The 54247-nt window shown below is 75.3% G+C and carries 62 protein-coding genes, 1 tRNA gene, 1 pseudogene and 1 riboswitch (1 of these 65 cut by a window edge); of the genes and pseudogenes, 17 read left to right on the top strand and 47 right to left on the bottom strand.

Annotated features, from left to right (window positions below):
• The 8 genes from ACI79K_RS05240 to ACI79K_RS05205 all read right to left on the bottom strand — a co-directional run.
• On the bottom strand, positions 1-61 hold the 5' portion of the coding sequence (locus tag ACI79K_RS05240) for a glycine--tRNA ligase (RefSeq protein WP_456588918.1). 1337 nt of this gene lie to the left of the window's left edge; 61 of the gene's 1398 nt are visible here — the first part of the coding sequence; the start codon lies at positions 59-61; its stop codon lies beyond the left edge, outside the window.
• Positions 62-133: 72 nt separating this feature from the next.
• Positions 134-514: an HNH endonuclease gene (locus tag ACI79K_RS05235; RefSeq protein ID WP_456588917.1), complete on the bottom strand. Its 381-nt coding sequence runs from the start codon at positions 512-514 to the stop codon at positions 134-136.
• Positions 515-537: 23 nt separating this feature from the next.
• Positions 538-813 carry an antibiotic biosynthesis monooxygenase gene (locus ACI79K_RS05230; protein WP_456588916.1) on the bottom strand — a complete coding sequence of 92 codons (276 nt, stop codon included), beginning with the start codon at positions 811-813 and terminating at the stop codon, positions 538-540.
• A 69-nt stretch (positions 814-882) separates the two neighbouring features.
• On the bottom strand, positions 883-1758 hold the full coding sequence (locus ACI79K_RS05225; protein WP_456599128.1) for a hypothetical protein: 876 nt from the start codon (positions 1756-1758) through the stop codon (positions 883-885).
• Between the two features lie 72 nt (positions 1759-1830).
• Positions 1831-2595: an isoprenyl transferase gene (locus tag ACI79K_RS05220; protein ID WP_456588914.1), complete on the bottom strand. Its 765-nt coding sequence runs from the start codon at positions 2593-2595 to the stop codon at positions 1831-1833.
• Positions 2585-3376, bottom strand: a complete 792-nt coding sequence (gene recO, locus ACI79K_RS05215; RefSeq protein ID WP_456588913.1) for a DNA repair protein RecO — start codon at positions 3374-3376, stop codon at positions 2585-2587. The genes ACI79K_RS05220 and recO overlap by 11 nt, the downstream gene beginning before the upstream one ends.
• A gap of 2 nt (positions 3377-3378) precedes the next feature.
• The gene (era, locus tag ACI79K_RS05210; protein WP_456588912.1) at positions 3379-4293 is read right to left on the bottom strand and encodes a GTPase Era; all 915 of its coding nucleotides are present in this window, start codon (positions 4291-4293) and stop codon (positions 3379-3381) included.
• A gap of 81 nt (positions 4294-4374) precedes the next feature.
• Positions 4375-4575, bottom strand: coding sequence for a hypothetical protein (locus tag ACI79K_RS05205; protein ID WP_456588911.1), 201 nt, complete (start codon positions 4573-4575; stop codon positions 4375-4377).
• Positions 4576-4704: 129 nt separating this feature from the next.
• Here ACI79K_RS05205 and ACI79K_RS05200 point away from each other — a divergent pair, with 129 nt between their 5' ends.
• Complete coding sequence (locus tag ACI79K_RS05200; protein WP_456588910.1) at positions 4705-5292, top strand: hypothetical protein; 588 nt, start codon at positions 4705-4707, stop codon at positions 5290-5292.
• On the opposite strand, the gene ACI79K_RS05195 is transcribed toward ACI79K_RS05200, so the two are convergent.
• The 10 genes from ACI79K_RS05195 to ACI79K_RS05150 form a co-directional block, all read right to left on the bottom strand.
• Positions 5289-5621, bottom strand: a complete 333-nt coding sequence (locus ACI79K_RS05195; protein WP_456588909.1) for a cytidine deaminase — start codon at positions 5619-5621, stop codon at positions 5289-5291. The two genes, ACI79K_RS05200 and ACI79K_RS05195, sit on opposite strands and share 4 nt — an antisense overlap.
• Before the next feature lie 86 nt (positions 5622-5707).
• Entirely contained in the window at positions 5708-7069 is a 1362-nt protein-coding gene (locus tag ACI79K_RS05190) for a hemolysin family protein (protein WP_456588908.1), read from the bottom strand.
• Complete coding sequence (gene ybeY, locus ACI79K_RS05185; RefSeq protein WP_456588907.1) at positions 7066-7569, bottom strand: rRNA maturation RNase YbeY; 504 nt, start codon at positions 7567-7569, stop codon at positions 7066-7068. Before ybeY ends, ACI79K_RS05190 begins: the two co-directional genes overlap by 4 nt.
• 5 nt (positions 7570-7574) lie before the next feature.
• Positions 7575-8597 carry a PhoH family protein gene (locus ACI79K_RS05180; protein ID WP_456588906.1) on the bottom strand — a complete coding sequence of 341 codons (1023 nt, stop codon included), beginning with the start codon at positions 8595-8597 and terminating at the stop codon, positions 7575-7577.
• Positions 8598-8850: 253 nt separating this feature from the next.
• The gene (locus ACI79K_RS05175) at positions 8851-9672 is read right to left on the bottom strand and encodes an enoyl-CoA hydratase/isomerase family protein (RefSeq protein ID WP_456599127.1); all 822 of its coding nucleotides are present in this window, start codon (positions 9670-9672) and stop codon (positions 8851-8853) included.
• 61 nt (positions 9673-9733) lie between these two features.
• Positions 9734-10093: a histidine triad nucleotide-binding protein gene (locus ACI79K_RS05170; protein WP_456588904.1), complete on the bottom strand. Its 360-nt coding sequence runs from the start codon at positions 10091-10093 to the stop codon at positions 9734-9736.
• A 218-nt stretch (positions 10094-10311) separates the two neighbouring features.
• Positions 10312-11034: an ABC transporter ATP-binding protein gene (locus tag ACI79K_RS05165; protein WP_456599126.1), complete on the bottom strand. Its 723-nt coding sequence runs from the start codon at positions 11032-11034 to the stop codon at positions 10312-10314.
• Positions 11031-12851 carry a branched-chain amino acid ABC transporter ATP-binding protein/permease gene (locus ACI79K_RS05160; RefSeq protein WP_456599125.1) on the bottom strand — a complete coding sequence of 607 codons (1821 nt, stop codon included), beginning with the start codon at positions 12849-12851 and terminating at the stop codon, positions 11031-11033. The genes ACI79K_RS05165 and ACI79K_RS05160 overlap by 4 nt, the downstream gene beginning before the upstream one ends.
• Entirely contained in the window at positions 12851-13726 is an 876-nt protein-coding gene (locus ACI79K_RS05155) for a branched-chain amino acid ABC transporter permease (RefSeq protein WP_456591300.1), read from the bottom strand. Before ACI79K_RS05155 ends, ACI79K_RS05160 begins: the two co-directional genes overlap by 1 nt.
• A 134-nt stretch (positions 13727-13860) precedes the next feature.
• Entirely contained in the window at positions 13861-15039 is a 1179-nt protein-coding gene (locus tag ACI79K_RS05150; RefSeq protein ID WP_456591228.1) for an ABC transporter substrate-binding protein, read from the bottom strand.
• 332 nt (positions 15040-15371) lie between these two features.
• Between ACI79K_RS05150 and ACI79K_RS05145 the strand changes: the two genes are divergently transcribed.
• The 3 genes from ACI79K_RS05145 to ACI79K_RS05135 all read left to right on the top strand — a co-directional run bounded on the left by ACI79K_RS05145 (position 15372) and on the right by ACI79K_RS05135 (position 18690).
• Entirely contained in the window at positions 15372-16331 is a 960-nt protein-coding gene (locus tag ACI79K_RS05145; RefSeq protein ID WP_456591229.1) for a putative selenate ABC transporter substrate-binding protein, read from the top strand.
• A gap of 62 nt (positions 16332-16393) precedes the next feature.
• Positions 16394-17074: a phosphonate ABC transporter ATP-binding protein gene (locus tag ACI79K_RS05140; RefSeq protein WP_456599124.1), complete on the top strand. Its 681-nt coding sequence runs from the start codon at positions 16394-16396 to the stop codon at positions 17072-17074.
• On the top strand, positions 17071-18690 hold the full coding sequence (locus tag ACI79K_RS05135; RefSeq protein WP_456599123.1) for a PhnE/PtxC family ABC transporter permease: 1620 nt from the start codon (positions 17071-17073) through the stop codon (positions 18688-18690). The genes ACI79K_RS05140 and ACI79K_RS05135 overlap by 4 nt, the downstream gene beginning before the upstream one ends.
• A 116-nt stretch (positions 18691-18806) precedes the next feature.
• Here ACI79K_RS05135 and ACI79K_RS05130 read toward each other — a convergent pair whose 3' ends face one another.
• Genes ACI79K_RS05130 through hrcA form a run of 3 tightly spaced genes read right to left on the bottom strand, consistent with a single transcriptional unit; the run spans position 18807 to position 21731 of the window.
• Positions 18807-19559 (bottom strand): 16S rRNA (uracil(1498)-N(3))-methyltransferase, encoded by a 753-nt coding sequence (locus tag ACI79K_RS05130; RefSeq protein ID WP_456591232.1) that lies wholly within the window; start codon positions 19557-19559, stop codon positions 18807-18809.
• A 3-nt stretch (positions 19560-19562) separates the two neighbouring features.
• On the bottom strand, positions 19563-20693 hold the full coding sequence (dnaJ, locus tag ACI79K_RS05125; protein ID WP_456591233.1) for a molecular chaperone DnaJ: 1131 nt from the start codon (positions 20691-20693) through the stop codon (positions 19563-19565).
• 15 nt (positions 20694-20708) lie between these two features.
• On the bottom strand, positions 20709-21731 hold the full coding sequence (gene hrcA / locus ACI79K_RS05120) for a heat-inducible transcriptional repressor HrcA (RefSeq protein ID WP_456591234.1): 1023 nt from the start codon (positions 21729-21731) through the stop codon (positions 20709-20711).
• A gap of 263 nt (positions 21732-21994) precedes the next feature.
• On the opposite strand from hrcA, the gene ACI79K_RS05115 reads away from it, so the two are divergent.
• Complete coding sequence (locus tag ACI79K_RS05115; protein WP_456599218.1) at positions 21995-22372, top strand: type II toxin-antitoxin system VapB family antitoxin; 378 nt, start codon at positions 21995-21997, stop codon at positions 22370-22372.
• Between the two features lies 1 nt (position 22373).
• Here ACI79K_RS05115 and ACI79K_RS05110 read toward each other — a convergent pair whose 3' ends face one another.
• The 7 genes from ACI79K_RS05110 to hemW form a co-directional block, all read right to left on the bottom strand.
• Positions 22374-22979: a response regulator gene (locus tag ACI79K_RS05110; RefSeq protein ID WP_456591235.1), complete on the bottom strand. Its 606-nt coding sequence runs from the start codon at positions 22977-22979 to the stop codon at positions 22374-22376.
• Positions 22976-24088 carry a sensor histidine kinase gene (locus tag ACI79K_RS05105; RefSeq protein WP_456599122.1) on the bottom strand — a complete coding sequence of 371 codons (1113 nt, stop codon included), beginning with the start codon at positions 24086-24088 and terminating at the stop codon, positions 22976-22978. The genes ACI79K_RS05110 and ACI79K_RS05105 overlap by 4 nt, the downstream gene beginning before the upstream one ends.
• Positions 24089-24110: 22 nt before the next feature.
• A complete protein-coding gene (locus ACI79K_RS05100) occupies positions 24111-24857 on the bottom strand; it encodes an ABC transporter permease (RefSeq protein WP_456591237.1) in 747 nt (248 codons plus the stop codon).
• Positions 24854-25762 carry an ATP-binding cassette domain-containing protein gene (locus ACI79K_RS05095; protein WP_456599121.1) on the bottom strand — a complete coding sequence of 303 codons (909 nt, stop codon included), beginning with the start codon at positions 25760-25762 and terminating at the stop codon, positions 24854-24856. Before ACI79K_RS05095 ends, ACI79K_RS05100 begins: the two co-directional genes overlap by 4 nt.
• 92 nt (positions 25763-25854) lie before the next feature.
• Entirely contained in the window at positions 25855-26169 is a 315-nt protein-coding gene (locus tag ACI79K_RS05090) for a TraR/DksA family transcriptional regulator (RefSeq protein WP_456591239.1), read from the bottom strand.
• A gap of 88 nt (positions 26170-26257) precedes the next feature.
• A complete protein-coding gene (locus ACI79K_RS05085; protein ID WP_456591240.1) occupies positions 26258-26413 on the bottom strand; it encodes a hypothetical protein in 156 nt (51 codons plus the stop codon).
• 158 nt (positions 26414-26571) lie between these two features.
• Complete coding sequence (gene hemW, locus ACI79K_RS05080; RefSeq protein ID WP_456599120.1) at positions 26572-27810, bottom strand: radical SAM family heme chaperone HemW; 1239 nt, start codon at positions 27808-27810, stop codon at positions 26572-26574.
• A gap of 49 nt (positions 27811-27859) precedes the next feature.
• On the opposite strand from hemW, the gene ACI79K_RS05075 reads away from it, so the two are divergent.
• Complete coding sequence (locus tag ACI79K_RS05075; RefSeq protein WP_456599119.1) at positions 27860-28630, top strand: enoyl-CoA hydratase-related protein; 771 nt, start codon at positions 27860-27862, stop codon at positions 28628-28630.
• A 72-nt stretch (positions 28631-28702) separates the two neighbouring features.
• On the opposite strand, the gene ACI79K_RS05070 is transcribed toward ACI79K_RS05075, so the two are convergent.
• The 4 genes from ACI79K_RS05070 to ACI79K_RS05055 form a co-directional block, all read right to left on the bottom strand.
• Positions 28703-29077, bottom strand: a complete 375-nt coding sequence (locus ACI79K_RS05070; protein ID WP_456591243.1) for a PH domain-containing protein — start codon at positions 29075-29077, stop codon at positions 28703-28705.
• Positions 29078-29141: 64 nt separating this feature from the next.
• Positions 29142-30887, bottom strand: a complete 1746-nt coding sequence (selB, locus tag ACI79K_RS05065; protein ID WP_456599118.1) for a selenocysteine-specific translation elongation factor — start codon at positions 30885-30887, stop codon at positions 29142-29144.
• Positions 30878-32194 (bottom strand): L-seryl-tRNA(Sec) selenium transferase, encoded by a 1317-nt coding sequence (gene selA, locus ACI79K_RS05060; protein WP_456599117.1) that lies wholly within the window; start codon positions 32192-32194, stop codon positions 30878-30880. The genes selB and selA overlap by 10 nt, the downstream gene beginning before the upstream one ends.
• Positions 32195-32224: 30 nt before the next feature.
• Positions 32225-32320 (bottom strand) — tRNA-OTHER (locus ACI79K_RS05055).
• Positions 32321-32370: 50 nt separating this feature from the next.
• Between ACI79K_RS05055 and ACI79K_RS05050 the strand changes: the two genes are divergently transcribed.
• From ACI79K_RS05050 to ACI79K_RS05040, 3 genes are all read left to right on the top strand, one after another.
• Positions 32371-32946: a helix-turn-helix transcriptional regulator gene (locus ACI79K_RS05050; RefSeq protein ID WP_456599116.1), complete on the top strand. Its 576-nt coding sequence runs from the start codon at positions 32371-32373 to the stop codon at positions 32944-32946.
• A 10-nt stretch (positions 32947-32956) separates the two neighbouring features.
• Positions 32957-33964, top strand: a complete 1008-nt coding sequence (selD, locus tag ACI79K_RS05045) for a selenide, water dikinase SelD (RefSeq protein WP_456599115.1) — start codon at positions 32957-32959, stop codon at positions 33962-33964.
• A 325-nt stretch (positions 33965-34289) separates the two neighbouring features.
• Positions 34290-34877 (top strand): hypothetical protein, encoded by a 588-nt coding sequence (locus tag ACI79K_RS05040; RefSeq protein ID WP_456587568.1) that lies wholly within the window; start codon positions 34290-34292, stop codon positions 34875-34877.
• 61 nt (positions 34878-34938) lie between these two features.
• Here ACI79K_RS05040 and ACI79K_RS05035 read toward each other — a convergent pair whose 3' ends face one another.
• Positions 34939-35928, bottom strand: a complete 990-nt coding sequence (locus ACI79K_RS05035) for a DMT family transporter (protein WP_456599114.1) — start codon at positions 35926-35928, stop codon at positions 34939-34941.
• A gap of 60 nt (positions 35929-35988) precedes the next feature.
• Here ACI79K_RS05035 and ACI79K_RS05030 point away from each other — a divergent pair, with 60 nt between their 5' ends.
• The 3 genes from ACI79K_RS05030 to ACI79K_RS05020 are packed head-to-tail and all read left to right on the top strand — an operon-like array spanning position 35989 to position 37857.
• Entirely contained in the window at positions 35989-36561 is a 573-nt protein-coding gene (locus tag ACI79K_RS05030; RefSeq protein ID WP_456599113.1) for a TetR/AcrR family transcriptional regulator, read from the top strand.
• Positions 36562-36571: 10 nt separating this feature from the next.
• Positions 36572-37537 (top strand): zinc-binding dehydrogenase, encoded by a 966-nt coding sequence (locus tag ACI79K_RS05025; RefSeq protein ID WP_456587571.1) that lies wholly within the window; start codon positions 36572-36574, stop codon positions 37535-37537.
• Positions 37538-37548: 11 nt separating this feature from the next.
• Positions 37549-37857, top strand: a complete 309-nt coding sequence (locus ACI79K_RS05020) for a hypothetical protein (RefSeq protein ID WP_456587572.1) — start codon at positions 37549-37551, stop codon at positions 37855-37857.
• A 6-nt stretch (positions 37858-37863) separates the two neighbouring features.
• Here ACI79K_RS05020 and ACI79K_RS05015 read toward each other — a convergent pair whose 3' ends face one another.
• Positions 37864-38178, bottom strand: a complete 315-nt coding sequence (locus tag ACI79K_RS05015) for a DMT family transporter (protein ID WP_456587573.1) — start codon at positions 38176-38178, stop codon at positions 37864-37866.
• Between the two features lie 11 nt (positions 38179-38189).
• Positions 38190-38254: riboswitch (guanidine-III (ykkC-III) riboswitch) on the bottom strand.
• Between the two features lie 63 nt (positions 38255-38317).
• Here ACI79K_RS05015 and ACI79K_RS05010 point away from each other — a divergent pair.
• Both ACI79K_RS05010 and ACI79K_RS05005 read left to right on the top strand, forming a co-directional pair.
• On the top strand, positions 38318-38551 hold the full coding sequence (locus ACI79K_RS05010; RefSeq protein ID WP_456598403.1) for a helix-turn-helix transcriptional regulator: 234 nt from the start codon (positions 38318-38320) through the stop codon (positions 38549-38551).
• Between the two features lie 2 nt (positions 38552-38553).
• Positions 38554-39090, top strand: coding sequence for a Clp protease N-terminal domain-containing protein (locus ACI79K_RS05005; RefSeq protein WP_456587575.1), 537 nt, complete (start codon positions 38554-38556; stop codon positions 39088-39090).
• Here ACI79K_RS05005 and ACI79K_RS05000 read toward each other — a convergent pair.
• From ACI79K_RS05000 to lepA, 4 genes are all read right to left on the bottom strand, one after another.
• Positions 39068-40726 carry an MFS transporter gene (locus ACI79K_RS05000; protein WP_456599112.1) on the bottom strand — a complete coding sequence of 553 codons (1659 nt, stop codon included), beginning with the start codon at positions 40724-40726 and terminating at the stop codon, positions 39068-39070. The two genes, ACI79K_RS05005 and ACI79K_RS05000, sit on opposite strands and share 23 nt — an antisense overlap.
• A 64-nt stretch (positions 40727-40790) precedes the next feature.
• The gene (locus tag ACI79K_RS04995) at positions 40791-41495 is read right to left on the bottom strand and encodes an LppX_LprAFG lipoprotein (protein ID WP_456587577.1); all 705 of its coding nucleotides are present in this window, start codon (positions 41493-41495) and stop codon (positions 40791-40793) included.
• A gap of 63 nt (positions 41496-41558) precedes the next feature.
• Positions 41559-42188, bottom strand: coding sequence for an MOSC domain-containing protein (locus ACI79K_RS04990; RefSeq protein WP_456587578.1), 630 nt, complete (start codon positions 42186-42188; stop codon positions 41559-41561).
• 23 nt (positions 42189-42211) lie between these two features.
• Positions 42212-44062, bottom strand: a complete 1851-nt coding sequence (gene lepA, locus ACI79K_RS04985) for a translation elongation factor 4 (protein WP_456587579.1) — start codon at positions 44060-44062, stop codon at positions 42212-42214.
• A 214-nt stretch (positions 44063-44276) separates the two neighbouring features.
• Here lepA and rpsT point away from each other — a divergent pair, with 214 nt between their 5' ends.
• Together rpsT and ACI79K_RS04975 are read left to right on the top strand one after the other, a co-directional pair.
• Positions 44277-44537 carry a 30S ribosomal protein S20 gene (rpsT, locus tag ACI79K_RS04980; RefSeq protein WP_236826314.1) on the top strand — a complete coding sequence of 87 codons (261 nt, stop codon included), beginning with the start codon at positions 44277-44279 and terminating at the stop codon, positions 44535-44537.
• Between the two features lie 119 nt (positions 44538-44656).
• Positions 44657-45421 (top strand): RBBP9/YdeN family alpha/beta hydrolase, encoded by a 765-nt coding sequence (locus tag ACI79K_RS04975; protein WP_456587580.1) that lies wholly within the window; start codon positions 44657-44659, stop codon positions 45419-45421.
• Here the strand turns inward: ACI79K_RS04975 and ACI79K_RS04970 are convergent.
• The 5 genes and pseudogenes from ACI79K_RS04970 to ACI79K_RS04950 form a co-directional block, all read right to left on the bottom strand.
• Positions 45308-45895 (bottom strand): RDD family protein, encoded by a 588-nt coding sequence (locus ACI79K_RS04970; RefSeq protein ID WP_456587581.1) that lies wholly within the window; start codon positions 45893-45895, stop codon positions 45308-45310. The genes ACI79K_RS04975 and ACI79K_RS04970 overlap by 114 nt on opposite strands.
• Positions 45896-45957: 62 nt before the next feature.
• Positions 45958-47424, bottom strand: a complete 1467-nt coding sequence (gene holA / locus ACI79K_RS04965; RefSeq protein WP_456599217.1) for a DNA polymerase III subunit delta — start codon at positions 47422-47424, stop codon at positions 45958-45960.
• A pseudogene (locus ACI79K_RS04960) lies at positions 47339-48697 on the bottom strand (ComEC/Rec2 family competence protein); the annotation flags it as partial. The gene holA and the pseudogene ACI79K_RS04960, both read right to left, overlap by 86 nt.
• 689 nt (positions 48698-49386) lie before the next feature.
• Positions 49387-50220 (bottom strand): helix-hairpin-helix domain-containing protein, encoded by an 834-nt coding sequence (locus ACI79K_RS04955; protein ID WP_456587582.1) that lies wholly within the window; start codon positions 50218-50220, stop codon positions 49387-49389.
• A 186-nt stretch (positions 50221-50406) separates the two neighbouring features.
• Positions 50407-50565, bottom strand: a complete 159-nt coding sequence (locus ACI79K_RS04950) for a hypothetical protein (RefSeq protein ID WP_456587583.1) — start codon at positions 50563-50565, stop codon at positions 50407-50409.
• A 147-nt stretch (positions 50566-50712) separates the two neighbouring features.
• On the opposite strand from ACI79K_RS04950, the gene ACI79K_RS04945 reads away from it, so the two are divergent.
• A complete protein-coding gene (locus ACI79K_RS04945) occupies positions 50713-51039 on the top strand; it encodes a GNAT family N-acetyltransferase (protein ID WP_456587584.1) in 327 nt (108 codons plus the stop codon).
• Positions 51040-51184: 145 nt separating this feature from the next.
• Here the strand turns inward: ACI79K_RS04945 and ACI79K_RS04940 are convergent, their stop codons facing one another.
• Genes ACI79K_RS04940 through nadD form a run of 4 tightly spaced genes read right to left on the bottom strand, consistent with a single transcriptional unit; the run spans position 51185 to position 54056 of the window.
• Entirely contained in the window at positions 51185-52069 is an 885-nt protein-coding gene (locus ACI79K_RS04940; protein WP_456599111.1) for a DegV family protein, read from the bottom strand.
• A 54-nt stretch (positions 52070-52123) separates the two neighbouring features.
• A complete protein-coding gene (locus tag ACI79K_RS04935) occupies positions 52124-52885 on the bottom strand; it encodes a histidine phosphatase family protein (RefSeq protein ID WP_456599110.1) in 762 nt (253 codons plus the stop codon).
• Entirely contained in the window at positions 52882-53313 is a 432-nt protein-coding gene (gene rsfS / locus ACI79K_RS04930; RefSeq protein ID WP_456587587.1) for a ribosome silencing factor, read from the bottom strand. The genes ACI79K_RS04935 and rsfS overlap by 4 nt, the downstream gene beginning before the upstream one ends.
• Positions 53310-54056 (bottom strand): nicotinate-nucleotide adenylyltransferase, encoded by a 747-nt coding sequence (gene nadD / locus ACI79K_RS04925; RefSeq protein ID WP_456587588.1) that lies wholly within the window; start codon positions 54054-54056, stop codon positions 53310-53312. Before nadD ends, rsfS begins: the two co-directional genes overlap by 4 nt.
• Positions 54057-54247 lie beyond the last annotated feature (191 nt).

The raw sequence follows: 54247 nt of genomic DNA, 5'->3' as shown, positions 1-54247 counted from the left end.
GTCGCTTGCAGAGGTTGACGACCTTGTCGAGGCGGGCGGCGTCGTGCTTGGCGGTGCTCACGCGGAGAGGCTCCATCCGGCTGGCGGTCGGCGGTTGACCTGCCCACGGTAGTTGGCCGGTCGTGCGGCGCTCTCAGTCGGTGGCCGCATCCGGTCGCCCGGGCGTCTCCGGGCAGAACAGCAGCGTGAGCGAGGCCCGGATCTCGGCGTGCCGCACGAGGAAGGCCCGCTCGTCCAGTCGCTTGCGCCGCAGCCAGCCGGTGACCTCGTCGTTGCACTTGCTGGCGTTGCAGGGGCCGCAGGCCGGGACGACGTTGCCGAACGTGTACCGCCCGCCCCGAGAGATCGGGAGCACGCAGTCGCGCTGCAGGGGCCCGGCGGCTCCGCAGTACGCGCACCCGCCCCAGGCGTGCGACAGCGCAGCCCACTGGGCATCGGTGAGGTCGTGCTCGACGGCGTCCATGCGGCGCTTGCGCCGACGGGCGTACCGGGCGGTGCGGGTGCGGCTGACCACGGCCGAACCGTAGGCGCTGCCCGTCAGTCGGTGAGGTAGGCGCCCGGCTCGTCGAGGGCGTGCACCCAGACCGGCGCTCCGGCGACCTTGACCTCGGCCGCGGAGAGACCCCGCCGGTAGGCGCCGACCCCGTCCCAGCGGGTCACCAGCGCCCAGAGGGTCGGGTCGTCGGCGGCCCGGCCCAGCTCGCCGCCGCGGAAGCCGGGCCGGGCCGCGAGCGCCGCCAGCAGCCCGGCCACCGCGTCGGCGAGCGCGCCCGCCTCGTCCGCGGCCACCCGCAGCCGTGTCACCGCGAACATGCGCGCTCCCCCGTCCGGTCCACGCCCGGCATCCTCCGTCATCGTCCCGCCGGGTCGGCACCCCGCCGGTCAGCGGAAGTCGCAGGCCGTCCCGTCGGCGCCGACGTGGACCAGCAGGAGGAAGGGTTCGCCGTCGTCGAGCTCCAGGGTGAACGAGGCCATGTCGGTGGCGGACCCCGCCTGGTGCTCGACCCCGTCGAAGGTCCCGCTGGTGAAGCCCTGGCCGCCGAGGGTGACGCGGTAGAAGTAGTCACCCAGCACCTGCGCCGGGTTACCACCGGCCGCGGCGTCGACCGCCCCCTCCTGGACCTCCACGCAGGAGAGGTCGAACGCGTTCTGGAAGTCGCCCTTGCCCATCGCCTCCACCCAGGCGAGGGCGACGTCGCCCGAGCCGGCGTACCGGCCCTCCTGCCCGGGAACGGGCTCGGCTCCCCGCGCGCCCCCGGGCAGCTGACCCGTTCCGCCGAGGGGCGCCGACGGGGACCGGCTCGGCTGCGTGGCAGGCCCGCTGGTCCCGCCCGCCGGCTGCTCGGCGCTGCGCCGTTCGGCGTCGTCCCCGCGCAGCAGGACGACCAGCAGGAAGCCGAGACCGGCGATCAGCAGCACCGCGGCACCGATCAGCCACGGGAGCAGCGTGCGCTTCCGCGGGCGGTCGGCCGGCGGCACGCCGGGCCCGCCGTACGGGGGCGGGCCGTAGGGCGGTGGTCCGGACGGTGGTGGCCCGCCGTGCCAGTGCTGCTGGCCCGGGGGCGGATGCTGGCCCGGGGGCTGGTGCCCGTAGGGCGGCGGCCACCCGCCGCTCTCGCCCGGCACCGGGGCGGCCGGGAAGGGCCCGGTCGGCGGCGTCCAGGCCGTCGCCCCGGAGCCGTCGGCCGGACCGTGTCCCGGCCGGCCGGCCGGGTCGGGTGGGCCGGCGGGCTGGTCACCGGTCGAGGGGTGGGTCATCGTCTCCGCTTCCGCTCGGCGCCGCGGCCGGCGGGCTGCCCGGCTGAGCGGAAACGGTACGGCCGCATGGCGTCAGGCGGAACCGAATCGGCGCTGCCGGGAGGCGAACTCCTCGCACGCGGCCCACAGGTGCCGGCGGTCGAAGTCGGGCCACAGCGTGTCGAGGAAGACGAACTCGGCGTAGGCCGACTGCCACAGCAGGAAGTTGCTGGTGCGGTTCTCCCCCGAGCTGCGCACGAACAGGTCGACGTCCTCCATGTCCGGCTCGTCGAGGAACCGGGCGACGGTGGACTCGTCGATCTTGTCGGGGTTGAGCCGCCCGGCCGCGACCTCGCGGCCGATCGCCGCGGCGGCGTCGGCGATCTCGGCACGGCCGCCGTAGTTGACGCACATGGTCAGGGTCAGGACGTCGTTGTCCTGCGTGAGCTCCTCGGCGATCTCGAGCTCCTTGATGACGCTGCGCCACAGCCGCGGACGCCGCCCCGCCCAGCGCACCCGCACCCCGAGCTCGTGCATCTCGTCGCGGCGCCGGCGGATCACGTCGCGGTTGAAGCCCATGAGGAAGCGGACCTCCTCGGGGCTGCGCCGCCAGTTCTCGGTGGAGAAGGCGTAGGCGCTGATCGCCTTCACCCCCAGCTCGATCGCGCCCTCCACGCAGTCGAAGAGCGAGGACTCCCCCGCCTCGTGCCCGGCGGTGCGGGGCAGCCCGCGCTGCTTGGCCCACCGGCCGTTGCCGTCCATGACGAGTGCGATGTGCCGCGGGACCTTGTCCTTCGGCAGCTGCGGCGGGCGCGCGCCGGACGGGTGCGGATTCGGCGCCTTCACCTCACGCCTCATGCAGCAGGCTCATCTCCCGGCGGGGCGCCGACTCGGTCCGGTCCACCAACGGCAGCGAGCGCAGCCCGCGCTCCAGGTGCCACTGCAGCAGCGCGGCGACCAGCCCGCTGCCCTCCCGCCGGTTGATGCCCTGGCTGGCCTCGGCCCGGGTCCAGTCGCCGGTGAGCAGCGCGTCGAGCAGCTCGATGGTGACCGGGCTGGGCATCGCCGAGCCGGTGGGCCGGCAGGCCGGGCAGACGGTGCCGCCGGCGGGCACCGAGAAGTGCCGGTGCGGTCCGGCCTCGCCGCAGCGGGCGCACTCCGCGAGCGCGGGCTCCCACCCGGCCACCGACATCGCCCGCAGCAGGAACGCGTCGAGCACCAGCGGCGCGGGGTGCGCCCGCTCCCCCAGCGCCCGCAGCGCGCCCACCACCAGCAGGAACAGCCGCAGCGAGGGCTCCTTCTCCTCCGCGGTGAGCCGGTCGGCCGTCTCCAGAACGGCGGTGCCGGCGGTATAGGCCGGGTAGTCGGCCACGACCTCCTGGCCGTAGGACCGGATCGACTCGGCCTGGCTGACGATGTCGAGGTTGCGGCCGGTGTAGAGCTGCAGGTCGACGTGGGTGAACGGCTCGAGGCGGGCACCGAACTTGCTCTTGGTGCGGCGCACGCCCTTGGCCACCGCCCGCACCTTGCCGTGCCGGCGGGTGAGCACGGTGACGATCCGGTCGGCCTCACCCAGCTTCTGGGTGCGCAGGACGATGCCCTCGTCCCGGTAGAGCGCCTTCGGGGTGTGCGCGCTCATGCTCAGTACCCCAGCCGGTTGAGCTTCTTCGGGTCGTCCTGCCACTCCCCGAGGACGGTGACGTGCAGCTCCAGGTGCACGCGGGCGTCCAGCAGCGTCTCCATGCCCTGGCGGGCCTCGGTGCCGATCGCCTTGATGATCGAGCCACCCTTGCCCAGCAGCATGGGCTTCTGGCTGGGCCGCTCGCAGTGCAGCAGAGCGTGCACCTCGACCAGCTCGCGCCCGGGGGACTTCGGGTCGGGGCGGCGGTGCAGCTCCTCGATCGTCACCGCCAGGGAGTGCGGCACCTCCTGGAACACCTTCTCCAGCGCGGCTTCCCGGACCAGCTCGGCCAGCTGGCGCTCGGTGTCCTCGTCGGTGGTCTGCTCCTCCGGGTACAGCGGCGGCCCCTCGGGCAGCAGGCCGATCAGCAGGTCCTCCAGGAGCTCGACCTGTTCGCCCTTCACCGCGCTCACGGGCACCACCTCGGCGGCCTCGACCAGCTGGCTGGCCGCCATGAGCTGCTCGGCGACCTGCTTCTTGCCCGTGGCGTCGGTCTTCGTCACCACGAGCACGATCGGGGCCTTCACCTCCTGCAGCTGGCGGGCGATGAACCGGTCCCCGGTGCCGACGGGCTGGTCGGCCGGGACGCAGAAGACGACCACGTCGACGTCGGAGAGGGTGTCGCGGACGACGTCGTTGAGCCGGCGGCCGAGCAGGCTCTTGGGCTTGTGCAGGCCCGGGGTGTCGACCAGCACGACCTGGCCGCCGGGCCGGTGGACGACGCCGCGGATGGCGTGCCGGGTGGTCTGCGGGCGGTTGCTGACGATGCCGACCTTCTCGCCGACCATCGCGTTGGTCAGCGTGGTCTTGCCGGCGTTGGGACGCCCGACCAGCGCGACGAAGCCACTGCGGTACGGCTGGTCAGGGTCGGTCACGCGGGCAAGTCTCCCACCGGCGACCGACAACGCCGCGCGGCGGAGTCCGACGCGTGGCGCCGCGATCCCCGGGATGCCCCGTCAGGACCAGGGGCGGCCGATCCGGTCACGGCGGGCGGCGTCGAGCCGGCCGAGGACGCGCACGCCCGCCAGGACGTCCCCGGCCAGCCGCCGGCCCGCCGCGGACCAGGAGTCCGCCGGCTCCCGGCGGTCCCCGCCCGCCGGCCGCCCCAGCGACCGCAGGACGAGCACCAGCAGGAGCAGGAAGAGCAGCGTCGCCACACCGTCGACCCTCGGCGCTCCCCGCCCGCGGCGGAAGCGGCGGGAACGACTGCGTGCGCAAGAAACCTGCCAGCGTCCGGCCGGCACACCGCGGACGCGCACGATCGGCCGGCTGGGATGATCGGGGGCGTGCCAGGACGTCAGCGGAACCGGTCGCGCCCACCCCGGGCGGCGGCGGACCGCGCCCGGCGGCTGCACGTCGAGCAGGTGCGCGGCCACCGGTTCGTGGCCGGCTGGGGCCCGAAGCGCTCGGCGACCGTCGTCCCCGCGCCGCTGCGCTACTGGCAGTACCGGCCCGGAGGTCCGTTCGCGGCCGGTGCCGCCGTGCTCGTCGTCGTCCTGTGGCTCGGCCTGTTCGGCTGGGTCGGCGGCTGGCCGGCCGTCCGCGAGGAGCTGCCGCTGGCGCTCCTCGCCGGCCTGGCGGTGTACCTGCTGAACACCCGCCGGGTGACCGTCTCCGACCACGGGCTGTCGTTCGACGTGGCCGGGAGCCGCACCGATCCGGAAGCCGTCGTCCCGTCCGCGCTGGTGCAGGAGGTACGCGTCGGCCCCGCTCCGGCGGACTGGCCCCGGCCGGAGAAGCGCGGCGGGTGGTGGCCGGGGCGCAACCGGATCGCCGTCCGGTACCTGGGCGACGACGGCGAGCAGGCGCTCACCCTGTGGGTGCGCGACCCGGCGGCGTTCGCCGACGCGCTCGGGATCCCGCTGACCCGCTAGACCGAGCTGCGCAGGATGCCGTCGGGGCCGGCCAGGTGCACGGGGGCGCCGGCGGCGAGGTCGCGGACGGCGGCCAGCCCGGCCGGCTCCACGGCCTCGGCCGCGGAGACGACGACGGCGGCCTCCAGCCCCTCGACCCCGCTGGAGACGGCGGCCGCGACGGCGGCCTGGAGCGCGGTGAGGGTCAGGGAGGGCAGCGCCACGCTCGCCGCGACGTAGGTTCGGCCGTCGGTGTCGCGCACCGCGGCGCCCTCGGTCGCACCGGCGCGCGCCCGCGCCGACCGGGCGAGCGTGACGAGCTTCGCGTCCTCGGGGTGCAGATCAGCCACCGAATCAGTCTCCTACCGGTCGGTCCAGCCCTCTCACAGGCGCCCGGTGCGAGCCTGCGAGCAGTGGGGGGTGGGAGGGTCCTTCCTCAGCCTTCCACCACGCCCGCCGGCTGTTCCGCCCGGGTGGCCCCCGAGGGCTGCTGCTCGTCGGCGGCCTCCTCGCCGTCCTCCGACGGCTCGGGCAGCCGGCAGACCAGCAGGGTGTCGATGCGGTTGCGCCGCCCACCGGTGCTCTCGGCGACCAGCCGCAGTCCCCCGACCTCAGCCGCCGCCCCCTCGATCGGCACCCGCCCCAGCTCGCGGGCGAGCAGCCCGCCGACGGTCTCCACGTCGTCGTCCTCAGGCAGCTCCACCCCGGGGAACACCTGGGCGAGGTCCTGCACCGGCAGCCGGGCGGTGACCCGCGCCGAGCCGTCCTCCAGCTGCTCGATCTCCGGCCGCTGGAAGGCGTCGTGCTCGTCGGCGATCTCCCCGACGATCTCCTCCAGGATGTCCTCGATGGTGACCAGGCCGGCGAACCCGCCGTACTCGTCGACCACGATCGCGATGTGGATGCGCTGCGCCTGCATGTCCCGCAGCAGCTCGTCGACCGGCTTGGACTCCGGCACGAACGTCGGCGGGCGCATGAGCTCCTCGACCTTGGGCCCGCTGCGGTCCGGCAGGTTCTGCGACCGGCGGACCAGGTCCTTGAGGTAGACCACGCCGACCACGTCGTCGACGTTCTCGCCGATCACCGGGATCCGGCTGAAGCCGCTGCGCAGCGCCAGCGCCAGCGCCTGGCGCACCGTCTTGGTGCGCTCTATCCAGACGACGTCGGTGCGCGGGACCATGACCTCGCGGGCGATCGTGTCGCCCAGCTCGAACACCGAGTGGATCATGTTGCGCTCGCCGGACTCGACGACACCGCGCTCCTCGGCCATGTCGACCAGCTCGCGCAGCTCGACCTCCGAGGAGAACGGGCCGTCCCGGAAGCCGCGCCCGGGGGTGATCGCGTTGCCGACCAGGATCAGCAGGCTCGCCACGGGCCCGAGCACCCGGCCCAGCAGCCGGACGACCCCGGCGGAGGCCAGCGCCGTCCCGTAGGCGTGCTGGCGGCCGAGGGTGCGCGGCCCGACGCCGACGAGCACGTAGCTGACCACCGTCATGACCCCTGCGGCGGCCAGGACCGCCTGCAGTGTGCTGTCCCACAGGTCGAAGAAGAGCAGCGCCACGATGACCGCGGAGACCATCTCGCAGACGATCCGCAGCAGCAGGAGCAGCGAGACGTGCCGCGCCCGCTCGGCGACGATCTCCTCCAGCGCCGCCGCGCGCTTCACCCCGTCCCGGCGCAGCTCCTCGACGCGGGCCTTGGAGACCCGCTGGAGAGCCGCCTCCATCGCGCCGAACAGGCCGGCGAGCGGAACCAGGCAGATGGCGATCACCAGGGTGGTGATCGCGCCGGTACTCATCGGGAACCGGTCTCCTGACCCGTCGGCGCGCCCGTCACCGGCTCACGGGGGGCCGCCCGCCAGGCGTCGATGAGCTTCGTCTGGAGGCCGAACATCTCCTTCTCCTCGTCGGGCTCCATGTGGTCGTAGCCCAACAGGTGGAGAACGCCGTGGGTGGCCAGCAGCACCAGCTCGTCGTCCATCGAGTGCCCGGCGGCCCGGGCCTGCCGGACGGCGACCGCGGGGCACAGCACGATGTCGCCGAGCAGCGCGGGCCCCGGCTCGGGGTCGTCGGGCCGGCCGCCGTCGAACTCGTCCATCGGGAAGGCCAGCACGTCGGTGGGGCCCTTCTCGCCCATCCACCGCTCGTGCAGGCTGCTCATGTAGTCGGGGTCGACGCAGAGCACCGAGAGCTCGGCCATCTGGTTGATCTTCATCTCGCCGAGCACGAAGCGGCAGACACCGGCCAGCTCGGCCTCGTCCACGGCGATCTCGGACTCGTTGGACACCTCGACGGGCACGGCGGTCAGCTCCCCTGCCGGCGCGGTCGGGAGGTGCGGACCGGTGGCGCGCCGGCGGCCGATCGGCTGGTGGGTGACTGACGGGTCGCGTCCCAGCGCTCGTACGCGTCGACGATGTTGCCGACCAACCGGTGGCGGACGACGTCGGAGCTGCTCAGGTTGGCGAAGTGCACGTCCTCGATGCCGTCGAGGATCTCGCGGACGATCTTCAGCCCGCTCTGCGCACCACCGGGCAGGTCGACCTGCGTGACGTCACCGGTGACGACGATCTTGGAACCGAAGCCGAGCCGGGTGAGGAACATCTTCATCTGCTCGGCGGTGGTGTTCTGCGCCTCGTCGAGGATGACGAACGCGTCGTTCAGCGTCCGGCCACGCATGTAGGCCAGCGGGGCGACCTCGATCGTGCCCGCCTGCATCAGCCGCGGGATCGACTCCGGGTCGACCATGTCGTGCAGCGCGTCGTACAGCGGCCGCAGGTAGGGGTCGATCTTCTCCGAGAGCGTGCCGGGCAGGTAGCCCAGCCGCTCACCCGCTTCGACGGCGGGGCGGGTCAGGATGATCCGGTTGACCTGCTTGGTCGTGAGGGCCTGCACCGCCTTGGCCATCGCCAGGTAGGTCTTGCCGGTACCCGCCGGGCCGATGCCGAAGACGATCGTGTGCTCGTCGATCGCGTCGACGTAGCGCTTCTGGTTCAGCGTCTTCGGCCGGATGGTGCGGCCGCGCCGGCTGATGATGTCCAGGCTCAGCACGTCGGCGGGGCGCTCGGCGCCGCCGGCCTTGAGCATGCCGATGACCCGGCGCACCGAGTCGGGCCGGAGCACCTGGCCCGTGCCGAGCAGGGCGATCAGCTCGTCGAAGACCCGGACGGCGAAGGCGTTGTCGGCCGGCTGCCCGGTGACGGCGATCTCGTTGCCGCGCACGTGCACGTCGGCGGCGAGCTCTGCCTCCACGAGCCGGAGCAGCTCGTCGCCCGAGCCGAGCAGGGAGACCATGGACACGCCGTCGGGCACGGCGATGGTGGCCCGCACGGGCGGGGGGACGGCGCCTGCCGGCGTACCGGCGGGCGCGGCGGACGGAGCGACGAGCGTGCCGTCCGCCGTGGCGGCCTGCGCCGAGGCCTCACGCGACGTGGGAACACCTGGCACGGGGACGTTCGGGGAGGTGTCGGGCAAGAACCCTCGACCCTGCCTTCCTGCGACGGCGAAGTGCGGGGGACCCGCACTGGTGACCGTTCGACTCTACCCGCGCCCGGACCCCCGAACCCCGGCTCGCCCGAAGGGGTCAGCGCCCCCGGTAGGTCGCCTTGCCCGGGCCCTCGGTGAGGAACGAGGCGACGGCGCCGCGGAGGTCCTCGGTGGCGAAGAGCGGACCGGAGATCTCCGGCACCAGGGCGTCGGCGGCGCGGGCGCCCTCGCGGACGGCGACGGTGGCCAGCCGCTTGGTCGCCGCGTGCGCCACGGTGGGGCCGGCCGCGACGCGGCGGGCGTACTCCCGCGCCGCCTCGGCGAAGCCCTCGTCGGGCAGCACCCGGTTGACGACGTTCCAGCGCTCCAGGACGGCGGCCGGGTAGCGCTCCCCCGTGTAGATCAGCTCCTTGGCCCGGGCCGGCCCCGCCCGCTCGGCCAGCCGCTGCGGGCCGCCCATCGACGGGGTGAGCCCGACGACGATCTCCACGAGCCCGAACGACGCCTTCTCCGCCGCCAGCAGGATGTCGCAGGAGAGCGCCAGCTCGAAGGCCGCGGTCAGGCAGAGCCCGTGGGCGGCGAACACGGTGGGCACCGGCAGGTCCTCGAACGCGTTGGCCACGCGCAGCAGCCGGGCCCACAGCTCACCGCCGCGCTCCGCCGGCTCCGGCCCCTCGGCGATGTCGCGGAAATAGGTGACGTCCACCCCGCCCGAGACGACCTTGCCGCGCGCCTCGACCAGCACCGCACGGGCCCGGTCGGCCCGGGACGGATCGGTCAGCGCGACCAGCTCGCCCGCCACCGTCTCCATCGCGTCGAAGGTCGCGGCGTCGAACAGGTTCAGCGGCGGGTTGTCCAGGACGACGACGGCGACGTCACCGTCGCGCTCGACGCGGAGGGGTGCGGTGGGATCGGCCATGCCCTCACCCTCTCAGCCCACCCCGCGGGCCGCAGCGACGGCCGTCCGGGAGGGCGGCTGCTCAGCCGGGCGGCCAGCCGAGGTCGCGGCCACCCAGGACGTGCAGGTGGACGTGGTGGACGCTCTGCCCGGCCTGCGGACCGGTGTTGGTGACGAGGCGGTAGCCGGGTGCGGCACCGCCGTCGGTCACCAGGCCCTCCCGGGTGGCCACCGCGTGCGCCCCGGCGACCACCTCGCCGAGCAGGGCCGGGTCGGCCGTCACCAGAGCACCGACGGTCGCGTGGTGCTCCTTGGGGATGACGAGCACGTGGGTCGGGGCCTGCGGGTTGATGTCGCGGAAGGCGAGCACCCGGTCGGTCTCGTGGACGACGTCGGCGGGGATCTCGCCGGCGACCATGCGGCAGAACAGGCAGTCGGTCACGCCCCGACCCTAGGAGGACCCCCGTGCTCCCCACCACTCGCTGCGCTCGCGGCGGGACCCGGCACGGGGGCCGTTCCAGGACGTCACCTGCTCCCCACCACTCGCTGCGCTCACGGCGGGACCCGGCACGGGGGCCGTTCCAGGACGTCACCTGCTCCCCACCACTCGCTGCGCTCGCGGCGGGACCCGGCACGGGGGCCGTTCCAGCGCGTCGGCCGTCAGCCGCCGCTCTCGACCCCGAGGTACGCCTGCACGATCCGCTCGTCGGCGAGCAGCTCGTCGGCCGGCCCGGAGTGCACCACCTCCCCGCTCTGGAGCACGTACCCGTGGTCGGCGGCGCGCAGCGCCCGGCGAGCGTTCTGCTCCACCAGCACCACCGTGGTGCCCGAGGCGCGGATCTCCTCGATCACGCGGAAGACCTCGTCGACGATCTTGGGCGCCAGCCCCATCGACGGCTCGTCCATGAGCATGACCGTCGGCCCGGCCACCAGGGCACGGGCGATGGCGAGCATCTGCTGCTCGCCGCCGGAGAGCGCTCCGGCCGGCAGCGCCCGGCGCTCGGCCAGCACCGGGAACCGGTCGTACATCGCGTCGACGGAGCGCGCGCCGCTGGCCCCGGAGTGCCACGTGCCCATCTGGAGGTTCTCCTCGATGGTGAGCGTGGCGAGGATCTGCCGGCCCTCGGGCACCTGCACGAGGCCCCGCCCCACCAGCTTGTGCGCCGGGGTGCGGGTGATGTCCTGGCCCTCGAACGTGATCCGCCCACCTGCCGGCCGCAGCATGCCGGAGACGGCGTTGATGACCGAGGACTTGCCCGCCCCGTTCGCCCCGACGAGGGTCACCAGCGAGCCCCGCTCGGCTCGGAAGCTGACGCCCCGGACGGCCTCGACCCGTCCGTAGGTCACCCGCAGGTCCTCGACGGTGAGGATCGGATCGCTCATCTCGCATCCCCCGGGGTGGTGTCGGGCGTGTCCAGGGTGCCGGCGGCGCCTGGTCGCACGTTGGCGACGGCGTCCGGTGGCACGGCGTCGTCGCCTGCCGCGGTCGGGTCCACCTGGGTGCCATCGGCGATCGAGCCACCACCGTCGTCGTCCCCGGCCGAGCCCAGGTATGCCTCGATGACCACCGGGTCGGCCGCGACCTGGTCCGGCGCGCCGCTGGCGATCACCTCGCCGAAGTTGAGGACCACGACCCGGGTGCAGGTCTTCAGGACCATGCCGACGTTGTGCTCGATGAACAGGATGGTCAGCCCGTCCCGCGCCAGCGACCGGATCAGCTCGGACAGCCGCTCCGCCTCGACGCGGTTCATCCCCGCGGCCGGCTCGTCGAGGATCAGCAGGGAGGGATCGGAGGCGAGCGCACGGGCGATCTCGAGCCTGCGCTGGTCGCCGTAGGAGAGCGCCTCGGCCCGGCTGGCGGCGAGCTCGGTGAGCCCGACGCGCTCCAGGCAGCGGGCCGCCTGGCGCAGCGCGGCCCGCTCGTCCCGCCGCGCCGACGGCAACCAGAGCAGCCGCCGCAGGAAGGTCGGCCGGCTGACCAGGTGCGCCCCGACCAGCACGTTCTCCAGCGCCGACAGCCGGTTGAACAGCTTCGAGTGCTGGAACGTGCGGCTCACGCCCGCCGCCGCGATCCGGTGCACCGGCGTGGCGCCGATCGTCGTCCCGAGCACCGTCGCACTGCCGGAGCTGGGTGGGACCAGCCCGCTGATCATGTTCACCAGCGTCGTCTTGCCGGCTCCGTTGGGGCCGATCAGGCCGACGACCTCGCCGGCCCGGATCTCCAGGTCCACGCCCCGGACGGCGTGCACCCCGCCGTACTCCTTGCCCAGGCCGGCGAGGGTGACCACCGGCTCCCCGGCCGCCGGGTGGCGACGGGCGGCGAGGCCGGTGGCGTCGTCGTCGACCCCGCCGGAGGGCATCCGGGTGCGGCGCGGGATCAGGCTGGCCAGGCCACCGGGCAGGAAGAGGATGACGACCAGCAGGAGCAGGCTGGCGAGGAACGGCCGGATCCAGCCGGCCTCCACGCCGACCGCCCGCTGGAGCTCGGGGACGATCGTCTGGAACCCGCTGCCCAGCAGCGGCCCGAGGAACATCGTGGATCCCCCGACCACCGCGGTGACCAGTCCCTCCACGGCCGCCGTGAAGTCGAAGTCGTTGGGGGCGATGAGCCGGACGTAGTAGGCGTAGAGGACGCCGTACAACCCGGCGACCGCGCCCGCGGTGACGAACGCGGCGAGCCGGTGGCGCCCCACGTCGATGCCCATGGAGCGGGCGGCCAGCTCGTCCTCCCGGATGGCCTCCAGCGCGCGGCCGTAGCGCGAGCGCCCCATCCGCCAGAACCAGTACGCGACCAGCGCGAGCGCGGTCCAGGCCATGCCGACGGTCAGGACCCGGGGGACCCCCAGGCCCTGCGCGCCGCCGGTCCACTCCTGGTTGAGCAGGACCACGCGGACGGCCTCGGCGAACCCGAGGGTGGCGATCGCCAGGAAGACCCCGCGCAGGTGCATGGTCGGCAGGCCCAGGACGACGGCGCCGAGCGCGCCGACGGACATGCCGATCGCCACGGCGATCAGCAGCGCGGGGATCTCGCCGACGTCGGCGCCGGCGGGTGACAGGTAGGCACCGGAGAACGCTGCGAGGGAGGCGAAGCCCGCCTGGCCGAGGCTCAGCTGCCCGGCGATCAGGACGGCGTAGAAGGAGTAGGCGAAGATCGCCCCGAGGGCGATGAAGGTGAGCGTGGTGGCGTACTGGCCCAGCATCAGACCTCCCGGACCTTCCGCGCGCCGAGCAGCCCCTGCGGGCGCAGCAGCAGGATCACGAACAGCAGGCCGAAGGCGATGACGTTCACCCACGACGAGCCGATGTACTGGACGGCGAACACCTCGGCCAGGCCCAGCAGCAGCCCGCCGATGAGGGCGCCGGGCAGCGAGCCCATGCCGCCGACGATGATGACTGCCAGCCCCTTGAGCTCGATGGCCGCGCCCATGCCCAGCTGGGCGGTGTTCACGTTGATCGCGAACAGCACGCCGGCGACCGCGCCGAGCGCCGAGGAGATCGCGAAGGTGACCGCGGTGACCCGGTCGACGTTCACGCCGAGCACCCGCGCCGCCGTCGGGTTCTCGGCGACCGCGCGCATCCCCCGGCCCAGCCGGGTGCGGGTGACCATGTAGGTCAGCGCCACCATCAGGGCGAGGGAGACCGCGAGGATGACCACCTGCACGAGGGTCACCTGGGCGCCGAACACCTCGAACCGGGTGTCGGGGAACGAGCCCGGGGGGAATCGGCGGGTGTCCGGGCCGTAGCGCCACTGCAGCAGCGCGATCAGCATGCCGGCGAGCGCGATCGAGGAGATCAGCCCGGCGAAGTGGGCGTCGGCGCGGCCCTTGAGCGGCCGGAACGCCACCCGCTCGATCACCAGCCCCAGGACGGCGCCGAAGACGAAGACGATCGGCAGCGCGGCCCAGAGGGACAGCCCGCCCCGCTCGACCAGCTCGATGCCGACGAAGGCGGAGGCCGCGAAGACCGCGGGGTGCGCGAGGTTCAGCCGGTCGAGGATGCCGAAGACCAGCGTGAACCCGATGGCGAACAACGCGTAGATGGAGCCGATGAAGATGCCGTTCAGGAGCTGCTGCACAGAGGTGCCTGTTCTCGTCGTGGGTGCCCGGGCACGGTAGCCGACACGCCCGCCGGGGCCCGGTCCGAGGACCGGGCCCCGGCGGGGTCGCAGCGCGGTGCCGGCCGATCAGGGGGCCGGCGCCGCGGAGCAGATCACTCCAGGACGGCGAACTGGCCGTTCTCGACGACCTGCACGACGGCCGGGTGGTCGGCGTCCCGGTTCTCGTCGATGGAGAACTCGCCGAGGACGGTGGGCACGTCCTCGATCTCGCCGAGCGCTTCCTGGATGCTGTCGCGCTCGCCGGAGCAGTTGGCGCGCACGGCCTGGTCGACCAGCTTCAGCCCGGCGTAGGCCTGCGCCGCGAACTGGTCGGGCTGGGCGTCGTACTCGGCCTCGTAGGCCTCGAGGAACGCCTGGTTCTCCGGGTTGTCGGACGAGGAGTTCCAGGCGGCGCCGACGACGACGCCCTCGGCCGCCTCGCCCGCGTCGGCCATGAGCCGCGGGTTGTTGAACCCGTTGCCGCCGATGATCGGCACGTCGATGCCGAGCTCACGGGCCTGGGTCACCAGCGGCACCGCTGCCTCGATCAGGGCGGAGACGACCAGCGCGTCGGGGTCGTTCTCCCGGGCCTGGGTGAGCAGGGCGCGGAAATCGGTGTCGGACTTGGAGAAGGTGATCGTCTCGCTGATGTTCACGCCCTCCTCCTCCAGCGCGGCGGCGAACGCCTCGTAGCCGGACTCGGTGAAGGCGTCGTCGTTGCTGTACATGACCACGACGTCCTGGAGCCCGAACTGCTCGGTCGCCTGGGCGATCGTCTGCGGGATCACCGCCTGCTCGGTGAGCGAGGCGCGGAAGATGTAGTCGCCGATCTCGGTGACGCCCTCGGCGGTGTTGGAGATCCCCAGCACGGGGACGCCTGCGTCCTGGGCGATCGGGTCGGCCTGGACGGCGGCGTTCGACAGCGTGGGGCCGATGATCAGGCTCACGCCGTCGGAGACGAACTCGTCGAACAGCGTGATGGCCTGGCGCGGATCGGTCTGGTCGTCCTCGATCGTGAGGTCGTAGGTGACGCCGCCCTGCTCGGCGAGCTCCGCGGCGGCCAGTTGCAGGCCGCGCTGCTGCGACTCGCCGTAGCTGGCCGCGGCGCCGGTGAGGCTGAGCACCGCGCCGAGGGGCACCTCGCCCTCGATGGTGCAGGATTCGCCGCTGCCCTCGCCGGTCAGCTCTCCGGAGGCAGCGGTTCCCCCGCCGTCGGACTCACCGGAGCCGCAGGAGGCGAGGAGGAGGGCCGCGGCGCCGGCCGCGGCGACGGTGTGGAGCTTGGTGCGCATGTCTCTCCCTTGTCGAGCACGACGACCGCGCACCGCCGAGGCGGCCGCGCGTTCCCCGGGTCGGACGGGCACTGCCCGTGTCACCCCGGCATCGTGGGCCGACCGAGGTCGGTCGGCCGGGTTACGGCCGTCACAGTAGGCAGCCGCGGCCGGGCTTCCCCTAGGGGCGTGGCAAGCGTGACCAGTACGTGACCGACCCGGTCCCCGGGGACGCGCGTCGGAGGCGCGGCGCGCCGCTCCCGGCACGCGGGGTAGAGGATGGGACGCCCCCCACCACCGACCACGGAGGTTCCCGTGCCCGTGCCCGTGCCCGTTCCCCGGGCGAGGACGTAGTGCGTCCCGCTCGCGCCGCCCGGTCGGGTGGCCCCGTCCCCGGTCCCGCTCTCCTCCCCCACCTCTCCCGCCGCGCCCTGCTGGCCGGCACCGGCGCCGCCCTCGCCGCCGCGCTCGCCGGCTGCGGCCGCACCTCGGACCCCGCACCGTCCTCCCCGGGGCCGCTGCGCATCGGCGCCATCCCCGACCAGGACCCCGAGGTCCTGCAGCGGCTCCACGGCACCGTGGCCGACTCCATGGCCCGGGCGCTCGACGTCGACGTCGAGTACCGGCCCGTCACCGACTACGCCGCCGCCGTCTCGCTGTTCCGCACCGGCGACCTGGACCTGGTCTGGTTCGGCGGTCTCACCGGCGTCCAGGCGCGGCTGCAGACCCCCGGCGCCGTCCCGATCGCGCAGCGCGACATCGACGAGGAGTTCCACTCCGTCTTCGTGGTGAACGCGAGCACCGGCCTGTCCCCGTCCGAGGACCTCACCCCGCTCGGCGACCTGCGCTTCACCTACGGCAGCGAGACCTCGACCTCGGGCCGGCTCATGCCCGCCTACTTCCTGCGCGAGGCCGGCGTCGACCCGGAGGGCTTCCCGGGCGGCCCGGGGTTCTCCGGCTCGCACGACGCGACGCTGTCCCTCGTCGCCTCCGGCAGCTACCAGGCCGGCGTGCTGAACGAGCAGGTCTACGAGTCCCGCGCGGCCGCCGGGGAGATCGACCCGGCGGTCGTCCGCTACGCACGGACCCCCGCCTACCACGACTACCACTGGCTGCTCGGCCCCGGCGCCGTCGAACGGTTCGGCGACGACCTGCCCGACCGGCTGACCGGGTACTTCACCGGCCTGTCCGCGCAGGATCCGCAGGACGCCGAGGTGCTCGGGCTGTTCGGCGCGGGGGCGTTCCTCCCCACCGAGGCGGCGAACTACGACCAGATCGAGCAGATCGGCCGGGACCTGGGGCTGGTCAACTGACCGAGATCGCGCGGCTCACCGGTATCGAGGTCCGCTTCGGCGGCACGCCTGCCCTCGCCGGGGTGGACCTCGCGGTGGCCGCCGGCGAGCGGGTCGCCGTCGTCGGCGCCTCGGGAGCGGGCAAGTCGACGCTGCTGAACGTGCTCAACGGCGCGGTGACCCCGACCGCGGGGCAGGTGCGGGTCCTCGGCGAGGACCCGACGGCGCTGCGCGGCCGGGACCTGCGCCGGCTGCGGGCCCGCACCGGCACCGTCCACCAGCACCTGGAGCTGACCGGCGCGCTGCGGGTGGTGCACAACGTCAACGCCGGGCGGCTGGGTCGGTGGCCGGCCGGCCGGGCGGCGTGGTCGCTGCTCCGCCCGCAGGACCCGTCGACGGTGCGGCAGGCCCTGGAGCGGGTGGGCCTCGCCGACCGGATGTACGAGCGCACCGACCGGCTGTCGGGAGGGCAGCGGCAACGGGTGGCGCTGGCCCGCCTGCTCGTGCAGCAGCCGGAGCTCGTGCTCGCCGACGAGCCGGCGTCGGCCCTCGACCCGGCGCTGGCCGACCTCGCCCTCGGCCTGCTCGGCGACCTCGCGACCGAGCGGGGTGGCGCGCTGCTGGCCTGCCTGCACGACCCGGCCCTGGCGCTGCGCCACTGCGACCGGGTCGTCGGCCTTGCCGCCGGCCGGATCGTCCTGGACGCCCCCGCCCGCGGCCTGACGGTGGCGGAGCTGGAGCGGTTCTACGGGGTCACCCGGTGACGACCGTCCTCGACCGGGCGGCACCTCCCGAGCTCCGGCTGCGCCGGGACCGGCGGCGGTGGGTCTGGGGGCTGGCCGGGCTCAGCCTGCTCGGCTGGGCGCTGGCCGGCAGCGGGCTGTTCTCCGGGCCGGTGCTCAACCCGGCCGGCACCGCCCAGGTCGGCCGCTTCCTCTCCGCCGCGCTGCGCCCGGAGCTGGGCGGCGAGTTCCTCCGCGTCGTCGCGGGCTCCACCCTGGTCACCGTCGCCTACGCCGTGCTCGGCGCCGGGCTGGCCGTGCTGCTCGGCGCGCTGGCCGCGGTCCCGGTCTCCCGGACCGCCTGGGGAGGACGGCGCACCGGCTGGCTGCTGACCCGCGGGGTGCTGGCGCTGCCCCGGGGGCTGCACGAGGCGGTGTGGGGCCTGCTGCTGGTCAACGTGCTCGGGCTCGACCCGTGGGTGGGCGTGCTGGCGATCGCCGTCCCGTACGGCGCGATCACCGCCAAGGTCTTCGCCGACCTGCTGGACGAGGTGCCCCGGGGCAGCTACGACGCCCTCCTCGCGGCAGGCGCCGGGCGGGGGACGGCGGCGCTGTACGGGCTGCTGCCCGCGGCCGCCGGCGGGCTGCTCTCGTACTCCTTCTACCGGCTGGAGTGCGCGGTCCGGGCAGCCGTCGTCCTGGGGCTGATCGGGGCCGGCGGGCTCGGTTACCAGCTGGCGCTCTCCTTCACCTCGCTGCGCTGGGCGCAGGTGTGGACGACGGTCTACGCGCTCGCGCTGCTGTGCCTGCTGGCCGACGTCGGCGGCCGGGCCGTGCGCCGCCGGGTCGCGGCACCCCGGCGCACGGGCACGGGGTCCCGGCGTGATCCGCTGCTGACCGGCGCGGTGCTCGCCGTCGTCGCCGCGGTCGCGTGGGCGGCCTGGTACCTGGCGCTCTCCCCCGCCGCGCTGGTCTCCGCACGCACCCGCGAGCAACTGGCCTACGTCGCCTCGGCCGCGTGGCCACCTGCCCTGGACGGCGAACTGCTCGGCGACGTCTGGTCCACCGCTCTGGAGGCCCTGCGCATGTCGGTCCTGGCGATCGCGTTCGCCGCCGCCGGCGTGGTGGCGCTGGCCGCCCTCGCCGCGCGCCCGCCCGGCCCGGCCGGGCCGGTGCGACGCACCGCCGGGGTGCTCACCCGGCTGGCCCTGCTCCTGCTGCGCGCCGTCCCGCCACCGGTGTGGGCGCTGGTCGCGTTGTTCGTCCTGCTGCCCGGCGTCCTGCCCGGAGCGCTGGCCCTCGGGGTCTACACCCTGGGCGTGCTCGGCCGGCTGGTCGGCGAGGCGGTCGAGGAAACCGACCGGCGCCCGGCCGAGGCGCTGCGCGCCATGGGGGCCTCTCCGGTCGGCCGGTGGCTCTACGGCTCCGCCCCGGCGCTCGCCGGCCCGGTGCTGGCGCTGTCGCTCTACCGCTGGGAGGTGGCGATCCGCGACACCGTCCTCGTCGGCCTGCTCGGCGCCGGCGGGATCGGGGTGCTGCTGTCGGCACGGATGTCGGCCTTCGACTGGGCGGGCGTCACCACCGTGCTGGCGGCGATCGTGCTGCTGACCTTCCTCGTCGACCTGGTCAGCGACCGCGCCCGCGCCGCAGTTCGATGAGGCGATGACACTGCGACCCTCCGGGCCGCACCACGGCCAGGTGCCGTTCCCCGGCTGCGACGGGTGCGTCCGCGTTCCCTGCCGGGAGCCCTCCGGGCCCCGCGGCGGGGAACGCCCTACCTCCAGCGTGCGGTGACGGACAACGCCGCCAGCGCGGCGGCGCCCGCGGTGGAGGTGCGCAGCACCTCCGGGCCCAGCCGCACCGGTTCGGCCCCGGCCGCGTGGAACGCGACGACCTCGCCGTCGGAGAGCCCGCCCTCCGGGCCGACGACGATCACCACGGTGCCCGAGGTGGGCACGGCCAGCTCGGCCAGCGGCCGGCGGGCCTGCTCGTGCAGGATGACGGCGAGGTCGGCGTCGGCGAGCACCCCGGCGACCTCCCGGGTGCTCATCGGCGCGGTCACCTCGGGCAGCCGCGGCCGCCGGGACTGCTTGCTCGCCGCCCGGGCCGCGGCCCGCCACTTGGCCAGGCCCTTCTCCACCCGGTCGTCGCGCCAGCGGGTCACGCAGCGCGCGGCCTGCCACGGCACGATCCGGTCGACGCCGAGCTCGGTGGCCAGGTCGACGGCCAGCGGGCCCCGGTCCCCCTTGGGCAGGGCCTGCACCAGCACGAACTCCGGGTCCGGCGCGGGTACCTCGAACCGGTTCCGCACGGCGACGCGCAGACCCTCGCGGCCGGCGGCGACGACCTCGCCCTCGGCGACGGTGCCCGCGCCGTCACCGACGTGCACCCGCTCGCCCGGTTGCAGGCGCAGCACGTCGACGGCGTGCCGCCCCTCCTGCCCGGCGACGAGCAGCTCCGGGACCTCGGGCAGCTCGTCGACGAGGAACAGCGGGACGCCGTCGAGCTCGGGGGCCTCGGTGCTCATGGATCAGCGCCCGTGGAAGGCGTCGCGGACCCGGGAGAACAGGCCGCCCTGGGCCTCCCGGTTGGCACCGGGCTGGTCCTCCCCCCGGAGGGCGGCCAGCTCGCGCAGCAGCTTCTCCTGCTCGGCGTCGAGCTTCGTCGGCGTCTGCACCTCGACGTGCACCAGCAGGTCACCGCGCCCGGTGGCACGCAGCCGCGGTGCCCCGTGCGCGCGGAGGGTGAGCACGCTGCCCGACTGGGTGCCCGGGCGGATGTCGAGCTCCTCCTCGCCGTCGAGCGTCTTGAGGGTCAGCGTGGTGCCCAGCGCCGCGGAGGTCATCGGCAGCGTGACCCGGCAGTGCAGGTCCTCGCCATCGCGGGTGAACACCTCGTGCGGCCGCTCGTGCACCTCCACGTAGAGGTCGCCGGCCGGCCCGCCACCGGGGCCGACCTCGCCCTGGCCGGTGAGCCGGATCCGCATCCCGTCCTCCACGCCCGGCGGCACCTTCACCGACAGGGTGCGGCGGGCCCGCACCCGGCCGTCGCCCGCGCACTTCGGGCACGGCTGCGGGATGACCTGGCCGGTGCCCGAGCAGGTCGGGCAGATGCGGCTGGAGACGACCTGCCCGAGGAAGCCGCGCTGCACGCTCTGCACCTCGCCGCGGCCGGAGCACGTGCCGCAGGTGGCCGGGTGGGTGCCGGGGGCGGTCCCGGCGCCGGCGCAGGTGTCGCAGAGCACGGCGGTGTCGACGGTGAGGTCCTTCGTGGTGCCGAAGACGGTCTCGTCCAGCTCCAGCTCCACCGGGATCAGCGCGTCCCGCCCGGCCCGCGTGCGGCTGCGCGGGCCACGGGTGGCCGCGCCGCCGAAGAAGGCGTCCATGATGTCGCCCAGGCCGCCGAACCCGGCACCGGCGAAGCCACCGGCACCCCCGGCGCCGCTGTCGAAGGGGTCACCGCCCAGGTCCACGATCCGGCGCTTCTCCGGATCGGTCAGCGCCTCGTAGGCGCGGGTGACCTCCTGGAAGCGCTCCTTGGCCTCCGGATCGGGGTTGACGTCCGGGTGCAGGTCGCGCGCGAGCCGCCGGTAGGCGCGCTTGATGTCCTGATCGGTCGCTCCCTGGGCCAGGCCCAGCACGCCGTAGTAGTCGGTCGCCATCGAAAAGTCTCGTCCTCAGCTCTCGGCCAGCAGGTGGCCGACGTAGCGGGCCACGGCTCGCACCGCGGCCATGTTTCCTGGGTAGTCCATGCGGGTCGGTCCCACGACCCCGAGGCCGCCGAGCGCCCGGTCACCCGAGCCGTACCCGACGGTGACCAGCGAGGCCCCGCTCAACGCCTCGTGGGCGTTCTCCTCACCGATGCGCACCAGCACGGTGCCGGCGTCGACCTCGCTCATCAGGCGCAGCACGACGACCTGTTCCTCGAGGGCCTCCAGCAGGGGCCGGAGCGTGCCGGGGAAGTCGGTGGCGGTGCCCCGTGCGAGGTTGGCCGTCCCACCGATGACCAGCCGGTCCTCGCTGGGCTCGACGAGGGTCTCCACCAGCGTGGCGCTGACCGCGGCGACCAGCCCCCGCAGGTGCGGCGGCGCGGTCTCCAGCAGCCCGGGCACCTTGTCCCCGGCCTCGCCCAGCTTCACCCCGGCGAAGGCGGAGTTGAGCAGGGCACGCAGCTCGGGCACCGCAGTCGGGTCGACGTCGGCCGGGCAGTCGACGACGCGCTGCTCGACCCGGCCGGTGTCGGTGATGAGCACCAGCAGCAGCCGGCCCACCGCCACCTGCACCACCTCGAGGTGCCGGACGGCGCTGCGCGACAGCGTCGGGTACTGGACGACCGCCACCTGGCGGGTCAGCTGCGCGAGCAGCCGCACCGTCCGGCCGAGGACGTCGTGCAGGTCGACGGCGCCGTCGAGGAAGCGCTCGATCGCCCGGCGCTCGGCAGCCGACAGCGGCTTCACCGCCGAGAGCCGGTCGACGAACAACCGGTAGCCCTTGTCGGTGGGTACCCGGCCGGCGCTGGTGTGCGGCTGGGTGATGTACCCCTGCTCCTCCAGCACCGCCATGTCGTTGCGGATGGTCGCCGGGGAGACGCCCAGGTCGTGCCGCTCGGCGAGGGCCTTGCTGCCCACCGGGTCGTTGGTGGAGACGAAGTCCTGGACGATGGCCCGGAGCACCTCCAGGCGCCGTTCGTCGTGCGCCACGGTGACACCTCCCCGTACCGGTCGACGCGCCGTGCCGCGCCCCGGGGGCGGGACCGACGCCGGCCCCGGTTCGCCCCGGCTGGCACTCGCACGGACAGAGTGCCAGGCCAGCATACGCGAAGCAGCCCGTCCTCCTCCCCCGCTCGCAGGCTCGCGGCGAGCCCCCGGACGGGGCCGCACGGGCGGGGGTACGGCGCCGTTCCGACGGCTAGGCTGGTAACGGTCGGTGCCCCGGGCGGGGGCGGAGAGCGGAGGTCGGTCCCCTGATCTTCAAAGGCGTGCGCAACGGGCGCCCCTATCCCGACCACGGCCTGTCCACCCGCGACTGGGCGATGATCCCGCCCCGCCAGGTCCGGCTGGACACGCTGACGACCACCAAGCGCGAGCTGGCCCTCGACGCGCTGCTCGCCGACGACTCCACCTTCTACGGCGACCTCTTCCCGCACGCGGTGCAGTGGCACGGGGAGCTGTACCTGGAGGACGGGCTGCACCGGGCGCTGCGCGCGGCGCTGCAGCAGCGCACGGTCATCCACGTGCGGGTGCTCGACCTCGACGCGCTCACCCCTGTGCAGACGCCGGACGGCCCGAGCACGGCATCGCTCCCGGCGCAGCCACCGGTGCCCGGGCCGCGGGACGGCTGACCTAGAGCCAGCCCTTCTCCTCCGCGACGCGGGCCGCCTCCACCCGGGTGCGGGCGCCGGTCTTCCCGATCGCCGAGGACAGGTAGTTGCGCACGGTCCCCTCCGACAGGAAGAGCCGGCCGGCGATGTCCGCGACGGTCGCCCCGTCGGCCGCGGCGCGCAGCACGTCGGCCTCCCGGGTCGACAGCGGCGTGGCCCCGATGGCCAGGGCGGCGGCCGCCAGGTCGCGGTCGATGACCCGCTCGCCGGCCATCACCGCCCGGATGCCCTGCGCCAGCTCGCTCACGGGCGCGTCCTTGACCAGGAAGCCCGCGGCGCCGACCTCCATGGCGCGGCGCAGGAACCCCGGCCGGCCGAACGTCGTCAGGATGACCGCGCGGCACCCGGGCAGCGCCGTCGCCAGCTCCCGGGCGGCCGCGAGCCCGTCGGCGCCGGGCATCTCGATGTCCAGCAGGGCGACGTCGGGTCGGTGCTCCACGGCGGCCGCCGCCACGGCGTCGCCCCGGCCCACCTCCGCCACCACCTCGATGTCGTCCTCGAGCTCCAGCAGCGCGCGCAGCGCCCCGCGGACCATCGTCTGGTCCTCGGCGATGAGCACCCGGATCACGACGCCGCCACGGGCGAGGCGCGGACCGCGCTGCTGAGCGGCACCGAGGCGGTGAGCCGGAACCCGCGGCCGTCGACCGGCCCGTGCGTCAGCCGGCCCCCCACCGCGGCCACCCGCTCGGCCAGCCCGCACAGGCCGGCGCCGGCGGGCGCGTCCCCGCCCCGGCCGTCGTCGGTCACGCTCAGCTCCACGTCCTCGTCCGTCTCCGCGAGGCTCACCGTGACCGACCGGGCGGCGCTGTGCCGGAGCACGTTCGTGGTGGCCTCCCGCACCACCCAGCCGAGCACCGCGTCGACCGGCGCCGGCAGCGATCGGCCCGGAGCCGGTGCCCGCAGCGCGATGCCCGCGGCCGAGAGCGCCGAGCGGGCCTCGGCCAGCGCCTGGGCGAGGCTCACCTGGCGGTAGCCGCTGACCGCGTCGCGGACCTCGGCGAGCGCCCGGCGCGCGGCGGCCTCGACGTCGGCCATCTCCTGGCGGGCGCGCACCGGGTCGCGCTCGGCCAGCCGGCCGGCGAGCTCGCTCTTGAGCGCGATCAGCGACAGGCTGTGCCCGAGCAGGTCGTGCAGGTCGCGGGCGAACCGCAGCCGCTCCTCGGTGACGGCGTTGCGGGCCAGCTCCTCGCGCGCCTCCACCAGCTCGGCGTTGACGCTCATCAGCTGCCGCATCCCCCGCAGGGCGAACGCGGTGAGCAGGCAGATCACCGGCAGGATGAAGACGTCGCCGAGGACGCCGTGGGCGGTCAGCACCCCGGCGCACACCGCGGCCGCGCCGACGACCGCCGGCCACACCCACCGCGCGGGCAGGGCCACCGACGCCGCCGCCGAGACGTAGATCATCAACCCGGCCCACGCGGGGCCCAGCCAGACGGCCAGCCCGACCCCCAGGACGGCGACGACCACGAGCTGCACGCGGGGCCAGTCCCGGCGGCTCCCGAAGACCTCGCCGAAGACGCCGAGGTAGACGACGGTGAAGGCGACGAGGGCGACGGCCGCCACCACCTGCACCGCCACGGGCCGCGGCGTGCTGACCAGGTCCGCGATCGGGAAGGCCTGGAACAGCAGCCACGGCACGGCCCAGCCCAGGCGCTGCCAGCGGCTCGGGGCGTCCACGACGGGCACGGTAGCGGTCGGCTCAGCCCGCGACCGCGTGCAGCGGCCGGGCGCGGGCGACGGACACCGCGAGGGCTCCGAAGGCGGCGGTGTACCCGGCCATCGCCAGCACTGCGACCGCCGACGGCCACCCACCGGCGACCACGTCGCGGCCGAGCTCGGCGTACCAGTACGAGGGCAGGCTGTACGCCAGGCCGCGCATCGCCTCGGGCAGCATCTCCACCGGCCACCACAGCCCGCCCAGCGCCGCCAGCACCACACCCAGGATGCCGATGGCGCCACCGGCCGCCTTCTCGTCCAGCGACAGCCCGACCAGGATGCCGAGGGCCACGAACGCCGCCGACCCCGCCCACAGCACGGCGAGGAGCGCCAGCCACGTGCCGGCCGGCAGCTGCACCCCGTTGACGAACCGCCCGACCAGCGCGACGACCAGCAGGCTCGGCAGGGTCAGCAGCACCCCGACGGCGACGTCGACGGCGAACACCTGGGTCTGCGGCACGGGGGTCACCCGGAGCTGGCGGAGCCAGCCCGAGGCGCGGTCGAACGAGATGCGGATGGTCGCGCCCAGGGACGCCCCGATGGCCCCGTAGGCCATCATCGAGACCATGATCGCGGCGGCGGCCTCCTGCTGCGCCGCCGCACCGGTCATCTGCCCCCCGATGATCCTGGTCAGGAAGATCGTGAACAGCGCGGGCAGCAGCACGGTGAAGAAGAGGAACTGCTTGTTGCGCCCCACGCGGCGCAGCTGGAAGGCGAACAGCGGGCTCATCGGGCGGCTCCGATCGTGCTCGGCCGGCGGGTGGGGATCAGCGAGAGGACGGCGTCCTCGAGGGACGCGCCGCGCACCTCGAGGTCGGGCAGGCCGCCGTCGGCCAGCAACGCCCGCAGGGTGGCGTCGACGTCGGTGGTCGCCAGCCGCACCGTGCTCCCCTGCCAGGTCACCGCGGTGACCCCCGGAACGGCGTCGAACCGCCGCTCCGGAGCGGCCGTGAAGGAGACGGTGCGCCCGCCGACCCCGGCCTTGACCTCCGCGGAGGTGCCGTCGGCGACCACCCGCCCGCCGGCGACCACGACCACCCGGTCGGCGACCGCGTCGGCCTCGTCGAGGTGGTGGGTGGCGAAGACGACGGTGTGCCCGCGGCCGGCCAGGCCGCGCATCGTCGTCCAGAACGCACGGCGCGCCTCGACGTCCATGGCGGAGGTGGGCTCGTCGAGCAGCAGCAGTGGCGGTGCGCCGGCGAGGGCCAGGGCCAGCAGGACGCGCTGGCGCTGACCACCGGAGAGCGCCTCCACCGGCCGGTCGAGCAGCCCGTCGATGCCCGCGGTGACCACGAGGTCGTCCAGCGGCCACGCCGTCGGGAAACTGCGGCGCACCAGGTGGAGCACCTCGCCGACCCGGGCCTCGCTGGGCAGCCCGCCGTGCTGCAGCATCGCGCCGACGCTGCCGGCCCGGACGGCGTCGCCCGGGCTGCGGCCGAGCACGCGCATCTCCCCGGCCGTCGGGGTCAGCAGGCCCAGCACGGCGTTGACGACGGTCGATTTGCCGGCGCCGTTGGGCCCGAGCAGGGCGACGGTCTGGCCGCACGGGATGGTGAGGTCGAGGTCGTCGACGGCGACCGCGTCGCCGTAGCGGACGGTCAGCCCGCGGATGTCGAGAGCGGGTGCGGGAGGCATGCGCCGAGCCTGCTCCCGCGGCGCCGGAGCGCACTAGTGCCGGACGTCGCCGGTCGCGCCTGACATCCGTCAGACGCGACCGGCGCACCAGGTCAGGCGGCGGGCGTGCAGGCCACGCAGGTGCGGGCGAACGGGCGCAGCTCGAGCCGCTCCTCGGGGATGGCGGTACCGCAGCCGGTGCAACGCCCGTAGCTGCCGTCGTCGAGGCGGGCGAGCGCGGCGTCGATCTCCTCGATGGTGCGCTGCAGGTCGGCGCTGCGGCGCTGGGCGACCGGGTCGGGCACCGAGGTGGCGCACTCGGCGAGCGCCTCCTCGCGCTGCTGCGCGCAGTCGGCGCGCTGCTCCTCCAGGAGGGTGCGGAAGCGGTTCGCCGAGGCGGCGGTCGTGCTGTCGATGCTGGCAGACATGCGGGGATCTCCTTCTCGGGGCAACGCGGGAAGACGCGGTCACCGGTCGGTGGCGCGTCGGGAGTGGTGCGGGGACTCCGGGACGGAGTCAGGAGCGACGCGGCGGGGCCCGGTCCTGGCTGCGGCGGAGGACGTCGAGGCCACGCAGCCCGCGGGCACGGCGGTTCATCGCGAGGGCGAGCCGGGCACCGCCGGACAGGGCGAACGGTGGGGCCGCCGCTGGGCGCACTCCTGGCACGGTCACGACCGACCACCCCCTCCGAACACCCGGCCCCGTTGCCGGAACGGGGACCATAGCCCACGACGGCCGGACCAATCTCGCCCTTTCGGATGAACCGAGCCACCCTCGGTCGTGTTCCGAAGCTCGTCCCGAGCGTGTGAGGGACGGGGACGGGTCCTCCGTCAGTCGGTGAGGTCGCGGACCACCGCGTCGGCGAGCAGGCGGCCCCTGTCGGTGAGGACGGCCCGCCCGTTCGCGTGCGCCAGCGGGTCCAGGAGACCCCTTGTGACCGCCTCGGCCGCCCGCGCACGCCCGGTGCCGGTGAGCGCGGTCAGCGGCAGTCCGGCGCGCAGCCGCAACCCGAGCATCACCGCCTCCAGTGCGCGGTCGTCGTCGTCGAGCAGCTCGGCGTCCTGCGCCGGGCTCTCGCCGCGGGCCAGCCGGTCGGCGTAGGCCGCGGGGTGCTTCACGTTCCACCAGCGGACGCCGCCGACGTGGCTGTGCGCGCCCGGCCCGATCCCCCACCAGTTCGCGTTGGCCCAGTACAGCTCGTTGTGCCGGCAGCGGGCGGCGTCGGCGGTGGCCCAGTTCGACACCTCGTACCACTCGAAGCCTGCCGTGCGCAGCGTCGCGTCGGCCTGCTCGTAGCGGTCGGCGAGGACGTCGTCGTCGGGCATGGGCAGCTCGCCCCGCTTGACCCGCCGGGCCAGCTTGGTGCCCTCCTCGACGATCAGCGCGTAGGCGCTGACGTGGTCGACCGGCGAGGCGAGGACCGCGTCGAGGGAGGCGGCCCAGTCGGCGTCGGTCTCCCCGGGCGTGCCGTAGATCAGGTCCAGGTTGACGTGCTCGAACCCCGCCGCGCGGGCCTCGTGCGCCGCCTCGACGGCGCGGCCGGGGGTGTGCCGGCGGTCCAGCGCGGCGAGCACGTGCGGCGCCGCCGACTGCATGCCGAGGCTGACCCGCGTGAAGCCGGCCTCGCGCAGCCGGGCCAGCGAGGCGGGCGAGACGGTCTCGGGGTTGGCCTCCGTGGTCACCTCGACGTCGTCGGCGAACGGGAAGAGCCCGCGGGCGGCCTCGAGCACGGCGGCGAGGTCGTCGGCCGGCAGCAGCGTCGGCGTGCCGCCGCCGACGAAGACCGTGGAGACGGTCGGCAGGTCCGGGCCCAGGGTCCGGACGGCGCGCTCCAGCTCGGCGATCGCGGTGCCCGCGTACTCGCTGCGGGTGGCGCCGGGGCCGAGCTCGTCGGAGGTGTAGGTGTTGAAGTCGCAGTAGCCGCAGCGGGTCGCGCAGAACGGGACGTGCACGTACAGGCCGAATGGCGTCGTCGTGAGCCCCTCGCGGGCGCTGCCGGGGAGCCGGTCGGGGCCGGGGGACCCGGGCGGCAGGCCGGCGTCGTCGATCAGCGGCAGGACGGTGTTCATCTGCTCCCAGTGTGCCGCGCCGGGCCACCGGGGCGGCAGGATGCCGGACGTGACCTCCGACCGAGTGCTGCAGGTGTCCGTCTCGCGCGGCGTCGCCACCCTGACGCTGGACTCCCCCACCAACCGCAACGCGCTGTCGCGGGCGATGCGGGCCGAGCTGCGCGCGGCGCTGGCCGATGCCCTGGCCGACGACGCGGTGCGGGTGGTCGTGCTCGACCACACCGGCCGGGTGTTCTGCTCGGGGATGGACCTCTCCGAGGCGGCCGGCGGTTCGTCGGAGAGCCAGGGCGTGCGCGAGTTCCCGGAGCTGTTGGAGCTGGTCTGGTCCTCGCCCAAGCCCGTGGTGGCGGTGGTGCGCGGTCCGGCCCGCGCCGGAGGGGTCGGGCTGCTGGCGGCCTGCGACGTCGTCGTCGCGGCGGAGTCGGCGACGTTCGCCTTCTCCGAGGTGCGCCTGGGCCTGGTGCCGGCGGTGATCTCCGCCGTCGTCCTCCCCCGGATGAGCACCCACGTGGCCCACCGGCTCATGCTCAGCGGCGAGGTCTTCGACGCCGCGACCGCCGCCGACGGAGGGCTGGTCGACCTGGTGGCCGGTGACGACGAGGTCGACGCCGTCCTCGCCGGGCAGCTCACCGCGCTGGCCGCCGGTGCGCCGGCCGCCCTGGCCGAGACCAAGCGACTGCTGCGGGCACGCCAGCCACGGCTCGAGTTCGAGCCCCTGCTCGACCTGTCGGCGCGCTTCTTCGCCGGCGAGGAGGGCCAGGAGGGCATCGCGGCGTTCCGGGAGAAGCGCCCCGCCCGCTGGGTCCCAGCCACGGACTGACCTGTTCCCGCCGCATGCTCGTGCCCTGCCCACAGGGGTGGGCAGGGCACGAGCGAGCGGGGACCAGGCTCGTCAGAGGACGTAGGTGGCGATCATCTGCCCGAGCTGACGGATGTCCGCGTTGCCCTTGAACTCCAGCCGGACCTTCCCGAGCCCGCTGAACCACAGGTCCAACTCCGCGTCGAGGTCGAACGTCCCGGCGGTCTCGATCGAGAACGCCTGCACCTTGCTGTAGGGAAGGGACGTGAAGTCCCGCTTCTTGCCCGTCATGCCCTGCACGTTCACGGCGATGAGCCGCTTGTTCGTGAAGACGACGAAGTCACGCACCGCTTTGAAGCAGGCGACGATCTGTTCCCCCTGGATGAGCAGCGGCGCCACGGCGGGACCGATGTCCTGGGGATTCGCGGGGTTGAGCTTGAAGACGGAACCGTTGGAGAAGTCGATCACCCCCGCACGCTAGGTGCCGGAGCACGGGAGTCGTCCTCGACGCGCGGAGCCCGGGACAGGCTGCCTACCGCAGCCGGCGGGTGGTGTCGGGCAGCCGCTCGGTGACGCCCCGGGCGTCCAGCCACTCCATGAGGGGCACCGCGACCCGGCGGCTGGTCCCCCACGCCTGCCGTGCCTGGCTGAGGGTGAACGGCTGCGGGATCCGCGCGAGCCGCTCCCGGGCCACCGTGTCGACGCCGGGAGCCAGGTAGACGCCCTCCCCGACGCGCACGAGCTGCCCGCTGCGGACGGCCGCCGCGAGCTCCCGGGTGCCCAGCCCCGCGTCGGCGAGCTCGGGCGCCTCCGGAGCGGCGAACGGATCGGCCGCCAGCCGGGCACGAACGGCGTCGACCGCCCGCTGGACCTCCGGCGGCAGGTCCGCCGCGCCGTCGACGACGCGGCCCTCGCGCAGCACCAGCGGCTCGCGGACCAGCGCCGGCACCAGCTCGGCGTCGGGCAGCTCGAGCGCCCGGCGCACCACCTCCGCCGGCGGCCCCGGCTCCAGCGGCCGCAACCGCCGGTAGCGGGCGACGATCTCGGGCACCCGCGCGGCGAGCTCGTCGGCCAGCCCGTCGGCCAGCAGCCAGGGGCCGAGCCGGGTCGCCCCGGCAGGTACCGGCCAGCCCATCGCGGCGAAGTCGGCGGAGCGCACGATCCGGCGGCGGGCGAGGTCGGCCGAGGCGCCGTCGGAGCCGGCGGGCTGCGCCACGAGCTCGGCGGCCCGCTGCCGGGCGGCGCCGCGGCGGCGCAGCTCGGGCGGGTCGACGTCGCGCACGGCGGCGCCGAGCACCCGCCGGGCGCCGGGGTCGCGCAGCAGCAGCCGGTCACCGATCCGCAGCGGCAGCGGGAGGGCGAGGCGCAGCCGCACCGCCCGGCCGTCCAGCGGCCGCAGCCGCGCACCCACCGTCGCGGAGCCGACGTGCACCACCGGCTCGGCCGGCAGCCGCTCCTCCGGCGCCCCGGCCAGCGTCGCGTCGACGACGTCGGTCAGCCGGAACGCGCCCGGGGTGAGCAGCGCGTCACCGCGCGAGAGGTCCTCGACCGCGACACCGCGCAGGTTGAGCGCCACGCGCGCGGTGGCCGCGGCCCGCTCGACCGGCTCGCCGAGCGACTGCACGCCGCGCACCGTGACCTCGCGGTCCCCCAGCAGGAACCGGTCGCCGGGCGCGACCGCTCCGGCGGCGAGCGTCCCGGTGACCACCGTGCCGGCCCCCTTGATGCTGAAGGCCCGGTCGATCCAGAGGCGCACCGGCGCGTCGGGGTCCGGGGTCGGGAGCGCGCCGAGGAGCTCCTCCAGCCGAGCGGTCAGCTCGGCCAGCCCCTGCCCGGTGATCGAGCTGACCGCGACGCCGGGGACCTCGCCCATCGACGTCGCGGCCAGCCGCTCGCGCACGTCGGCGAGCACCGGCGCGGGGTCGGCGAGGTCGGCCTTGGTGACGGCGAGCAGGGCGTGCCGCACCCCGAGGGCGTCCAGGACGGCGACGTGCTCGGCGGTCTGCGCCGACCAGCCGTCGTCGGCCGCGACCACGACCAGCGCGGCCGGCACCGAGCCGACGCCGGCGAGCATGTTGCCCACGAACCGTTCGTGTCCGGGCACGTCCACGACGGCCAGCCGGCGCCCCGAGGGCAGGGTGGTCCAGGCGAAGCCGAGGTCGATGGTCAGCCCGCGGCGGCGCTCCTCGGCCCACCGGTCGGGCTCCATGCCGGTGAGCGCGCGCACGAGGGCCGACTTGCCGTGGTCCACGTGACCCGCGGTCGCGATCACGTCCACCGGCGGACCACCTCCAGGACGGCCGCGGCGAGGGCGCCGTCGTCGGAGGGATCGACGCTGCGCAGGTTGAGCAGCGTGCGACCGTCCTCGACGTAGCCGACCACCGGGGTGGCGCCCAGGCGCAGCGGCTCGGCGAACCGCTCGGGCAGCGCGACCGCGGCCCCGGGCAGCGGGTGCTCGGGCGCCCCTCCCCCGCCGACGCGGGAGTCGGCGTCCACCGCGAGCGCGTCCACGCCCCCGGCCGCCAGGCGCTCCGCCAGCGCCCGGGCCCGTGCCCGCAGCTCCTCGACGTCGGCGGCGAGCATCCGCTGCACGGGCGGCAGCGGGCCGCGCAGCGTCGCCTCCAGCGCGGCCAGCGTGGTCTTGTCGACCCGGAACGCCCGGTAGAGCGGGTGCCGGCGCAGGCGCTGCACCAGCTCCGCGCGGCCGAGGACGAGGCCGGCCTGGGGGCCGCCGAGCAGCTTGTCACCGCTGGCGAGCACGAGGTCCGCACCGGCGGCGAGCGCCGTCTGCAGGTCGGGTTCGTCGGGGAGCACCGGATGCGGCCGGAGCAGCCCCGAGCCGACGTCGACGACCAGCGGGACCCCGGTGCCCTCGAGCGCCGCCGCGAGCTCGTGCACCTCGACCGCCCGGGTGAAGCCGCGCACCACGAAGTTGGACGGGTGCACCTTCAGCACCGCGCCGGTGTCCGGGCCGAGCGCCCCGCGGTAGTCGGCCAGGGCGACGCGGTTGGTGGCGCCGACCTCGCGCAGCCGGGCGCCGGTGCTCTCCAGCAGCTCGGGGATGCGGAAGCCGTCGCCGATCTCGACCAGCTCGCCGCGGGCGAGCACCAGCTCCCGGCCCTGCCCCAGCGCGGTGGCCACCAGCGCCAGCGCGGACGCGCAGTTGTTCACCACGAGCGCGGCCTCCGCGGCCGGGACCGCCGCCAGCAGCGCCGCGATGGCCGCCTCCCCCCGCGGGCCCCGGCGACCGGTGCGCAGGTCGAGCTCGACGTCGGTGGTGCCGCTCGCCGCGGCCACCGCCGCGACGGCGGCCTCCGACAGGGGCGCGCGGCCGAGGTTGGTGTGCACGACGACGCCGGTGGCGTTGAGCACCGGGCGCAGGCTGCCGGCTGTGGGCGGGAGGTCGGCGAGGACGGCGTCGACGGCGGCGTCCGGCGCCACCTCGCCGGCCCGGATGCGCTGCTGCACGCGCTGGACGGCGCCCTTCACCAGGACGCGCCCCAGCCGCTCGCCGGCGCCGGCGAGGCGGGGGTCGGCGAGCAGCGTGTCCGTGCGGGGCACCTGGCGGCGCGGGTCGGTCGTCATCGCCCCGCAGCGTAGGTGCGGGGCGGGAGCTGGCGGAGGCGGACGGGAATCGAACCCGCCTGGCCGAGATGCTCGGCCACGTCGGCTTTAGAGGCCGCGGGGGCCACCAGACACCCTGACGCCTCCGCCCGGCAGCCTACGTGGAACTGTCGGTGGTCGCTGCCAGCATCGGCAGCGTGAACCGCACCGAGCCCCGCACCCCGGCCACGCTGCCGCCGGTCACCCTCACGCCCGAGGAGGCCGCCGCCGTCGCCGCCGCGCTGGCCGCCCCGGCCGCGGGGCCCTATGCCGAGGCGGGGCAGACGGCGCTGGAGAAGGTGTTGACGGCGCTGGAGCCCGATCCGGCCCAGCGGGCGCGGCTGCTGGCGAGCAGCCGCTGGCTGGCCGCCGAGGCCGCACGGGACGCCGAGGTGCGGCGGCGTCTGGAGCGTGGGCTGGCCGAGCGGCGCGTCGTGGTGCTGCACTACTGCGACGGCCGGAACCGCTGGTCGGAGCGGGCCGTGGAGCCGCAGCTGCTGGTCCACACCGGGGCGCACCGATTCCTGGTGGCCTGGTGCCGCGAGCGCCAGGCGCTGCGCTGGTTCCGGGAGGACCGCATCGGCGGCGCCGAGGTCACCGACGAGGCGGCACCACGTCGTGAACTGGCCGGGATCGGGGGGCCACCGTCCGCCGGGCACCCGGCCGGGCGGAAGCTCCCCCGCACCCCGCCCGAGCCACCCCGGCTGCGGGTACTGCCCGGCGGGCGGGCCTAGATTCGGGGGTGTGACCACCGCACCCGCGCGCATCCGGCTCACCCAGTACGCCCACGGCGGGGGGTGCGCCTGCAAGATCCCGCCCGGGGAGCTCGAGGCCGTCGTCGCCGGGCTCACCGCGCAGGGGCCGGTCGACCCGGCGGCCGAGCTCGTCGTCGGCCTGGACGACGGCGACGACGCGGCCGTTGTGCGCCTCGCCGGCGGGCAGGGGCTGGTGCTGACCACCGACTTCTTCACCCCCGTCGTGGACGACGCGTACACCTTCGGCCGGATCGCCGCCGCGAACGCGCTCTCCGACGTCTACGCCATGGGTGGCACGCCCGTCGTGGCGGTCAACCTGCTCGGCTGGCCGCGCGACGTGCTGCCCGCCGAGCTGGCGACGGAGGTGCTGCGGGGCGGGCTGGAGGTGGCGCAGGAGGCGGGCTGCCACGTCGGTGGCGGCCACTCCATCGACGACCCGGAGCCGAAATACGGGATGGCGGTCACCGGCGTGGTCGACGTCGACCGGATCATCACCAACGCCGGCGCGGTCGCCGGCACACCGCTGAGCCTCACCAAGCCGCTCGGCGTGGGCGTGCTCAACAGCCGGATGAAGGCCACGGGCGAGGTGTCGGAGGAGGCGGTCGCCTCGATGACCGCGCTCAACCGCGACGCCGGCCGGGCCGCAGTGGCCGCCGGCATCCGCGCGGGCACCGACGTCACCGGGTTCGGCCTGCTCGGGCACCTCTACAAGATGGCGCGGGCCAGCGGGGTCACCGCCGTCGTCGACGCCGCCGCCGTCCCCTACCTGGCCGGCGCGCGTGAGGCGCTGGCGGCGGGGTTCGTCTCCGGCGGCACCCGGCGCAACCTGGACTGGGTGCGCCCGCACGCCGACCTCTCCGCGGTCGGCGAGGACGAGGCGCTGCTGCTCGCCGACGCCCAGACCTCCGGCGGGCTCCTGCTCGGCGGCGAGGTCGCCGGCTCCCCGGTGATCGGCGAGTTCGTGCCGCGCCAGGAGCACGTGGTCATCGTCCGCTGACAGCCCCAGGAGCATCGCAGCGAGGAACGAGCGAGGAGCGGACTGGGGCGCGCAAGCGGACCAGAGCCATCGTCCGCTGACAGCCCCAGGAGCATCGCAGCGAGGAACGAGCGAGGAGCGGACTGGGGCGCGCAAGCGGACCAGAGCCATCGTCCGCTGACAGCCCCGGGAGCGGCCGTCCGCCGCCGGCCCGGCATGTCGCCGGGGACACGCCGGTCACCCGCTCCCCGCGCGTGGGATGCCCTGGCCCACCGGCGCACGCCGCTGCCACGCTGCCGCCGCGACGGACCCGGAGGTCCCGTGGTCCGGCACCGAGGAGGTCGCGATGAGGACGAGGACGGTCCGGCGGGCTCTCGCCGTCGTGCTGCTGGCGCTCGTGTCCGGGGGGACGGCGACCGGGGCGGCCGCGGCCACCGAGGAGCGGATCGGGTTCGCCACCACGGGGCTCGACGGCGTGGACGCGCGGACCGGGTGGACGCTGCACAGCGCCCCCCAGGTGTTCGACCCGCCGGACGAGGAGCCGTTCGGCGTGACCGACTTCTTCGTCGCCGGCCCGTTGCCCGGCGGCGGGGAGGGCGTCCTCTACGAGTGCACCACCGAGGACCGGGTGCGGGCACGGCTGGACGGGGTGCGCTCCGCGGTCGCCAGCGGCGTCCTCCAGGTCGACTGCTCCTCCCCCGTCGGACTGCCGGACCGGCAGGGCTACGCCGTCGTGGACGTGGCCTGGCGCGGGACCGGGCCGGTGGAGCAGCACGTCTTCCAGCGTGGGGAGTGCACCGAGTACCTCGACGTCCGCGCCGCCCGGGTCGCCGGGGGCGCCCGACTGGTCGTGCGCGACGTGGCCGTGGGCCGGTTGGTCAACCTCGACCCCGCCGAGAACGACCTGCGCCAGCAGCGGATCGTCTGCGGCTGAGTCCTCGGGGCAGCTGGTCGAACGCCCGGACCGGTCTGCCGAGGCATCCGGGACGTCGGCCCTACTGCGGGTCGACGCCCGGATCCCCCGGGGTCCGCTGCCGGGCGGGGAGGCGCCCGCGGCCCGCCGGTCGGACGAGTGCGCCTCGCGTGGGGAGCTCGTCGTCCGGTCGCTCGCGGGGAACCGCCCGGGCGCTGCGCAGCACGAGCGCCACACCGACCGCGCAGACGAGGATGCCGGGCAGCGCCGTCGGGCCGGGGGGCTGCCCGAACATCGCCCACGCCCACAGCGCGGTCGCCGGCGGCGTCAGGTACAGCAGCGTGCTGGCAGTCGTGGCGCCCGACCGGCGCACCACGAACAGGTAGCTGCCGTAACCCCCCACGGTGGAGAGCAGGACCAGCCAGGCCATCGCCACCCAGAACGCCGGCTCGGCCGGCGGGGAGAGCTCCCCTCGCGCGCCGGCCACCGCACCGAAGACCAGCGCCGCCACGGCGGACTGCAGGGCGAGCGCGACGGCCAGCGACTCCGCCGGTGCCCACCGCCGCTCCAGCAGCGTGCCGGCGGAGAGACCGGCCAGGGCCACGACCGGGAGCAGGAAGGCCACGGGCGAGGCGCCGCCCGCACCGAGATCGCCCACGACCACGAGCGCGACGCCGCCCGCACCGACGAGCAGCCCCACCCGCTGGCGCGCCGTTGTCCGCTCCCCCAGCAAGGGTGCCGCGACGACGGCGACGACCAGCGGCTGGAGCGCCGCGACCAGCGCCGACGTGCCGGCCGGGACGCCCGCGCCCGCGGCGGCGAAGACGCCACCCAGGTAGACCGCCTGCACGAGGAGGCCGAGGCAGGCCTGGCGCAGCAGGGAGCCGGGCCGCAGGCGCTCGCCCCGCAGCAGCACCCAGCCGCCGAGGAGAGCCGCCGCGAGCCCGGTGCGCCAGGCGAGCACCGTCGCGACCGGAGCGTCCCGGGTGGCGAACTCCGCGCCGACGAAGCCGGACGACCAGCACACGACGAGGACGCCCGCGGCCACGGCGTCGGTACGGCGATCCCTCACCCGGCCGAGGTAACCACACCGGTCGGTATACTCGCAGTGCACCGATCGAGAGGAGCGGACATGTCCGACGTGATCGCAGCACCGACCAGTCTGACCCCAGCCGCAGAGCGGCTGCTCGACGCCGCCTCGCGACTCTTCTACGCCCACGGCATCCGGGCCGTCGGGGTCGACGCCATCGCGGAGGCTGCGGGCACCACCAAGAAGACCCTCTACGACCGGTTCGGCTCGAAGGACGCGCTGGTCGCCCTGTACCTGGAGCGCCGGGCCTGGACGTGGCAGCAACTCCTCGAGGCCGAGATCGCGGCACGCGCCCCGGGCAGCGACCGGGTCCTCGCCGTCTTCGACGCGGCGCGCCGGTGGCGGGAGGAGCAGCAGCGGGGCTGCGCGTTCGTGAACGCCTACGCCGAGATCGGCGGCACGGACCACCCCGCGCTCCCGGTGATCCGCGCCGAGAAGGAGTGGATGCGGCGACGGTTCACCCAACTCGCCACCGAGGCCGGGATCGCGCACCCGGAGGCGATCGCGGCGACGCTCCACCTGCTCTACGAGGGCGCGCTCGTCGCCTCCACCGCGGGCGACGACCCCGAGGCGCTGACGACGGCACGTGAGGCAGCCGCGCGCCTGGTCGGTTAGGTTCGCGGCCATGCTGGCTGCCTTCGTCTCCACCCCGAACCCGAAGGACCCGCTCTCCGTGCTGGAGATCGGCGAGCGCCCCGAGCCGGAGGCTCCCGACGGCTGGACGACCATCCAGGTCAAGGCGGTCTCGCTGAACCACCACGACCTGTTCAGCCTCCAGGGCATCGGCCTGCCCGCCGAGCGGATGCCGATGATCCTCGGCACCGACGCCGCCGGCATCGACGCCGACGGCAACGAGGTCGTCGTCCACGGGGTCATCTCCACCCCTGACTGGATGGGCGACGAGACCCTCGACCCGAAGCGCTCGCTGCTGTCGGAGGTGCACCAGGGCTCGATGGCGGAGAAGGTCGCCGTCCCGAAGCGGAACCTGCTGCCCAAGCCCGCTGAGCTCTCCTTCGCCGAGGCCGCCTGCCTGCCCACCGCATGGCTGACCGCCTACCGGATGCTGTTCGTGAAGTCCGGCCTGCGCCCGGGGCAGACGGTGCTCGTGCAGGGCGCCAGCGGCGGCGTGGCGACGGCGCTCATCGTGCTCGGCCGCGCCGCCGGCTACCGGATCTGGGTGACCGGCCGCAGTGAGGAGAAGCGGGCCGCAGCCCTCGCGCTCGGCGCCGAGCAGGCGTTCGAGAGCGGCGCCCGGCTGCCCGAGCGGGTCGACGGCGTCATGGAGACCGTCGGCGAGGCCACCTGGAGCCACAGCATCAAGTCGCTGAAGCCCGGCGGCGTGCTCGTCACCTCCGGCGCGACCACCGGGTTCAACCCCGGCGCCGAGCTCAACCGGGTCTTCTTCACCCAGCTCTCGGTCATCGGCTCGACGATGGGCACGAAGGCCGAGCTGGAGGCGCTCATCCAGATGTGCCGGGTCACCGGCATCCGGCCGCAGATCGACGTCGAGCTCCCCCTGGCGCAGGCCCGGGAGGGCTTCGCCCGGATGCTCGAGGGGCGCACCAACGGGAAGATCGTCTTCACGCTCTGAAGGGGCCACCGGTGATCGCTCGCATGTGGCGCGGTCGGGTCCGCACCGCGGACCGCGACGCCTACGTCGACTACATCGAGGGCACCGGCATGGCCGAGTACCGGCAGACCCCGGGGAACCGGGGCGCGCACATGCTCATCCGCGATCTGGGCGACGGGCACACCGAGGTGGTCACGCTCAGCTTCTGGACCGACCGGGACGTCATCCGCGGCTTCGCCGGCGAAGACATCGAGCGGGCCGTCTTCTACCCCGAGGACGACCGCTACCTGGTGGAGCGCGAGGAGACGGTCACGCACTTCGAGGTCGCTCCCGGCGGCTGACCGGGGTCAGTGCACGACCTTGAGCCCGATCACGCAGCCGACGATGCCCGCGAGCAGCAGAACCCGCACCAGCGACACGGGCTCGAGACCGGTCACCATCGCGTAGGCGACCGTCAGGACGGCGCCGATGCCCACCCACACCGCGTAGGCCGTGCCCAGCGGGAGCTCGCGCATGGCGTAGGCGAGCCCGCCCATGCTCGCGACCAGGGCGACGCCGAACACCACCGAGGGCACCGGCCGGGTGAGGCCGTGCGAGCGGTCGAGCGCCGCCGCCCAGACGGCTTCCAGCATCCCGGACACGACCAGCACCACCCACGACATCGCGGCCTCCTCTGGCGCCGTCTTGTCGCACACCGGGTACGGCACCGCTCGTCCGGGAGCCGGGGAGCGGCTCCCCTCCAGCCTCGCACGTGTCAACGTCAGTTGACACGGCGGCGGTGTGCAACTTAAGTTGACAGCCATGGCGGACACGGCACAGGTGGCTTCGGCAGCCAGCAGCAAGGACCCGGCGGTGGGGCTCACGGCGGTCCGGTCGCTGCGCGTCCTCGTCGAACGGCTGGAGGCGCTCCAGGTCGACAACGCCCGCGACCAGGGCTGGACCTGGGAGCAGATCGCCCAGCAGCTCGGCGTCAGCCGGCAGGCGGTGCACAAGAAGTACTCACGCGGCCGCGGGCCGCTCCGACGGAGGGACTGACGATGTTCGAGAGGTTCACGCAGGACGCCCGGGACGTCGTCGTCGGGGCCCAGGCCGAGGCGCGCGAGCTCCGGCACCCGCGCGTCGGCACCGAGCACCTGCTCCTGGGCATGCTGGCCCGGCCGGCGACGACGGCGGCCCGCGCGCTCACCGGGCACGGGATCACCCACGACGACGTCGTGGCGGCGGTGCGGGCGAACCGGGGCGGCGACGAGCTGGACGCCGACGCGCTGAGCAGCCTCGGCATCGATCTGGACGCCGTCCGCGACCGGGTCGAGGAGGCCTTCGGGCCCGGCGCCCTGGACGGCCCGCGGCGGAAGGGGGCTGCGGGGCACATCCCGTTCACCCCGCGGGCGAAGAAGGTGCTGGAGCTCTCCCTGCGCGAGGCCATCGCGATGAAGTCGCGGACGATCACCGACGGGCACGTCCTGCTGGGGCTCCTCCGCGAGGGCGAGGGGCTGGCGGTGAAGGTGCTGCACGACCGCGGCGTCGACCTCCCGGCCCTCCGCGACGACCTCAGGCTCGGGCTGGACTCCTGACCGGCCCTCCGCGGAGCAGGACCAGCGCCGCCACCGCGGCCAGCGCGGAGGCGATCGCCGCGCCGGCGAAGACCGTGTGCAGCTGCGTGAGCACCGCCGCCTCCGTGGCGGCGTCGTAGGCGGCACAGTCGGCGGGGGTGGCAGGGCACAGCTCCATGGGGGTGCCGATCGCCGCCACCTCGGCGGTGAAGCGGCGCAGGGCGACGGCGGTGAGCAGCGACAGCCCGGCCAGCATGCCGACGGTGCGCGCGGCGACCGCCAGCGAGCTCGCGCTGCCGTGCACCCGGGGCGGGGTGACCGCCAGGAGGACCGCGTTCACCGGCGCGATGGCGAGGCCGAACCCGAGGCCCGCGGCGACCAGCACGACGGTGGAGCCGACGCCGTCCAGCGACCGCTCGTCCCACCCGGTCATCGCGGCGAACGCCGCCGCGGTCAGCGCCATCCCGGCACCGGCGACGGCACGCGGCGGCACCACCCGGCACAGCCAGCCCCCGGCCACCGCCCCCACCGGCACGGCGACCAGCAGCCGCAGCAACACCAGCGCCGCCGCCAGCTGGTTCCCGGGCGCGGTCGTGGCCCGGGCGAACAGCGGGACGTCGACGAGCGCGGCGACCAGCGCGGCGCCCACGAAGACGTTGACCACCAGCGCGCCCCAGGCACCGACCGGGCGCAGCGCGGCCAACGGCAGCACCGGCTCGGGCGCCCGCCGCTCGTGCAGCACGAACAGCAGGCCGGCGACCGCGGCCACCGGCAGCAGCAGCCGGCCGTGCGCCACGACCTCGCGGGCCGGGTCGGCGGCGGCGAAGGCCCAGACCAGTGCGCCCAGCGACACCACGGCCAGCGCCGAGCCGACGACGTCGACCTCCCGGGCCAGCCGGCCCAGCCCGCGCAGCGGCAGCACCGCACCGGCGGGCCGGGCGATGCCGCGCGCCACCAGGGCGCCGGTGGCCAGCACGGTGAGCAGCAGCAGCGGCGCCGTCCACCCCCACCCGTCGGCCAGTGGGACGTAGAGCAGCCCGAGGGTGACGTCCTCGGCGAGCGCGGAGGGCTCGGCGAGCAGCAGCCCCAGGGCGGTGGCGGCGACGACGGCCAGCGCCACCCCGATCGGATCCGGTCGCCGCACCCGGCCGGTGACGACGACGCCGGCGGCCAGACCCACCCCCAGGAGCAGGTTGAGCCAGAAGATCGCCCGCCAGTCGGCGACGGCCAGCACGGCGGCCCCCGCAAGCGGCCCCAGGACGGCGCCCGCCTCCTGGACCGCGCCCACGATGCCGAGCGGGACCGCCCGGCGCTCGGGCGGCCACCGGTCGGCGACCAGCGCGAGCGTGGCCGGCACCAGGCCGCCGGCCCCGATGCCCTGGAGGCCGCGACCGGCCACGGCCGGGCCCAGCGTCTCCGCCGTCGCCGTCAGCAGCGAGCCCAGCGCGAACAGCAGCAGGCAGCCGATGAGCACGGGCGCCCGCCCGCGGAGGTCCGCCAGCCGGCCGAGCAGCGGCAGCGTGGCGGTGTAGCCGAGCAGGAAGCCCCCGACGATGGGGGTCGCCCGCTGCAGCTCGTCCAGCCCGACCCCGACCCCGGTGAGGATGTCGGGCAGCGCCAGGACGACGACGTAGGTGTCGGCGGCCGTGACCAGCACGGCGAGGGTGGCGAGGGCGATCGCGGCCGGCCCCGGGACCGGCCGGGAGGGGGCGACCGCAGCCTCAGCCGGTGGCCGGCGCGGTGATCTCGACATCGGCCCCGAAGTCGCTGAGCTCGAGGAGGTAGGTGGCGTCGGTGCCGGCTTCGAAGAAGGGGCCGGTCAGCTCCGCCCGGCGCAGCTCACCGCTGTCGGTGGCGATCGAGAACCGGGCCTGCACCGGCTGGGACGGGTCCTCGCTGGCGAGCACCTGCTCCACCAGGTCGCCGGGCAGCTCGGCGGTGACCTCGCGGACGACCTCGCCGTCGACCCGGCTCTCCTCGCCGAGTTCGGCCGAGGTGGCCTCGGCGAGCAGCTGCGAGATGCCCGTCTCAGGGTCGAGCAGCGCGCCGGGGTCGCCGAAGCCGAACTGGGCGGGGTCGATCACGCTGAACCCGCTGGTGAACGGCAGCTGCGCGTACACGGTCCCGTCGACGGAGACCACCTGCAGGTCCAGCGTGGAGCCCAGCGCCAGCACCTGGAGCGTGCCGTCGAAGGAGGCCGGGCGGGCGATGTCGCCCTCGCCGCCGACCAGCACCGTCCCGGTGGTCGGGGCGCCCTCGCTGGCCAGGTCGAAGTGCGCGCTCTCCGCCTCGTCCAGCGTCTGCTTGGCCCGCTCCAGCAGGCCGTCCGCCGACACCTCGGGCTCGTCGGACCCGCAGGCGGCGAGCACCGGGCCGACGACGATCACCAGCGCGAGCAGCGGCACGCCGGATCGGCGCAGCAGCATGACGTCCTCCCGTCGCGGCAGGGCTCCCCCGCCGTCGCGGCGGACACTAGCGCGCCGTCACGACTAGAGGATGGGCGTGACCCGCCTGGCGACCTTGCCAGCAACCTTCGCGCGGACCCTGTCGGGCAGATGGGGCAGCGCCGGCTCCAGCTCGGCGATCCGGTACTTCTGGGTCGTCAACGCCCGGAAGGCCAGTCCGACGGTCACCTCGTGGTCGGGTCGGAACACGAGCTCGACGGCGTCGCCGGCACCGACGTCCCCGTTCTCGAGCACCCGCAAATAGGCGCCCGGCGCCCCGTGCGCGGTGAACCGCTTGACCAGCTGCGGCTCGTCCCAGAAACGGGCGAAGTTGGCGCACGGGATCCGGGGCGCGGTCACCTCGAGCAGCGTCGTCCCGACCCGCCAGCGCTCGCCGAGGACGGCGTCGGTGAGGGCGAGCCCCGTCGTCCGCAGGTTCTCGCCGAACATGCCCGGCGGCAGCTCGCGGGCGAGTTCCGCGATCCAGAAGTCGGCGTCCTCCTGGGCGTAGGCGTAGAGCTGCTGGCCGTCCCCACCGTGGTACTTCCGGTTGACCTGAACGTCGCCGTCCAGCCCCCGCTCCCCGACGGCCACCCGACCGACCACCGGCCGCTTGGCGATCCCGCTGCGGTCGGGCCGACGACCGGGCAGCGGGAGGAGGTCGGTCCCGGACACGCAGACGGCGTCGACCCGCCCGGTCACTTGGGCTTGGCGGAGGCGGTCGACTCGTTGGTGGAGAGCGCGGCGACGAACGCCTCCTGGGGGACCTCGACGCGGCCGACCATCTTCATCCGCTTCTTGCCCTCCTTCTGCTTCTCCAGCAGCTTCCGCTTGCGGGTGATGTCACCGCCGTAGCACTTGGCGAGGACGTCCTTGCGGATGGCGCGGACCGTCTCGCGGGCGATCACCCGGGAGCCGACCGCGGCCTGGATCGGCACCTCGAACTGCTGCCGCGGGATGAGCTCGCGCAGCTTGCCGGCCATCATCACGCCGTAGCTGTAGGCCTTGTCCTTGTGCACGATCGCGCTGAACGCGTCGACCGCCTCGCCCTGCAGCAGGATGTCCACCTTCACCAGCGCCGACTCCTGCTCGCCGGCCTCCTGGTAGTCCAGCGAGGCGTAGCCGCGGGTGCGGGACTTCAGCGCGTCGAAGAAGTCGAAGATGATCTCCCCCAGCGGCAGGGTGTACCGCAGCTCGACGCGGGACTCGCTGAGGTAGTCCATGCCGCCGAGCTGGCCGCGCCGGCCCTGGCAGAGCTCCATGATCGCGCCGGTGTAGTCGCTGGGCGCGATGACCGTGGCGTTGACGATCGGCTCGTAGACGCGGTCGATCTTGCCCTCGGGCCAGTCGCTGGGGTTGGTCACCGTGTGCTCGGTGCCGTCCTCCATGATCACCCGGTAGACGACGTTCGGGGCGGTGGAGATCAGGCTGATGCCGGCCTCGCGCTCCAGCCGCTCGCGGACGATCTCCAGGTGCAGCAGCCCCAGGAAACCGACGCGGAAGCCGAACCCGAGCGCCGCCGACGTCTCCGGCTCGTAGACCAGCGCCGCGTCGTTGAGCAGCAGCTTGTCCAGCGCCTCGCGCAGCAGCGGGTACTCGCTGCCGTCGATCGGGTAGAGGCCGGAGTAGACCATCGGGCGCGGGTCGCGGTACCCGCCGATGGACTCCGCCGCCGGCTTGTTCGCCAGCGTCACGGTGTCGCCGACGCGGGACTGGCGGACGTCCTTCACGCCGGTGATGAAGTAGCCGACCTCGCCGACGCCGAGGGAGTCCACGGGCTTGGGCTCGGGCGAGATGACGCCGATCTCGAGCAGCTCGTGGGTCGCGCCGGTCGACATCATCTTGATCTTCTCGCGGGCGGAGATGCGCCCGTCGACCACGCGCACGTAGGTGATGACGCCGCGGTAGATGTCGTAGACCGAGTCGAAGATCATCGCCCGCGCCGGCCCCTCCGCGACGCCGGTGGGCGCGGGGATCTCCTCGACGATGCGGTCGAGCAGCTCGGGCACGCCCTCGCCGGTCTTGCCGCTGACGCGGAGGACGTCGTCGGGGTCGCAGCCGATGATGTGCGCGATCTCCGCGGCGTACTTCTCCGGCTGGGCGGCCGGCAGGTCGATCTTGTTGAGCACCGGGATGATCGTGAGGTCGTTCTCCAGCGCCAGGTAGAGGTTCGCCAGCGTCTGCGCCTCGATCCCCTGCGCCGCGTCCACCAGCAGCACCGCGCCTTCGCAGGCGGCCAGCGACCGGGACACCTCGTAGGTGAAGTCGACGTGCCCGGGGGTGTCGATCATGTCGAGGACGAACTCACCGCCGGCGTGCTCACCGGAGCGCTGGGTCCACGGCAGGCGGACGTTCTGCGCCTTGATGGTGATGCCGCGCTCGCGCTCGATGTCCATGCGGTCGAGGTACTGGGCGCGCATCTGCCGGGCCTCGATGATCCCGGTGACCTCGAGCATCCGGTCGGCCAGCGTCGACTTGCCGTGGTCGATGTGGGCGATGATGCAGAAGTTCCGGATGCGGGCCGGATCGGTGGCAGCAGGAGTCGTCACAGTGCCGCCATCGTCCCACGTCCCGGCCCGAGGCCCTAGCCCGGCGCGGCGAGGGGCTCGCGCGGGGTGTGCGGGAGGTCGCCGGACGGCGGGTTGGGGTGGCCGGCCGGACGCTGGTATCTTTGCAGGCCGGTCCTGTGGCGCATGCCCGGACGCAGATCTTCAGCACCATTGTCAGAAGTACTCCCTCCTGTCGAGACACCGAGGCTCACGCGTGGCGAACATCAAGTCCCAGATGAAGCGGATCAAGACCAACGAGAAGGCGCGTCAGCGCAACGTTGCCGTCAAGTCCGCCCTGAAGACGGCCGTCCGGCGGGTGCGCACCGCCGCCGAGTCCGGGGACGCCGCGGCCGCGACCGCCGCCTACCAGGCCGCTGCCAAGCAGCTGGACAAGGCCGCCAGCAAGGGCGTCATCCACAAGAACCAGGCCGCCAACCGCAAGTCGGGTCTGGCGAAGCTCACCGCCGGTCTCTGATCGGCCCGCGTCCACCCGGACGCGCACGCTCGACGACGAGCCCCCTCCCCTCGCGGGGACGGGGGCTCGTCGCGTTCCCTGCTGCCGCAGCACCCTCCTACCGCCCTCAAGGACTGCCCGTGACCTCCCCCGGACGCCGCTTCCTCGTCCTGCACGGGTGGCAGAACCGCCGGCCCGCGCACCACTGGCAGTGGCAGCTCGTGGAGTCGCTGCGCGCCGCCGGCGAGCAGGTCCTCTATCCCCAGTTCCCGGACCCGGACCGGCCGGTGGTCGGCACCTGGACCGAGCTGCTGCGCGCCGAGCTGGCCCAGCTGGGCGCCGGCGAACGCGTCGTCGTGGCGCACTCCCTCGCCGTGCCGCTGTGGCAGCACGCGGCGTCCCTGCTGACGCCGGCGGAGCGCGTGGACCGGGTGCTGCTGGTCGCCCCGCCCGCGCCCGAGGTGCTGGCCGGGTACCCGGAGGTGGCCGCCTTCGCCGCCTTCGGCCCTGATGCGCACCAGCTGAGCCGTGGGGCCGGCTCGGTGCGCCTGGTGGCGAGCGACGACGACCCGTACTGGCCCGGCGGCGGTGCGGTGCCCGTGTACCGAGCGCTCGGTGTCGACGTCGACCTGCTGCCGGGTCAGGGGCACCTCGACCCGGAGGCCGGGTACGGCCGCTGGCCCGCCGTCGAGGCGTGGTGCCGCGACCCGTCGACCCGCCTGGCCCGCGCTGATCCGCCGCGTCGGGCCGGTCACGGCCCGCCCCGGCCGGGAGGTGGAGGTCGCGCGGCCTCAGGTGCGCGGCACGAGAGCTGCCGGGACGACGACCGTGCGGGCGAGGCGGTCGTGCAGCGCCCGCCTCCGCGGATCGCGCCAGGCCATGCCGAGGCTGAGCAGCGGCAATAGCAGCGACAAGGCGTAGCTGACGCCCATGACCACCCACTCGTCGCTGCCGAGGATGGCTCGTGCGACGGCGAGGTGCGCCAGCTGCCAGGGCAGCCACTTCACCGCATTCCGCCAGGCCGCTCGCCCGATGCCGGGGCCGACCGGTTCCGCGGGCAGATCGGCCTGCGGCGTCGTGTCGTCGACCGCCACCCGCAGGCCGGCGCGCTCCTTGCCCGGACCGGCATGCCGGGCACCGGCTTCGCGGAGCGTGAAGTACAGCCACACGGGCAGCACGGTGGCCGCGAAGACGCCCAGGTCGGCGATCACCAGGTCGACCGGGTCGCGCTGACCTCCCTCCGGGACGAGACCCGACAGTCGCGCCCCCGCCGCCACCGCCGCGAGCACGGCGAGCCACCCGAGGATGACGACGTAGTCCCAGCCGGCCGCCCTCCAGCGCGCGACAGCCGACCACGTTCCGGGACCGTCGGGTTCCATGGGCGACAAGCTAGCGGTTCGTCCTCCGGAGCGGTCTCGACGCGCCCGCCTCGGCGCTGGGCTCAGCGGCCGGTGCGGGCCGGTCGGCCCCGACCCGTCTCCGCCCGGATGGTGACGATGCGGCGGATGGCCCGCTCGAGGGCGTAGTCCGCGCTGGCCGCGACACCCTTGACGTCGGCGTTGAGGTCGGCGGCCACGCCGAGGGCCAGCTGGAGGCCCTCGATGCTCCAGCCGCGCGCCTGCGCCTGCGCCTTCTTGACCTTCCAGGGCGGCATCTTCAGCGTGCGGGCGAGGTCGCCGGGGTTGCTGGAGCTCAGCGAGGCCACCCGGGCCGCGGTGCGCACGCCGTCGGCGATGGCGTCGGCGATCAGCACGTGGGCGACCCCGCGCTCGAGCGCCCAGCGCAGCATCTCGATCGAGCCCGCCCGGTCACCGGTCAGCACGCGCTCGGCCACGGTGAACCCGGTGACCTCGGCCTGCCCGCGGTGGAACCGGGCGACGTCGTCGGCATCGATGCTGCCGCCGAAGTCGGAGACCAGCTGACCGGCGGCCGCCGAGAGCGCGCGCAGGTCGGCGCCCACGGCGTCGACCAGTGCGGTGACCGCATCGGGGGTGATCCGGCCGCCGAGCCGGCGCACCTCGTTGCGCGCGAACGCGATGCGGTCGCCGACGGAGGAGACCTTGGGGCACTCGTCGACCGCCGCACCGGCGGCCTTGAACGCCTTGACCAGGGCCTCGTTCCGCTTGCCACCGGAGTGCACGATCACCAGCGTCAGGTCCGGGTCCGGTTCCTTCGCGTAGCCGGCCAGGGCATCGGCCAGCGCGCCGGCCGACTCCTGCACCCCGGTGACGACGACGAGCCGGTGCCCGCCGAACAGCGACGGCGCCAGCACGTCGGCCAGCTCCCCCACCGGCAGGCCCATGGCCGCCAGTTCGTGCACCTCGGCGTCGGGGTGGCGGGCGAGGATCGCCCGGCGCACGGCCCCGACGGCGCGGGAGCGCAGCAGCTCCTCCTCGCCGATCACCACGCGCAGGTGCGACGTGGGCTCGACGGGGGCGGCAGGCACCTCCGCATGGTGCCACGCGGGACCGACGCTCCGCGGTGGCCGCCCGGGAGCCCGGAACCGGGGCGTCGATGGCTCCGGGTCCGCCTGCCGCCGCCTGGCCGCCGGGGTCCGCGCCCCGGGCGGCGATCCCCCAGTTCCCGGCCCGGCCGACCACCGCGAGGTCGCCGTCCCGGTCGGTGCGGTGCACCCGCGTGCCGGCGTCGGCCAGCCACCCCAGCAGCCGCGGAGCGGGGTGCCCGTAGGTGTTGTCCGCCGCCACCGAGATGAGCGCGGCTCGCGCCCCGGTGGCGGCGAGGAACGCCGGGTCGGCGTCGCCGCTGCCGTGGTGGGGCACCTTGAGCACGTCGGCGCGGAGATCCGTGCCGTCGCGCAGCAGCGCGGCCTCCTCGTCGGCACCGATGTCGCCGGTGAGGAGCAGGCGCACCCCCGCGGCGGTGACCCGGACGACGAGCGACAGCCCATTGGGATCGGCCGCCGCGGTGGCCCGGCGCGGATCGGGCGCGAGCACCTCGATCTCGACCCCGGCAACGCTGCGGCGGTCGCCCGGCACGAGGAGCTCGCGGGTGCCGCCGGCGCGCCGCACCAGGGCGTCGATGCCCGAGGCCCGGTCGTCGGCCGGCGAGAGGGTGCCGCTCGCGACGACGCCCACCGTGCGACCGCCCAGGGCGCCGGCGAGGCCGCCCACGTGGTCGGCGTCCAGGTGAGAGAGCAGCACGAGGGGCAGGTGGTCGATCCCGAGGCGGTCGAGGCAGCGGTCGATCGGGGCGACGTCCGGGCCGGCATCGACCAGGATCCCCCGGCCGTCGCCCACGGGGAGCACCAGGCCGTCGCCCTGCCCCACGTCGCAGGCCACCAGCAGCGCTCCGGCCGGCGGCCAGCCGTCCAGCTGCTGGCGCAGCGGCCAGCCCACCGCGACCACCCCGACGAGAGCCGCGAGCGCGAGCAGCCGCGCCCGGGGGAACCGCCACAGCAGGTACCCCAGGGTCAGCAGGAGGCCGGTGAGCAGCAGCGCCCCCACCGTCCCGGCCGGCCAGCCGGCGACGGCGTCCGGCGCGGCCGCCGCCCGCTCCGCCACGAGCACGATCCAGCGCACCGGCCACCCGGCGAGCCAGACCAGAGCGTCGCCGGCCCAGGGCCAGGGCACCCCGAGGGGCGCGGCCAGCAACCCGAGGACGGTCGCCGGCGGCACGGCCGGGGCCGCCAGGAGGTTGGCCGGCACCGAGACCAGGCTGACCGTGCCGGTGAGCCCGGCGATCACCGGAGCGGTCGCCAGCCCGGCGGCGACGCTCACCACCACGGCGTCGGCCGGCCACCCGGGCCAGCCGTGCCCGCGCAGCCGGCGCGCCCACGGCGGGGCCAGCAGCACGATGGCCGCGGTGGCCGCGACGGACAGCGTGAAACCGGCGTCCCGCGCCAGCCCCGGCTGGACCAGGAGCAGCACGGTCACCGCGGCACCGAGCGCCGGCAGCGCGGCCCGCGACCGCCCGGAGGCGAGTGCGAGCAGGGTGACCGCGCCCATGGCGGCGGCCCGGAGCACGCTGGCGCTCGGCCGGGCCAGCACGACGAAACCGACGAGCGCCAGCCCGCCCACCAGCGCCTGGATCCGGCGGTCGACGGCCCGGCGCCGCAGCGGCCGGAGGATGCCGGCGATCACGATCGCCACGTTGGCCCCGGAGACGGCGGTCAGGTGCGCCAGCCCGGCCTGCTGGAACTCCTCGTCCAGCACCGGGTCCATCCGGCTGGTGTCACCCACCACCAGCCCCGGCAGCAACCCGCCGGCCCTGTCGTCCAGCACGCGGTCCGCGGCGGCGGCCAGGGCGTGCCGCAGCTCGCCCGCCACGCGCTGGACGGCCCCGGGGCCGCCGACCGGCTCCGGCGGACCGCGGGCCGACAGCACCGCCACCACGTCGTCGCCCTCTCCGGGGAGTGCCAGCCCGGCGCGCACCCGGAGCTGCTGCCCGGGCAGGAGCCCGGACCAGCCGTCGGCGGGTGCGAAGACGAGGACGGCCTCCTCCAGCCGGTGAACCGCGCCGCCGTCGGCGAGCACCGTGACGTCCGCCTCGAGGAGGACGCGCGACGCACCGCCGCCGCCCGCCAGCGCCCGGGGATCGGTCCGCACGGTCACGGTCACCTGCGCGGTCCCGCCCTCCGCGGCGGCTGCGCGCAGCGGGGACGCCTCGCGCGCCGCGCCGCGCACCGCGCCGGCGCCGGAGGCCACCGCGAGGCCGGCCAGGACGACGAGGGCGACGCTCGCCGCGGGACCGCGGGCACGCGCGAGGAGGACCGCCGCACCGAGCGCGGCCCCACCCAGGGCGGCCAGCACCGGCCACCGCACCAGCGGCGCCCCCAGCGTCACCATCCAGACCGCGCCGGCGAGCGGCCAGAGCCGCAGGTCGAGGAAGCGCCAGCGGTCGAGCGCCGCGCTCACACCGACACCAGCTCGGCGAGCTCGGCCGCCTTCGCCGGGCCGATGCCCGGCACGTCGTCGAGCTCCTCGACGCTGCGGAAACCGCCGCTGCGGGTGCGGTGCTCGACGATGCGCTGGGCGAGGACCGGGCCGATGCCCGGCAGCGCGTCCAGCTCCGCCACCCCGGCGGTGTTCAGGTCGACGCGGCCCCCGCCGCCCGGGGGGCCGCCCGCGGGCGGCCCCTCCGCGCCCGCACCGGGCACACCCACGGCGACCTGCTGCCCGTCGGAGAGGAGCGCGGCCAGGTTCACCGAGGCCGGGTCGGCCTCGGGCAGGAGCCCGCCGGCCGCCTCGACCGCGTCGGCGACCCGGGCGCCCGCGGTGAGCGTGACCAGACCCGGCCGCGCCACCTGCCCCACCACGGAGACGACCACGGTGCCGGCGGTCTCGGCCACCTCCCCCACCGGGGGCTCGCCGGCTGCGGGGGTGGCCGGCGCGGTGGGCGAGGGCAGCGGCGCCGCCGCCGGCTCCACCCGGGGCCGCTGGGACCACGTCCAGACCAGCAGGAGCAGGACCGCCACCACCGCGGCGGCCCACACGGCGCGCCCACCGGCGCGGCCGGCGTCCCAGCGGGGCGTCGTGCCGGGTGCCCGGTGCCGCCCCACACCGGCGGGTGGGTCCGGGCGCCCCGCGACGTCGACCGGCACGGTGATCCGGTCGTCCGCCGGCCAGGGCGGGTCGTCGTCCTCGGGGACCCAGCCGTCGGCGGCGGGGCGCGGCTCGGCCAGGACGGCGCGCAGCCGGGCACGGATGACGTCGGCGTCGTCGTCACGGCGGGCAAGCAGGCGCACCCCGGCGACGCTAGGGAGCGCGGCCGCCCTCTCCCGCGGTCACGACGCCGGCTGTGGACGGCTGCCCGGGGTGTGGACGGCGCGCGGGCCCGCGCGGACGCCGGCTCGGGGGGGGCTCGGGGGAGGTTCGGGGGGGCGTGGCCTGCAGCTCCTGACGGCGACTGGGCCGCCGTCAGGAGCAGTTCCTCACGCTGCGCGGCGTCCAGGCAGACCCGAGAGGGAATGGGCGTGCGGGCCGGCTGCGGCGAAGGTGGCGGCGGTGACGACCAGCGGCAGGGTGCTCATCGGCAGCGTCCGCTGGTTGCCCCCGTGCCCGCAGGAACTTGCCCTGGGGCCGCTGCTCACGCGGTCAGAAGGTAGGGCCCGCCTCCGGTGTGCGCCAGTGGCTGCGCCGCGGCAGCGGAAAGGGGGAGCACCAGGGCCACCCAGGGGCCTTGGCGGAGGCCTCCGCACGCCGGAGACTGCGCTGGGACATCCAGGAGCGGAGGACAGATGCGGGTCGAGGTGACCGACGACACCGGGCAGCACCGGTACGAGGGGCGGATCAACGGGGAGCTGGCCGCGATCGCGGAGTACATCCGGACGGCACAGCTCGTGGTGTTCACGCACACGGAGGTGCTGCCCGGTCACGAGGGTCAGGGCGTCGCCTCGGACCTGGTGCGCCAGGCGCTGGACGACGTGCGCAGCCAGGGCCTTGCGGTGCTGCCGTTGTGCCCGTTCGTGGGCGCCTGGATCGGGCGCCACCGGGCGGAGTACGGCGACCTGGTCTACCACTCGCGCACCACGGTCACCCCGGAGGCCGACGCCGCAGCACGGTGACCGCGGAGCCCTCGCCGGCCGGGAGCCGGTGCCGAGGGCGTCGACGGCCGGGCGGTCATGGGCCGTATGGACAGCGACCGCTCTGCGGAGCGGCGGACGGGCCGTGGGACTGCCGCCCGGCACGCCGTCCGGTGAGCCCTGCCGCTCACCGCGGGGGCTGGTCCCCCACGTCCAGAGGCTCCCCGGCATGCCGGGACACGACCACGCCGACGGCTCCCGGGCCGACGTGCGCGCCGATGGCGGCACCGAGCTCGCTCACGTGCAGCTCCTGCACCCGGGGGACGCGGGCCCGCAGCTCGGTGACCAGCCGGTCGGCCCGCTCGGCGGCGGCGAGGTGGTGCACGGCGAGGGAGACCTCCCGGTCGCCGGCGTGCTCGACGACGTGCTGGACCAGGCGGGCGAGCGCGCGCGCCGAGGTCCGTACCTTCTCCAGCGGCACGACCCGGCCGTCGACCACGTGCAGCACCGGCTTGACGGCCAGCGCCGAGCCCAGGACCGCGGCCGCGGAGCCGATCCGCCCGCCCCGGCGCAGGTGCTCCAGCGTGTCGACGACGAACAGCGTGCGGGTGCGGGCGGCGGCGTCCCGGGCGACCTGCGCCACCGTGGCGCCGTCGGCCCCGCAGGCCGCTGCGCGGGCGGCCGCCAGGACGGCGAACCCGGTGCCCATCGCCGCCGAGCGGGAGTCGACGACGGAGACGATGTGCTCCCCCACCTGCGACGCGGCGACGCGGGCGGCGTCCCAGGTGCCGGAGAGCTCCGCGGACAGGTGGACCGAGACCAGCCGGTCGGCCCCCGCGTCCAGCGCGGCGCGGTAGGCGGCGACGAAGTCCCCGGGCGTGGGCCGCGACGTGGACACCCGCTGGCCGCGGGTGGAGAGCGCCTTCGCCACGTCCTCGGCGCTGATGTCCTCGCCCTCTCGCCCCGAGCGGCCGGCGAGGACGACGTAGAGCGGGACGACCCGGACGCCGTACTCGTCGGCGAGCGGGCGGGGCAGGTAGGCCGTCGAATCGGTGAGGACGGCGACGGGCACCCGGCGAGGCTAGCTGCCGACCGCGCGCCGTACGGAGCGTGGTGCTCGGGCCGGTCAGCCGACGGCGTCGGCGTCCTGGGCCGGGCCCGGGTCCGGCCGGTCACCGGCCGCTCCGGGAGCCCCCTGTTCGGGATCCGCGCGGAGCCGGTCCGCCGCGGGCGCGGCGAGCCCCTCCAGCAGCGGACCGGCCGACGCGTTGTGCCGGAGCAGCCGCCACCGGCCGCTCTGCCGGGCCAGCTCGCTCCACCCGCAGTTGTCCAGCGGCCCGAACACGCGCCGGTGGTCCGGCCCGAGCTCCAGCAGCGCCTCGATCAGCCGGCCGCTCGTGCCCCCGTGGGTCACCACCACGGCCACGTCCGCCGGTGGCAGGTCGGCGAGCCCTGCGACCACCCGCGAGACGACCGCCGGGGCCTCCTCCCCACCGCGGCCCCGCACCGGCCGCCCGGCCAGCCAGTCCGCGTACTGCTCGGGGTACCGGTCGGCCACCTCCTCGCGGGTGAGGCCTTCCCACGCGCCCATCCCGTGCTCGCGGAACCTCGGGTCCAGCCGCAGCGGCACGTCCAGCAGCGAGGTGAGTGCCCGCGCGGTGTCCGCGGCGCGGCCGAGGTCGCTGGCGACCACCGCCGTCGACCGGGGCGTCAGCCCGGCCGAGGCCACGAGGTGCGGTGCGGCGTGGACCGCCTGCGCCCGCCCGACCACGTCGAGCGGTGGGTCGAGCTGCCCCTGGAACCGTCCGGCCGCGTTCCACCCGGTGCGCCCGTGCCGCCAGACCACCAGCCGGGTCACCGGCAGCTCGGGCACGGCCGGGGAGGTCACTGGCCGGCCGTCTCCGCGACCGACGGGGAGCCGGCGTCCGCCGGGGCGCCCGGGGCGGAGCCGGGGTCGGCCGCGTCGGTGAAGGGGATGGACGGGCAGTCCTTCCAGAGGCGCTCGAGGGCGTAGTAGGCCCGCTCCTCGGCGTGCTGGACGTGCACCACGACGTCGATGAAGTCCAGCAGCACCCAGCGCGCCTCGGCCACGCCCTCGCGGCGCACCGGCTTCACGCCGTGCTCCCGCAGCCGCTCCTCGACCTCGTCGACGATGGCCTGGACCTGCCGCTCGTTGGGTGCGGACGCGAGGACGAAGGCGTCGGTGATGGCGAGCCGCTCGCTGACGTCGACGATGGTGACGTCGGTGGCCAGCTTGTCCGCGGCGGCCTGGGCGGCGAGCAGCGCGGTCTCCCGGGCCTCGGGCGAGGCGGTCATTCGGGCACCTCCTGGAGGTGGGACGTCGTGGGTGGGGTGCGAGCACCGTCGGGGCCGGTGGTGTTCCCGGGCCCGGTCGGGGGTGGGCGGTCGTAGGTGGGGCGGTCACCCGCCGGGCGCCCGTCGCGGGCCTGCCCGGGGGCCGGGCGCCGCGCGGGCTCGCGGTAGAGACCGCGCTTCTCGATGTACTGGACCACGCCGTCGGGCACGAGGTACCAGACGGGCATGCCGCGGCCCACCCGGTCGCGGCAGTCGCTCGAGCTGATGGCAAGCGCGGGGATCTCCACCAGGCTGACCCCGCCCTCGGGCAGGTGGCTGTCGGCCAGCGTGTACCCGGGGCGAGTGACCCCGATGAAGTGCGCCAGCTCGAAGCACCGGGCACCGTCGCGCCAGGTCATGATCTGGGCCAGGGCGTCGGCGCCGGTGATGAAGAACAACTCGGCCCCCGGACGCTGGGCCTGCAGGTCGGTGAGCGTGTCGAAGGTGTAGGTGGGCCCGCCCCGGTCGATGTCGACCCGGCTCACGGAGAACCGCGGGTTCGACGCCGTCGCGATCACGGTCATGAGGTACCGGTCCTCGGCCGGGCTCACCACCTGGTCGCTCTTCTGCCACGGCTCACCGGTGGGCACGAACACCACCTCGTCGAGCCCGAACAGCCCGGCGACCTCGCTGGCAGCGACCAGGTGCCCGTGGTGGATGGGATCGAAGGTCCCACCCATCACGCCGACTCGTCGTCCCGCCACCGGCCGAGCGTATCCGGGGGTGCCGACCCCGCGCCGCGAGGACCGGCCCGCGCACCCCACCGGGCCGACGGCGACGGCGACCGGCTCCCCCGTGCAGCCGGTCGCCGTCCGGGGCCCCCCCGGGGGGGCGCCGGGGGGGCCACCACCGCTCCCCCCGGGCGACACCACCCCCCCCGCCCCGCGTTTTACCC

The organism is Blastococcus sp. SYSU DS0616, from assembly GCF_054051015.1.
Note: the sequence above shows the minus strand (reverse complement) of the source record. Positions and strands in the feature narration are given on the sequence as shown.

Excerpts from the sequence above, each read along its gene's own strand:
- ACI79K_RS05230 (WP_456588916.1), bottom strand. The coding sequence starts at position 813 with ATGTTCGCGGTGACACGGCTGCGGGTGGCCGCGGACGAGGCGGGCGCG.
- ACI79K_RS05225 (WP_456599128.1), bottom strand. The coding sequence starts at position 1,758 with ATGACCCACCCCTCGACCGGTGACCAGCCCGCCGGCCCACCCGACCCG.
- ACI79K_RS05220 (WP_456588914.1), bottom strand. The coding sequence starts at position 2,595 with ATGAGGCGTGAGGTGAAGGCGCCGAATCCGCACCCGTCCGGCGCGCGC.
- recO (WP_456588913.1), bottom strand. The coding sequence starts at position 3,376 with ATGAGCGCGCACACCCCGAAGGCGCTCTACCGGGACGAGGGCATCGTC.
- ACI79K_RS05190 (WP_456588908.1), bottom strand. The coding sequence starts at position 7,069 with ATGAGTACCGGCGCGATCACCACCCTGGTGATCGCCATCTGCCTGGTT.
- ACI79K_RS05175 (WP_456599127.1), bottom strand. The coding sequence starts at position 9,672 with ATGGCCGATCCCACCGCACCCCTCCGCGTCGAGCGCGACGGTGACGTC.
- ACI79K_RS05165 (WP_456599126.1), bottom strand. The coding sequence starts at position 11,034 with ATGAGCGATCCGATCCTCACCGTCGAGGACCTGCGGGTGACCTACGGA.
- ACI79K_RS05160 (WP_456599125.1), bottom strand. The coding sequence starts at position 12,851 with ATGCTGGGCCAGTACGCCACCACGCTCACCTTCATCGCCCTCGGGGCG.
- ACI79K_RS05150 (WP_456591228.1), bottom strand. The coding sequence starts at position 15,039 with ATGCGCACCAAGCTCCACACCGTCGCCGCGGCCGGCGCCGCGGCCCTC.
- ACI79K_RS05130 (WP_456591232.1), bottom strand. The coding sequence starts at position 19,559 with ATGAGCACCGAGGCCCCCGAGCTCGACGGCGTCCCGCTGTTCCTCGTC.
- dnaJ (WP_456591233.1), bottom strand. The coding sequence starts at position 20,693 with ATGGCGACCGACTACTACGGCGTGCTGGGCCTGGCCCAGGGAGCGACC.
- ACI79K_RS05100 (WP_456591237.1), bottom strand. The coding sequence starts at position 24,857 with ATGAGCCCGCTGTTCGCCTTCCAGCTGCGCCGCGTGGGGCGCAACAAG.
- ACI79K_RS05095 (WP_456599121.1), bottom strand. The coding sequence starts at position 25,762 with ATGCCTCCCGCACCCGCTCTCGACATCCGCGGGCTGACCGTCCGCTAC.
- ACI79K_RS05090 (WP_456591239.1), bottom strand. The coding sequence starts at position 26,169 with ATGTCTGCCAGCATCGACAGCACGACCGCCGCCTCGGCGAACCGCTTC.
- hemW (WP_456599120.1), bottom strand. The coding sequence starts at position 27,810 with ATGAACACCGTCCTGCCGCTGATCGACGACGCCGGCCTGCCGCCCGGG.
- selA (WP_456599117.1), bottom strand. The coding sequence starts at position 32,194 with ATGACGACCGACCCGCGCCGCCAGGTGCCCCGCACGGACACGCTGCTC.
- ACI79K_RS05040 (WP_456587568.1), top strand. The coding sequence starts at position 34,290 with ATGAGGACGAGGACGGTCCGGCGGGCTCTCGCCGTCGTGCTGCTGGCG.
- ACI79K_RS05030 (WP_456599113.1), top strand. The coding sequence starts at position 35,989 with ATGTCCGACGTGATCGCAGCACCGACCAGTCTGACCCCAGCCGCAGAG.
- ACI79K_RS05025 (WP_456587571.1), top strand. The coding sequence starts at position 36,572 with ATGCTGGCTGCCTTCGTCTCCACCCCGAACCCGAAGGACCCGCTCTCC.
- ACI79K_RS05015 (WP_456587573.1), bottom strand. The coding sequence starts at position 38,178 with ATGTCGTGGGTGGTGCTGGTCGTGTCCGGGATGCTGGAAGCCGTCTGG.
- ACI79K_RS05010 (WP_456598403.1), top strand. The coding sequence starts at position 38,318 with ATGGCGGACACGGCACAGGTGGCTTCGGCAGCCAGCAGCAAGGACCCG.
- ACI79K_RS05005 (WP_456587575.1), top strand. The coding sequence starts at position 38,554 with ATGTTCGAGAGGTTCACGCAGGACGCCCGGGACGTCGTCGTCGGGGCC.
- ACI79K_RS04995 (WP_456587577.1), bottom strand. The coding sequence starts at position 41,495 with ATGCTGCTGCGCCGATCCGGCGTGCCGCTGCTCGCGCTGGTGATCGTC.
- ACI79K_RS04970 (WP_456587581.1), bottom strand. The coding sequence starts at position 45,895 with ATGGAACCCGACGGTCCCGGAACGTGGTCGGCTGTCGCGCGCTGGAGG.
- holA (WP_456599217.1), bottom strand. The coding sequence starts at position 47,424 with ATGGGCTGTCGCTCGTCGTCCGGGTCACCGCCGCGGGGGTGCGCCTGC.
- ACI79K_RS04945 (WP_456587584.1), top strand. The coding sequence starts at position 50,713 with ATGCGGGTCGAGGTGACCGACGACACCGGGCAGCACCGGTACGAGGGG.
- rsfS (WP_456587587.1), bottom strand. The coding sequence starts at position 53,313 with ATGACCGCCTCGCCCGAGGCCCGGGAGACCGCGCTGCTCGCCGCCCAG.